61 protein-coding genes, 1 tRNA gene and 3 pseudogenes (2 of these 65 only partly in view) are annotated in these 53,675 nt (G+C 65.9%); 37 read left to right on the forward strand and 28 right to left on the reverse strand.

Going from position 1 to position 53,675, the window contains the following annotated elements; translation table 11 throughout:
* Together ACSC1W_RS07460 and ACSC1W_RS07465 are read right to left on the reverse strand one after the other, a co-directional pair.
* A protein-coding gene (locus ACSC1W_RS07460) for a hypothetical protein (protein WP_435346304.1) crosses the window boundary here: on the reverse strand, positions 1-138 show its beginning. 165 nt of this gene lie to the left of the window's left edge; only the first 138 of its 303 coding nucleotides appear in the window; it begins with the start codon at positions 136-138; the stop codon falls past the left edge of the window.
* A 52-nt stretch (positions 139-190) separates the two neighbouring features.
* The gene (locus tag ACSC1W_RS07465) at positions 191-697 is read right to left on the reverse strand and encodes a YkgJ family cysteine cluster protein (RefSeq protein WP_435346305.1); all 507 of its coding nucleotides are present in this window, start codon (positions 695-697) and stop codon (positions 191-193) included.
* Between the two features lie 158 nt (positions 698-855).
* On the opposite strand from ACSC1W_RS07465, the gene ACSC1W_RS07470 reads away from it, so the two are divergent.
* Complete coding sequence (locus ACSC1W_RS07470; RefSeq protein WP_435346306.1) at positions 856-1,287, forward strand: response regulator; 432 nt, start codon at positions 856-858, stop codon at positions 1,285-1,287.
* Between the two features lie 285 nt (positions 1,288-1,572).
* On the opposite strand, the gene ppc is transcribed toward ACSC1W_RS07470, so the two are convergent.
* Positions 1,573-4,260, reverse strand: a complete 2,688-nt coding sequence (gene ppc / locus ACSC1W_RS07475) for a phosphoenolpyruvate carboxylase (protein ID WP_435346307.1) — start codon at positions 4,258-4,260, stop codon at positions 1,573-1,575.
* A 93-nt stretch (positions 4,261-4,353) separates the two neighbouring features.
* On the reverse strand, positions 4,354-4,677 hold the full coding sequence (locus ACSC1W_RS07480) for a transcription factor S (protein ID WP_435346308.1): 324 nt from the start codon (positions 4,675-4,677) through the stop codon (positions 4,354-4,356).
* Between the two features lie 141 nt (positions 4,678-4,818).
* Between ACSC1W_RS07480 and ACSC1W_RS07485 the strand changes: the two genes are divergently transcribed.
* A complete protein-coding gene (locus ACSC1W_RS07485) occupies positions 4,819-6,027 on the forward strand; it encodes an aminotransferase class I/II-fold pyridoxal phosphate-dependent enzyme (RefSeq protein ID WP_435346309.1) in 1,209 nt (402 codons plus the stop codon).
* A gap of 26 nt (positions 6,028-6,053) precedes the next feature.
* Here ACSC1W_RS07485 and ACSC1W_RS07490 read toward each other — a convergent pair whose 3' ends face one another.
* Positions 6,054-7,517: a hypothetical protein gene (locus ACSC1W_RS07490; RefSeq protein ID WP_435346310.1), complete on the reverse strand. Its 1,464-nt coding sequence runs from the start codon at positions 7,515-7,517 to the stop codon at positions 6,054-6,056.
* A gap of 115 nt (positions 7,518-7,632) precedes the next feature.
* Positions 7,633-9,156, reverse strand: a complete 1,524-nt coding sequence (locus ACSC1W_RS07495; protein WP_435346311.1) for a replication factor C large subunit — start codon at positions 9,154-9,156, stop codon at positions 7,633-7,635.
* A gap of 141 nt (positions 9,157-9,297) precedes the next feature.
* On the opposite strand from ACSC1W_RS07495, the gene ACSC1W_RS07500 reads away from it, so the two are divergent.
* From ACSC1W_RS07500 to ACSC1W_RS07520, 5 genes are all read left to right on the forward strand, one after another.
* A complete protein-coding gene (locus tag ACSC1W_RS07500; RefSeq protein WP_435346312.1) occupies positions 9,298-10,731 on the forward strand; it encodes a hypothetical protein in 1,434 nt (477 codons plus the stop codon).
* Between the two features lie 130 nt (positions 10,732-10,861).
* Entirely contained in the window at positions 10,862-11,479 is a 618-nt protein-coding gene (locus ACSC1W_RS07505; RefSeq protein WP_435346313.1) for a GNAT family N-acetyltransferase, read from the forward strand.
* A complete protein-coding gene (locus ACSC1W_RS07510) occupies positions 11,472-12,140 on the forward strand; it encodes a GNAT family N-acetyltransferase (protein ID WP_435346314.1) in 669 nt (222 codons plus the stop codon). Before ACSC1W_RS07505 ends, ACSC1W_RS07510 begins: the two co-directional genes overlap by 8 nt.
* Entirely contained in the window at positions 12,133-12,738 is a 606-nt protein-coding gene (locus ACSC1W_RS07515; RefSeq protein WP_435346315.1) for a GNAT family N-acetyltransferase, read from the forward strand. Before ACSC1W_RS07510 ends, ACSC1W_RS07515 begins: the two co-directional genes overlap by 8 nt.
* A 46-nt stretch (positions 12,739-12,784) precedes the next feature.
* Positions 12,785-13,414: a DUF7978 family protein gene (locus tag ACSC1W_RS07520; protein ID WP_435346316.1), complete on the forward strand. Its 630-nt coding sequence runs from the start codon at positions 12,785-12,787 to the stop codon at positions 13,412-13,414.
* A gap of 17 nt (positions 13,415-13,431) precedes the next feature.
* On the opposite strand, the gene ACSC1W_RS07525 is transcribed toward ACSC1W_RS07520, so the two are convergent.
* Together ACSC1W_RS07525 and ACSC1W_RS07530 are read right to left on the reverse strand one after the other, a co-directional pair.
* Entirely contained in the window at positions 13,432-13,941 is a 510-nt protein-coding gene (locus ACSC1W_RS07525; RefSeq protein WP_435346317.1) for a GNAT family N-acetyltransferase, read from the reverse strand.
* Positions 13,942-13,950: 9 nt separating this feature from the next.
* The gene (locus tag ACSC1W_RS07530) at positions 13,951-14,613 is read right to left on the reverse strand and encodes a metal-dependent hydrolase (RefSeq protein WP_435346318.1); all 663 of its coding nucleotides are present in this window, start codon (positions 14,611-14,613) and stop codon (positions 13,951-13,953) included.
* Between the two features lie 100 nt (positions 14,614-14,713).
* On the opposite strand from ACSC1W_RS07530, the gene ACSC1W_RS07535 reads away from it, so the two are divergent.
* Positions 14,714-15,421 carry a helix-turn-helix domain-containing protein gene (locus tag ACSC1W_RS07535; RefSeq protein ID WP_435346319.1) on the forward strand — a complete coding sequence of 236 codons (708 nt, stop codon included), beginning with the start codon at positions 14,714-14,716 and terminating at the stop codon, positions 15,419-15,421.
* A gap of 248 nt (positions 15,422-15,669) precedes the next feature.
* Here the strand turns inward: ACSC1W_RS07535 and hmgB are convergent, their stop codons facing one another.
* The 4 genes from hmgB to ACSC1W_RS07555 form a co-directional block, all read right to left on the reverse strand.
* Entirely contained in the window at positions 15,670-17,007 is a 1,338-nt protein-coding gene (hmgB, locus tag ACSC1W_RS07540) for a hydroxymethylglutaryl-CoA synthase (RefSeq protein ID WP_435346320.1), read from the reverse strand.
* 195 nt (positions 17,008-17,202) lie between these two features.
* A complete protein-coding gene (locus ACSC1W_RS07545) occupies positions 17,203-17,790 on the reverse strand; it encodes a DUF2150 family protein (protein ID WP_435346321.1) in 588 nt (195 codons plus the stop codon).
* Positions 17,791-17,890: 100 nt separating this feature from the next.
* Positions 17,891-18,730, reverse strand: coding sequence for a TatD family hydrolase (locus ACSC1W_RS07550; protein WP_435347671.1), 840 nt, complete (start codon positions 18,728-18,730; stop codon positions 17,891-17,893).
* Positions 18,731-18,865: 135 nt separating this feature from the next.
* Complete coding sequence (locus tag ACSC1W_RS07555; protein ID WP_435346322.1) at positions 18,866-19,327, reverse strand: NYN domain-containing protein; 462 nt, start codon at positions 19,325-19,327, stop codon at positions 18,866-18,868.
* 316 nt (positions 19,328-19,643) lie between these two features.
* Between ACSC1W_RS07555 and ACSC1W_RS07560 the strand changes: the two genes are divergently transcribed.
* The 11 genes from ACSC1W_RS07560 (at position 19,644) to ACSC1W_RS07610 (ending at position 26,510) form a co-directional block, all read left to right on the forward strand.
* The gene (locus ACSC1W_RS07560) at positions 19,644-21,224 is read left to right on the forward strand and encodes a S8 family peptidase (RefSeq protein ID WP_435346323.1); all 1,581 of its coding nucleotides are present in this window, start codon (positions 19,644-19,646) and stop codon (positions 21,222-21,224) included.
* Positions 21,225-21,320: 96 nt separating this feature from the next.
* Positions 21,321-21,971: an adenylate kinase gene (locus ACSC1W_RS07565; RefSeq protein ID WP_435346324.1), complete on the forward strand. Its 651-nt coding sequence runs from the start codon at positions 21,321-21,323 to the stop codon at positions 21,969-21,971.
* Between the two features lie 36 nt (positions 21,972-22,007).
* The gene (locus ACSC1W_RS07570) at positions 22,008-22,910 is read left to right on the forward strand and encodes a DUF106 domain-containing protein (RefSeq protein WP_435346325.1); all 903 of its coding nucleotides are present in this window, start codon (positions 22,008-22,010) and stop codon (positions 22,908-22,910) included.
* 38 nt (positions 22,911-22,948) lie between these two features.
* Positions 22,949-23,524, forward strand: coding sequence for a (d)CMP kinase (gene cmk, locus ACSC1W_RS07575; protein WP_435346326.1), 576 nt, complete (start codon positions 22,949-22,951; stop codon positions 23,522-23,524).
* Between the two features lie 2 nt (positions 23,525-23,526).
* Positions 23,527-24,435, forward strand: coding sequence for an RNA-guided pseudouridylation complex pseudouridine synthase subunit Cbf5 (locus tag ACSC1W_RS07580; RefSeq protein WP_435346327.1), 909 nt, complete (start codon positions 23,527-23,529; stop codon positions 24,433-24,435).
* A 55-nt stretch (positions 24,436-24,490) separates the two neighbouring features.
* Positions 24,491-24,561, forward strand: a tRNA-Pro gene (locus ACSC1W_RS07585).
* A 130-nt stretch (positions 24,562-24,691) separates the two neighbouring features.
* The gene (locus ACSC1W_RS07590) at positions 24,692-24,844 is read left to right on the forward strand and encodes a hypothetical protein (protein WP_435346328.1); all 153 of its coding nucleotides are present in this window, start codon (positions 24,692-24,694) and stop codon (positions 24,842-24,844) included.
* A complete protein-coding gene (locus tag ACSC1W_RS07595) occupies positions 24,841-25,308 on the forward strand; it encodes a hypothetical protein (RefSeq protein ID WP_435346329.1) in 468 nt (155 codons plus the stop codon). Before ACSC1W_RS07590 ends, ACSC1W_RS07595 begins: the two co-directional genes overlap by 4 nt.
* Positions 25,309-25,492: 184 nt before the next feature.
* The gene (locus ACSC1W_RS07600; RefSeq protein WP_435346330.1) at positions 25,493-26,176 is read left to right on the forward strand and encodes a ribbon-helix-helix domain-containing protein; all 684 of its coding nucleotides are present in this window, start codon (positions 25,493-25,495) and stop codon (positions 26,174-26,176) included.
* Positions 26,173-26,388 (forward strand): hypothetical protein, encoded by a 216-nt coding sequence (locus ACSC1W_RS07605; protein ID WP_435346331.1) that lies wholly within the window; start codon positions 26,173-26,175, stop codon positions 26,386-26,388. Before ACSC1W_RS07600 ends, ACSC1W_RS07605 begins: the two co-directional genes overlap by 4 nt.
* On the forward strand, positions 26,385-26,510 hold the full coding sequence (locus tag ACSC1W_RS07610) for a hypothetical protein (protein WP_435346332.1): 126 nt from the start codon (positions 26,385-26,387) through the stop codon (positions 26,508-26,510). Before ACSC1W_RS07605 ends, ACSC1W_RS07610 begins: the two co-directional genes overlap by 4 nt.
* A 144-nt stretch (positions 26,511-26,654) precedes the next feature.
* Here ACSC1W_RS07610 and ACSC1W_RS07615 read toward each other — a convergent pair whose 3' ends face one another.
* From ACSC1W_RS07615 to ACSC1W_RS07625, 3 genes and pseudogenes are all read right to left on the reverse strand, one after another.
* Positions 26,655-27,050 carry a hypothetical protein gene (locus tag ACSC1W_RS07615; protein ID WP_435346333.1) on the reverse strand — a complete coding sequence of 132 codons (396 nt, stop codon included), beginning with the start codon at positions 27,048-27,050 and terminating at the stop codon, positions 26,655-26,657.
* Between the two features lie 213 nt (positions 27,051-27,263).
* Complete coding sequence (ddfA, locus tag ACSC1W_RS07620) at positions 27,264-27,521, reverse strand: DdfA family disk-determining factor (RefSeq protein ID WP_435346334.1); 258 nt, start codon at positions 27,519-27,521, stop codon at positions 27,264-27,266.
* Positions 27,522-29,561: 2,040 nt separating this feature from the next.
* Positions 29,562-30,055, reverse strand: a pseudogene (locus ACSC1W_RS07625) (IS200/IS605 family accessory protein TnpB-related protein); the annotation flags it as partial.
* A gap of 121 nt (positions 30,056-30,176) precedes the next feature.
* Here ACSC1W_RS07625 and ACSC1W_RS07630 point away from each other — a divergent pair.
* Together ACSC1W_RS07630 and ACSC1W_RS07635 are read left to right on the forward strand one after the other, a co-directional pair.
* A complete protein-coding gene (locus ACSC1W_RS07630) occupies positions 30,177-30,383 on the forward strand; it encodes a hypothetical protein (RefSeq protein WP_435346335.1) in 207 nt (68 codons plus the stop codon).
* A gap of 293 nt (positions 30,384-30,676) precedes the next feature.
* Positions 30,677-31,129 carry a hypothetical protein gene (locus ACSC1W_RS07635; RefSeq protein ID WP_435346336.1) on the forward strand — a complete coding sequence of 151 codons (453 nt, stop codon included), beginning with the start codon at positions 30,677-30,679 and terminating at the stop codon, positions 31,127-31,129.
* 205 nt (positions 31,130-31,334) lie between these two features.
* Here ACSC1W_RS07635 and ACSC1W_RS07640 read toward each other — a convergent pair whose 3' ends face one another.
* Positions 31,335-31,613, reverse strand: a complete 279-nt coding sequence (locus ACSC1W_RS07640) for an NAD(P)-dependent oxidoreductase (protein WP_435346337.1) — start codon at positions 31,611-31,613, stop codon at positions 31,335-31,337.
* An 812-nt stretch (positions 31,614-32,425) separates the two neighbouring features.
* On the opposite strand from ACSC1W_RS07640, the pseudogene ACSC1W_RS20925 reads away from it, so the two are divergent.
* Positions 32,426-32,524 (forward strand): annotated as a pseudogene (locus ACSC1W_RS20925) (DUF8158 family protein); the annotation flags it as partial.
* 321 nt (positions 32,525-32,845) lie between these two features.
* Positions 32,846-33,055: pseudogene (locus tag ACSC1W_RS07645) on the forward strand (site-specific integrase); the annotation flags it as partial.
* Between the two features lie 548 nt (positions 33,056-33,603).
* Here ACSC1W_RS07645 and ACSC1W_RS07650 read toward each other — a convergent pair.
* Both ACSC1W_RS07650 and ACSC1W_RS07655 read right to left on the reverse strand, forming a co-directional pair.
* Positions 33,604-34,092, reverse strand: a complete 489-nt coding sequence (locus tag ACSC1W_RS07650) for a type IV pilin domain-containing protein (protein ID WP_435346338.1) — start codon at positions 34,090-34,092, stop codon at positions 33,604-33,606.
* A 3-nt stretch (positions 34,093-34,095) separates the two neighbouring features.
* The gene (locus tag ACSC1W_RS07655; RefSeq protein ID WP_435346339.1) at positions 34,096-34,488 is read right to left on the reverse strand and encodes a type IV pilin domain-containing protein; all 393 of its coding nucleotides are present in this window, start codon (positions 34,486-34,488) and stop codon (positions 34,096-34,098) included.
* Positions 34,489-35,665: 1,177 nt separating this feature from the next.
* Here ACSC1W_RS07655 and ACSC1W_RS07660 point away from each other — a divergent pair.
* On the forward strand, positions 35,666-36,016 hold the full coding sequence (locus tag ACSC1W_RS07660) for a DUF7344 domain-containing protein (protein ID WP_435346340.1): 351 nt from the start codon (positions 35,666-35,668) through the stop codon (positions 36,014-36,016).
* A 124-nt stretch (positions 36,017-36,140) separates the two neighbouring features.
* Here the strand turns inward: ACSC1W_RS07660 and ACSC1W_RS07665 are convergent, their stop codons facing one another.
* On the reverse strand, positions 36,141-36,392 hold the full coding sequence (locus ACSC1W_RS07665; RefSeq protein ID WP_435346341.1) for a HalOD1 output domain-containing protein: 252 nt from the start codon (positions 36,390-36,392) through the stop codon (positions 36,141-36,143).
* 307 nt (positions 36,393-36,699) lie between these two features.
* On the opposite strand from ACSC1W_RS07665, the gene ACSC1W_RS07670 reads away from it, so the two are divergent.
* The 6 genes from ACSC1W_RS07670 (at position 36,700) to ACSC1W_RS07695 (ending at position 41,857) form a co-directional block, all read left to right on the forward strand.
* The gene (locus ACSC1W_RS07670; RefSeq protein ID WP_435346342.1) at positions 36,700-36,843 is read left to right on the forward strand and encodes a hypothetical protein; all 144 of its coding nucleotides are present in this window, start codon (positions 36,700-36,702) and stop codon (positions 36,841-36,843) included.
* Positions 36,844-37,030: 187 nt separating this feature from the next.
* Positions 37,031-37,417, forward strand: coding sequence for an Ig-like domain-containing protein (locus ACSC1W_RS07675; protein ID WP_435346343.1), 387 nt, complete (start codon positions 37,031-37,033; stop codon positions 37,415-37,417).
* A gap of 265 nt (positions 37,418-37,682) precedes the next feature.
* Positions 37,683-38,453 (forward strand): class I SAM-dependent methyltransferase, encoded by a 771-nt coding sequence (locus tag ACSC1W_RS07680; RefSeq protein WP_435346344.1) that lies wholly within the window; start codon positions 37,683-37,685, stop codon positions 38,451-38,453.
* A 323-nt stretch (positions 38,454-38,776) separates the two neighbouring features.
* A complete protein-coding gene (locus tag ACSC1W_RS07685; protein ID WP_435346345.1) occupies positions 38,777-39,316 on the forward strand; it encodes a hypothetical protein in 540 nt (179 codons plus the stop codon).
* Between the two features lie 801 nt (positions 39,317-40,117).
* On the forward strand, positions 40,118-40,549 hold the full coding sequence (locus ACSC1W_RS07690; protein ID WP_435346346.1) for a DUF4112 domain-containing protein: 432 nt from the start codon (positions 40,118-40,120) through the stop codon (positions 40,547-40,549).
* A 78-nt stretch (positions 40,550-40,627) separates the two neighbouring features.
* A complete protein-coding gene (locus ACSC1W_RS07695) occupies positions 40,628-41,857 on the forward strand; it encodes a CBS domain-containing protein (RefSeq protein WP_435346347.1) in 1,230 nt (409 codons plus the stop codon).
* Positions 41,858-41,908: 51 nt separating this feature from the next.
* On the opposite strand, the gene ACSC1W_RS07700 is transcribed toward ACSC1W_RS07695, so the two are convergent.
* A complete protein-coding gene (locus ACSC1W_RS07700; protein ID WP_435346348.1) occupies positions 41,909-42,265 on the reverse strand; it encodes a hypothetical protein in 357 nt (118 codons plus the stop codon).
* 643 nt (positions 42,266-42,908) lie between these two features.
* Here ACSC1W_RS07700 and ACSC1W_RS07705 point away from each other — a divergent pair.
* Both ACSC1W_RS07705 and otsB read left to right on the forward strand, forming a co-directional pair.
* Positions 42,909-44,450: an alpha,alpha-trehalose-phosphate synthase (UDP-forming) gene (locus tag ACSC1W_RS07705; RefSeq protein WP_435346349.1), complete on the forward strand. Its 1,542-nt coding sequence runs from the start codon at positions 42,909-42,911 to the stop codon at positions 44,448-44,450.
* Positions 44,447-45,259: a trehalose-phosphatase gene (otsB, locus tag ACSC1W_RS07710; RefSeq protein ID WP_435346350.1), complete on the forward strand. Its 813-nt coding sequence runs from the start codon at positions 44,447-44,449 to the stop codon at positions 45,257-45,259. The genes ACSC1W_RS07705 and otsB overlap by 4 nt, the downstream gene beginning before the upstream one ends.
* Before the next feature lie 16 nt (positions 45,260-45,275).
* Here the strand turns inward: otsB and ACSC1W_RS07715 are convergent, their stop codons facing one another.
* The 6 genes from ACSC1W_RS07715 to ACSC1W_RS07740 all read right to left on the reverse strand — a co-directional run bounded on the left by ACSC1W_RS07715 (position 45,276) and on the right by ACSC1W_RS07740 (position 49,433).
* Positions 45,276-46,310, reverse strand: coding sequence for a Gfo/Idh/MocA family protein (locus ACSC1W_RS07715; RefSeq protein ID WP_435346351.1), 1,035 nt, complete (start codon positions 46,308-46,310; stop codon positions 45,276-45,278).
* A gap of 220 nt (positions 46,311-46,530) precedes the next feature.
* Complete coding sequence (locus ACSC1W_RS07720) at positions 46,531-46,755, reverse strand: hypothetical protein (RefSeq protein ID WP_435346352.1); 225 nt, start codon at positions 46,753-46,755, stop codon at positions 46,531-46,533.
* Positions 46,756-46,925: 170 nt separating this feature from the next.
* Positions 46,926-47,597, reverse strand: coding sequence for a helix-turn-helix domain-containing protein (locus ACSC1W_RS07725; protein ID WP_435346353.1), 672 nt, complete (start codon positions 47,595-47,597; stop codon positions 46,926-46,928).
* Between the two features lie 81 nt (positions 47,598-47,678).
* The gene (locus ACSC1W_RS07730; protein ID WP_435346354.1) at positions 47,679-48,092 is read right to left on the reverse strand and encodes an amphi-Trp domain-containing protein; all 414 of its coding nucleotides are present in this window, start codon (positions 48,090-48,092) and stop codon (positions 47,679-47,681) included.
* A gap of 180 nt (positions 48,093-48,272) precedes the next feature.
* On the reverse strand, positions 48,273-48,812 hold the full coding sequence (locus ACSC1W_RS07735) for a uracil-DNA glycosylase (RefSeq protein ID WP_435346355.1): 540 nt from the start codon (positions 48,810-48,812) through the stop codon (positions 48,273-48,275).
* Between the two features lie 339 nt (positions 48,813-49,151).
* The gene (locus tag ACSC1W_RS07740) at positions 49,152-49,433 is read right to left on the reverse strand and encodes a hypothetical protein (RefSeq protein ID WP_435346356.1); all 282 of its coding nucleotides are present in this window, start codon (positions 49,431-49,433) and stop codon (positions 49,152-49,154) included.
* Between the two features lie 111 nt (positions 49,434-49,544).
* Between ACSC1W_RS07740 and ACSC1W_RS07745 the strand changes: the two genes are divergently transcribed.
* Both ACSC1W_RS07745 and dps read left to right on the forward strand, forming a co-directional pair.
* The gene (locus ACSC1W_RS07745) at positions 49,545-49,847 is read left to right on the forward strand and encodes a DUF5789 family protein (RefSeq protein ID WP_435346357.1); all 303 of its coding nucleotides are present in this window, start codon (positions 49,545-49,547) and stop codon (positions 49,845-49,847) included.
* 102 nt (positions 49,848-49,949) lie between these two features.
* Complete coding sequence (gene dps, locus ACSC1W_RS07750) at positions 49,950-50,732, forward strand: DNA starvation/stationary phase protection protein Dps (RefSeq protein WP_435346358.1); 783 nt, start codon at positions 49,950-49,952, stop codon at positions 50,730-50,732.
* Between the two features lie 24 nt (positions 50,733-50,756).
* Here the strand turns inward: dps and ACSC1W_RS07755 are convergent, their stop codons facing one another.
* Positions 50,757-51,230, reverse strand: coding sequence for a DUF5789 family protein (locus tag ACSC1W_RS07755; RefSeq protein WP_435346359.1), 474 nt, complete (start codon positions 51,228-51,230; stop codon positions 50,757-50,759).
* A 71-nt stretch (positions 51,231-51,301) separates the two neighbouring features.
* On the reverse strand, positions 51,302-52,291 hold the full coding sequence (locus ACSC1W_RS07760; protein ID WP_435346360.1) for a DUF7972 family membrane protein: 990 nt from the start codon (positions 52,289-52,291) through the stop codon (positions 51,302-51,304).
* Between the two features lie 205 nt (positions 52,292-52,496).
* Here ACSC1W_RS07760 and ACSC1W_RS07765 point away from each other — a divergent pair, with 205 nt between their 5' ends.
* The 3 genes from ACSC1W_RS07765 to ACSC1W_RS07775 all read left to right on the forward strand — a co-directional run.
* Entirely contained in the window at positions 52,497-53,198 is a 702-nt protein-coding gene (locus ACSC1W_RS07765; RefSeq protein WP_435346361.1) for a helix-turn-helix domain-containing protein, read from the forward strand.
* A gap of 97 nt (positions 53,199-53,295) precedes the next feature.
* Complete coding sequence (locus ACSC1W_RS07770; RefSeq protein WP_435346362.1) at positions 53,296-53,565, forward strand: hypothetical protein; 270 nt, start codon at positions 53,296-53,298, stop codon at positions 53,563-53,565.
* A 58-nt stretch (positions 53,566-53,623) separates the two neighbouring features.
* A protein-coding gene (locus ACSC1W_RS07775; RefSeq protein ID WP_435346363.1) for a DUF7130 family rubredoxin-like protein crosses the window boundary here: on the forward strand, positions 53,624-53,675 show its start. It continues 272 nt past the right edge of the window; 52 of the gene's 324 nt are visible here — the first part of the coding sequence; it begins with the start codon at positions 53,624-53,626; its stop codon lies off the right edge, out of view.

The raw sequence follows: 53,675 nt of genomic DNA on the forward strand, positions 1-53,675 counted from the left end.
GAGTTCGGTGTGGTAGAACATCGACTCGTTCGCCTGGTAGAACACGTTCGTCCCCTTCTCGAGGACGCCGACGTGTTCCGTGTCCTCGTGTGCGGGGTCGTGCACGAACGTTCGCTCGTCGTCGGTGTATCGGTCCACGTCGGACGGAGGGTCCGCCAGCCACCAGAACGGACGGGCTAGACGGGTTGGCTCACAGCGCGCGGTCGCTCTCGGGGTTCTCCAGTTCCCAGAGGACCTCGGGGAGGAAGGCGTCGAGGTTGTCGACGACCTTCCGGTCGGAGACGTCCAGTCCCTCGCAGTGCTCGTGGGCGCTGTCGCGGACGTCGACGTGGATGTCCCCGTCCTCGACGGTCACGGCCAGCGGGAACACCGAACAGCGCGCCGGTTTCCAGTCGTGTTCGAGGTGCAGGGAGCAGAGGCCGTCCTCCCGGAGGAAGTAGCAGGCTTCGCCGTCGTCGCCGACGTGTTCGTCCCGGTCTTTCGCCTCCTTGCGGACGAAGTCCTCGCCGCGGAACGTCGTCGTCGCGTCGCCGAGGTCCGCGTGTTTCGCCAGTTCGAAGAAGTCGGGTTCGTACAGCAACACGCCGTGCTGGCAGCACCACGTGCAGTCGTCGACGCACTCGAACGTGAGCGACGGGTCGAAGTCGACGACGGCCTCCCGTCCCGGGTGGACCTCGACGCGACGCGACTCGGCCATCACCGGAGGTCGGGGCCGGACGGCAAAAGGGGTTGTCCTCTCGGGCGCCCGCGCGTCGCGTCCCCCTCGGCGGTCCCGCCGTCCGAGGTACGTAGGTCGGGCCCTGTTGCACCACGAGCACGAACCGTGACGTGAACCGGTGACTGTACCCAGTTCGCATGCGTGACCAGTCAGCATCGTCAGACCGGTCGGCCGAGGAGACAGCGACGAGCGACGACACCGACCCGGACGGGACGGTCCTCGTCGTCGACGACGACGTGGACCTCGCCGACACGTACGCGCTCTGGCTCCGCGACTCGTACGAGGTCCGGACGGCGTACGGCGGGGACGAGGCGCTCGACGCCTGCGACGTATCCGTCGACCACGTGGTCCTCGACAGGCGCATGCCCGCGGTCTCCGGAGAGACCGTCCTCCGGCAGTTGCGGGCCCGGGACGCGACCTTCCAGGTGGCGGTGGTGTCCGCCGTCCGCCCCGGGATGGAAGCCCACCAGCTCCCGTTCGACGCCTACCTCCTGAAACCGGTCGACCGCGAACGGTTGATGGGAACCGTCGACCGCCTCGACGACAGGCGGAGCGACGGCCCTAACTGAGTAGGGTTCACTTCCATTGTCGACTCGGCTCAAGGTTCAGATGCCGGGGTCGCCCGGCGAACACCCGACATAGCCACCGTCCACGGCCGGACCCGGTCGTCTTCCGATGGGAGTCACGGCCGTACTCGGTCGCGAACTCACCACCACCACTCGCGACCGATTCTGCACCACCGATTCTCGCGCAGACCGTTCAGACCGACCAGCACCGCTATCGACTCCGGAACGGTCGCCCCGTCCGGGTGGACGTTCCGTCGGGGCGGACCTGGACAACTCGCCTCGCCGACGTCAGCCCGTGTTCTTCATGCCGGCGGCGATGCCCTTGACGGTGAGTCTGAGCGTCCGTTCCTCCTCCTCGGTCCGGTGGGTCTGGTCGAGCAGTCGCGTCTGGAGCAGGTTCAGCGGGTCGACGTACGGGTTGCGCCGGCGGAGGCTCTCGCCGAACCAGTCCCGGGCGTACAGCGTCTCCCGGTCGGCGATCTCGGTCACCAGGTCGGCCGCACGTTCGTACTCGCCCTCGATGCGCGGGAAGAACCGCTCTCGCAGGTCCGGGTCGGCCAGGACAGCGTAGTGCTGGGCCACGTCGAGGTCGGTCCGTGCGAGCGACAGCGCCGCGTTGTCGAGCGTGGACCGGAAGAACGGCCACGACTCGTACATCTCGCCGAGCGTCTCGAGGTCGCCCTCGTCGTCGAGGTACGCGTCGAGGCCCGTCGCCAGCGCGTACCACCCGGGGAGGATACAGCGCGACTGGGTCCACGAGAACACCCACGGGATGGCCCGGAGGTCCTCGACGGTTCGCTCGCCGGACCGCGAGGCCGGACGCGACCCGAGGTTCAGGTCCTCGATGACCGTGATGGGCGTAGCCTGCTCGAAGTACCGGACGAAGCCGTCCGTCTCCAGCAGGTCGCGGTACTCCTCGCGGGCCGCTGCCGACATGGTGTCGAGCGCCTCGACCCACTCGTCGGGGATGGACTCCTCGGGCGTCTCGATGGCGTTCCGTCGTGCCTGGAGCTGTGCGTTGAGCATCTGCTCTATCTCGCGCTTCGCCACGCGCCGGTTGGCGTACTTCTCGGCGATGGCCTCGCCCTGCTCGGTGAACTTCACCTGGCCGGTGACCGAGCGGTTCGGCAACGCGAGCAGTGCCTCGTGCATCGGGCCGCCGCCACGCGAGATGGACCCGCCGCGTCCGTGGAACAGGCGCATCGTCACGTCGAACTCGTCGCAGATGTCGGCCAGACGGCGCTGGTTCTCGTAGAGCGACCAGTTCGCCGCGAGGAAGCCGTTCTCCTTGTTCGAGTCGGAGTACCCGAGCATTATCTCCTGGGTGTTACCCCGCGCGTCGAGGGCCGTCGAGTACGCCTCGTTCTCGAACAGGGTGCCCATGATGCGCCGGGCCTGCGAGAGCGCGCGTTCGGTCTCCAGCAGGGGGACGACGTCCAGCCCGCAGTACTCGGGCAACTGGACGACGCCGGCCTGGTCGGCGAGGAAGAGCACTTCGAGGACGTGACTCGGTTCGTCGGTCATCGAGATGCAGTAGGTGTCGATGGCCTGCGTCCCGAACTCGGCCTGCCAGTCGGCGAGGCAGTCGAACCGCCGGAGGACGCGGGCCGGGAGGTCGTCGAAGCCCTCCCGGTCGGTCACGTCGACGATGGCCTCGTCCTGCAGGATGGCATCCGTCAGCAGGGCGACGCGCTCGTCCTCGTCGGCCGCCCGGTAGTCGACGCCGACGCTGTCGAACACCGCCTCGACCGTCTCGGTGTGGTTCTCCTGGTGGTCCCGGAGGTCGAGACTCGCCAGCGAGAAGCCGAACGTGGCTACCTGCCGGCGCACCGGGTCGAGGTTGGCGTCGACGACGGACTCGGCCCCGTTTGCGCGGAGGCTCTCCGCGAGTACGTCGAGGTCGGCCCCGAGTTCGTCGGCGTCGTCGTACCCCCCGGGGCGCACGTCGTCGACCCGGTCGAGGCGCTCGCGCATCAGTTTCAGCTTCTGCCGGTACGGCTCGTTCGGGTAGCGCTCGGCCGCCTCCTCGGCGACGCCCGGCAGGCGCTCCCGGTCGGCCGCGAGCGACGCCTCGAACGCTTCGCCCACGTCGAGGCGCTGGTCGTCCTGGCTCAGGATGCCCGAGAGGTACTTCAGTCGGGCGCGGTACCGGTCCAGCACGACGTCGCGCTGGCGCTCCAGCGTCTCGGTCGTCACCTCGGGCGTGACGTGTGGGTTGCCGTCCCGGTCGCTCCCGGCCCACGACCGGAACTCGAACAGTTTCCCGACGTCGACGTCCTCGAACGACTCGTCGACGGCGCGCTCCAGGTCGTCGTACACGTCCCCGACCACGTCGAACAGCGTGTTCTCGAGGTACCACTGGACGTTCCGGGCCTCGTCGGTCGGATGCGGTCGCCGTTTCCTGACCTGTGGCGTCTGCCAGAGGCTCGTCACCTCGGCTTCGAGGTAGCGGTCCACCCGGTCGGCCTCCTGGTCGGTCAGCCGTCGCTCGTCGAGGGCCTCCAGGTGGTCGGCGACCGACCGAAGTTTCGCCTTGACGGTCTTGCGCCGGGCCTCCGTCGGGTGCGCCGTGAACGTCGGTTCGATGAGCACGTCGTCGATGACCTGCTGGACCGTCTCCGGGTCCTCCTCGGCCAGCGACTCGACGGCCTCCCGGATGCCGTCCTCGAGCGTCCCGGCCTGTTCACCGCGCCGGATGGACCGGACGCGCTCGCGCTCCTCGGCGAGGTTGATGAGTTCGAAGTAGGTCGTGAACGCGCGGGCCACGACGCTCGACAGCTCCGGCGTCAGTCGTTCGAGGTCGCCCGCCAGTTCGTCACGGCTCTCGATGTCGCCGCGGCGGTAGTCGATGGCCTGCGTTCGTACCGATTCGACCGTCTCGAACGCACCCCGCGACGACTGGGCCTCGAGTACGTCGCCGAGGAGTGCGCCGAGCTCCCGGACGTCCTGTCGGACGTCCCTGGCGTGTAAGTCCATAGCACGGTGTACGGGTCGGACTCCTATAACGGTCCACCACCAGGGAGAAAATTGCCACTCGAATCGTAGTAAATCAATCGTGTAAGACGTCGCCTAGTTGTACCCCCGCCACTTCTTCCCGCACTCCGTGCACTTGAAGAAGCGCGTCGGCGGTTCGTCGGCCGACGCCGTCTGCTGGATGTAGTACCACGCCTCCTCGTTCCCGCAGGCGTCGCACTTCACGTCCGTCGCGGTGGGTTTCCCCTCGAAGTCCGTGTTCTCGTCGGTCTCGATGACCTCGCTGTCGGTCTGGGACTCCGTGCTGACGAACTCGGTCTCGTCGCGCCGGTCCCGGGGTTCGGTCGCGCCGCAACTCGAACAGACCCACTCGTCGCCCTGTGCCTTCATCATCGAACCGCAGTCGTCACAGAATCGCATCGTCCTGTAGGTTCGCTAGACGTACGTCCTCGAACACCTTTTGACAATCGGTCGGCTCGACACTCGCCCGTACGGACGACCCCGGGACGCCGTCGTGGGAAACCATGAAGGTCATGACCGAGGAGGAGAGAGGGGCGGTAGATGACCGAGCGCGGGTTCGACCTCGCCGACCGCGTCGCCGCCCGACACGAGACCGACAGCTACCACGACGTCGCGCCCGTCGACCGCGTCGCAGAGCGAAGTTACTTCGCCCCCGACCCGGGGGCTGGCCTGCCCGTGCTCGACGGGTCACAGCACCTCGTCTTCGCCGGGAACAACTACCTCGGCCTGACGCAGGACTCGCGGGTGCAGGACGCCGCGGCGCGGGCGGCCGACACCGTCGGCACCGGTGCGGGGTCGAGCCGACTCGTCGCCGGCGACACGCTCACGCACCGCGACCTCGAGTTGCGACTCGCCGAGGTGACGGGCATGGAGCGTGCGCTCGCCTTCTCGTCGGGCTACGCGGCGAACGTGGGCACCGTCGCCGCGCTCGACCCGGACGTCGTGTTCTCGGACGAGTCGACCCACGAGAGCGTCGTCGACGGCTGTCGGCTCACCGACGCCGAGACCGTCGTCTACGACCACCGCGACGCGGACGACCTCCGCCGGCGGATGGCCGACCGGGCGGACGGCGACGGGACCGACGACGAGTCGTGGCTCGTCGTCACCGATTCGGTGTTCCGACTGGACGGGACCGTCGCCCCGCTCGCTGCGCTCTGTGACGTCGTCGAGACGTTCGGCGCGTGGCTGATGGTCGACGAGGCGCACGCGACCGGCCTGTACGTCGACGGCGGCGGCGTCGTCCAGCGCGAGGGTCTCGAAGACCGCGTCCACGTCCAGATGGGGACGCTGTCGAAGGCCCTGGCGAGCCAGGGTGGCTACGTCGCCGGGAGCGAGACGCTGGTCGAACACCTCGTCAACGTCGCGCCGTCCTTCGCGTTCTCGACCGGTCTCGCCCCGCCGTCGGCCGCCGCCGCCAGCGAGGCGCTCCACCTCGCTCGCCACGGCGAGTGCCGGGACCGCCTCTGGTCGAACGTCGGCCAGTTGCGGAGTGGCCTGGAGTCGCTGGGCTACGAGGTGTGTGGCGACACGCAGATCCTCCCGGTCGTCGTCGGCGACGGCCAGGACGCGCTCGCGCTCTCCGAGGCGATACGGGACCGCGGTATCGTCACGCACCCCGTCCGGCCGCCGACGGTCCCGGAGGGCACGAGTCGCATCCGCCTCGTCCCGATGGCGACGCACTCGCGGGCGGACGTGGAGGCGTGCATCGACGCCTTCCGCGAGGCTGGCGAGGCGGTCGGGTTGCTGTAACCGTCGAGAAGGGGCAGTCGGTCGTCTCAGACCGCGACGCGGCCGACCGCGTGCTGCGTGGCGACGAGTCGTCCGGCACCGTCGTCGCCGGTCCGGACGCGCTCGTCGGTCGTCTGGTCGCTGTCGGTCATCGTGACCTCGACGTGGCTGGTGTTCCCCGTCGCGACGGCCTGGGTGGTAAAGCGCTCGTGTCCGGCCAGGACGACGACCGTCTCGTCGCTCACCTCGACCAGGCGGTAGGTGTGGTCCTCGTCCATCGTGTAGACGCCGTTCTGCAGGGGGCCACGGCTCTCCAGCCAGTCCTGGAAGATGGACGTGAACTCGGACCGCTCGCCGGCGTCGTCGAAGCGGATGGCCCAGGCGAAGCCCTTCTTGTACGATTCGCCGTAGCTCTGGTTCTGGAACACCATCACCCGGTCGGCACCCCAGCCCTCGGCCCCTGCGGCGGCGTCGGGACCGCTGACGCCTGCCCGGAGCGAGGACCGGAGGAACAGTTCGCCCCTGGTCGACACCGAGTAGTGGTTCCAGACGGAGTCGGGACCGCGCTCGACCGCGAGTTCCTTCGGCGGGTCCTCGCCGGGCATCCTGTTGTGCATTATCTGTTCCATCGATATCGGCGGATTGTCGTACAGCCGTTCGAACTCCCGCGTGGAGTCGACGCGGAACCGCGTGTAGCGCTCGCCCATCACGTACGGGCCGAGCTGGTACATCGAGAACGCCGAGCTATTCGCCCACGTGGAGACGTTCCGTGAGGTGGCCTCGCGGTCCATGTACTGGTTCTGGTACTCGCTCTCGAAGTAGACCGCACTGCCCTCGACGAGCGCCGTCTCGACGTCCCCGACGTTGACGCCCTCGTTCGTCAGGTTCGACGCGAGGCGGTCCTGGCTCCCCTCGTAGAACTGCACCGCGTGCAGGAACTCGTGGGCGAGCGTGACCTCGGCCTCGGAGGCGTTCTGCGGGCGGCCCGCGCCGTCGTCGGCGTCGACGTACCGCATCACGACGTCGACGGTGACGGAGCCGTCGGGGTTGGGCTGGGGACTCGCGTAGCCCGCCACGTACACCTCCGGCGTCCCGTTCGGTGCGATGCCCATGACGGCCTGGAAGGACTCGTTGCTGAAGTCGAACTGGTCGAACGTGTAGGGGTTCGTCTCGTCGGGCGAGAGCACCCGGACGGACGGCCCCTCGTCGAGGTCCGACCCGGTCATGTTCAGGATGCGGAGGTAGACGTCGTTGGCGTCGAAGCCGAGGCAGGCCCCGGACACCTGGACGAGGTCGCCGTCTTCGCTCCGGTACTCGCAGGGTTCCTCTGTGTCCCCCATCGCCGTCGTGGTCGGAGTCTCGGTCGCGGTCGCCGTGTTCTGCAGTGTGGTCGTGGACGCGTCCGTCGGCGTCCCGGTGGACTCGACGTCCGTCGGCCCCTGGTCGGTGGTGTTGCACCCCGCGACCAGGAGCATGAGGGCCAGCGCGAGCGCCAGAAGTGGTCGCTTCATGTAGAACTACTCGCAAAACAGTAATTTGTAGGTTTATACGTTGTGGTATTGTTTCACGCTGGAACGAGGGGAAAGTTTCCATCGGACGCCGGGGCCGTTCGAAGATCGGGACGGCTCACAGCCAGTCGTCGAGACCGGACTGACCGTCGTCCGTCTCGTCGGGGTCGGTGGCCGACTGGTCCGCGTCGGTCGCCTCGGCGGGGCCGGTGTCGTCACCGGTCAGGGTCGTCTGGCCGCCGGCGTCGGCCGTCTCACCACCGTCGTCGGCGTCGGCGTCGTCGGCCGCCGACTCGACGTCACCCGTCGACTCGCCGTCGTCCGCCGGTTCGAACTCGGCGAAGGCGTCCCCGGCGTGGGCGACGACGGCCTCCTCGCGGCGTTCGGTCGCCTCCTCGACGATGCCCTGGACCTTGTTCGTGCTCTCGCCACTGCCGGTGACGAACGACACCTCCGACGCGTCGAGGTCGTACGTCGCGGCCATCCGGACCGTCAACTCGCGGGGCTTGCAGTGGTGGGTCATCTGTGCGAGGAACGGCATGACCTCCCGGCGGGCCGTCGACATGCTGAACCCGCCCGTCTCGGCGATCTTGCGCGCGATGGCGTCTCGCTTCTTCCGGGTGGCCTTCGACCGGCCCAGTTTCGACCAGTACGACGGTGGCCCGTACCGGGTCCACCCGCCGTGGTCGTGACGACGCGCCGCCGCGACGCCCGCGGCGACGTTGTCCGTCGCGTAGCGCCAGAAGGAGTAGTCCTGCGTGGCGCGCACGCGCCCGAGCCAGCGGTCGGCGTTCGCCAGGAACCCGTAGGCGTCGGCGAGTTCGTCGCCGTAGTAGTCCTTGGGCACGTTGTCCTCGACCCAGTTGAGCAGGTCGTCGGGCGTCTCGTCGACGTCGTAGGCGGCGTACAGGGACTCCTCGGCCGACTTCTTCTTGATGACGTCGTCGAGGAAGTCGAAGATGCCCTCCGTCCGGTCGCGTTCGCCCGTCACCACGTCGTCGACGGTCAGCCGTTCGGTCTGCTCGGCGAGCGCCTGCAGGTCGTTGATGGCCGACCGGAGGTCGCCGCTCGTCTCCTCGGCGATGCGGTCCAGTGCGTCGTCCTCGTACTCGATGCCCTCCTGTCGGCAGATGTCGCGCAGCACCGGCACGATGGAGCGCCGGGAGACGTCCCGGAACTCGATCTCGCGGCAGGCGTCCCGGAGGCTGTTGCTCATGTCGTAGAACTCGTTGGCGATGAGCACCATCGGCTGGTTCGCCTCCTTGACGATGCGCGTTATCTCCCGCGACCCGCCGTAGTCGGCGTTGCCGTGGAAGTTGTCGGCCTCGTCGACGACGAGCAACTGGCGGCCGCTACCGGTCCCACCGAGCGTCCGGTTCTGCGACGCGCGCCCGGCGAACCGCTTGATGTCGTCCGCGGTCCGCGAGTCGCTCGCGTTCAGCTCCATCACCGGCCACCCCATGTCGTTCGCCAGCGCGTGGGCGGCCGACGTCTTCCCGACGCCCGGCGACCCGTGGACGAGCGCCGCCTCGCGGTGCTCGTCCCACGTCTCGGCCCACTCCCGGAGCGCGTCGCGGGCCTTGTCGTTCCCCCGGACCTCCGAGAGCGTCGAGGGCCGGTGTTTCTCCGTCCAGTCGGTCATTACGACGGAGTAAGCATCTGGTGCGTTTAGTGGTTGTGGAGGGCGGTCGCCGGCGGACCCATCGTCGTCGGCGCGTCGCGGACGACGGCCGCCGACCCCGTCTGACGGAGAGACTAAGCGTCGGGGGCCGAAACGGCGGGTATGGCCTTCGACACCGGCTGGGACCTCCCGTCGACGGCGGCCGTGTCGTTCGACCCACCTGTCGAGGCGGCGGGCGTCGCCAGCGCCGACGCGTTCCGGTCCGCCTACGGCCCCTTCTTCCGGAGCGTGCTCGCGACGAACCTCGACACGACCCTCGACGAGGGTGCCCTCACGGGCGTCGCGAACCGCCTCGGGCAGGTGACGTGGCGGTCGTCGTTCGAGCGCTTCGAGCGGCCGGCCGACGCCGCCGAACTCGACGACCTCACCCGGGTCGTGCAGGCGTACGCTCGCGCCGGTGGCGCGATGCGCCCCACCCGCCGCCCGGGCTACTGGCGGCACGAGCACTCCCGGGAGGCGGCGGTCGACTGCACCGCCGACTGCGAGGACTGCGAGGCGCGCTCGCTCCCGGTCACGGCGGACTCGGCGACGCTGTATCGCCTCTGCGAGCCACACCACCGCGAGGTGTACCGTTCGTACGTCGAGGCGACGCGTCGCGACCCCGACCCTCCCCACGACGACGAGGCGTTCGACCTCGCCGAGCGCCTGGACCGCGAGGCGCTCGCGACCGACGCGGCCAGCAGACTGGCGGAGGTCGCGGCCCACGACCCGCACCGCGTTCGCCCGGTGTCCTCGACGCTGGTGGACGAGTTCGAGGCACAGCGTGGCGCCCACCTCGTCAGCGTCGACTACCTCCGGGCGGTCACGACGGCGTTGACCCACCTCGCGACCATCGACGGGACCGTCCGGCAACTGCTCGTCCGCGGACTCGGCGACGAGGACGAGACCATCCGGGGTGCGAGCGCGGCCGCCGTCGCCTCGCTCGCCTGGGAACGCCCGGACGCCCTCCTCGACGTGGACGAGGCCAGCCTCGGCGGTGCGGCCGACGAGCGCAGACCGCCGGTGGTCCGTCGACTCGGTGCGATGCTCGACGGGGACGAGGCCCGGTCGAGCATCCAGGCGCTCTCGGCGCTCTGTGAGTTCGCCCGGACGCATCCGCGACACGTCGAACCGTTCGGCGACACCCTCCGGGCGGGGACCGAACGCGAGAACCCACGCGTCAGGTTCCTCGCGGGGGCGACTCTCGCGACCCTCGTCCGTGCAGACCCGGACGCGGGGGCGCGCTGGCAGGCGACGTTCGAGCGACTCGCCGGCGAGGACGGGCACGCCGCCGCTGCCGGGGTGACCGGCCTGTGCTACCTCGCTGCCGCGGACCACGACGTTGGCCGCGACCGTGCGGCGTCGGCCGGCGCGGTGCGGACGTACGCCGACCCGACTAGGCGACCGCACGGGGTCGTCCGCGAGGCGACGTTCGCGCTCGGGCACCTCGGCGGCCCGGGCGACGTCGAGCACGTGGAGTGGGTCGAATCGTGCGCGCGCACGGACGCGCTCCGGGATGCCTGCGAACGGACGCGGAACCGGCTGTACGCGACCTGACCCGTCGAACGGGACGGCCGCGACCCGGTCCGGCGCGACGTGGCCGTCGGCGTTCCCGCCCGGAACCTGGGAGTGCTAATCCGTACCACTCCTGGCCAATCTCTTTTATCTCAGTCTTCGAGTCTGTCGTATGGACCTCTTCCCCGACTCGTTCCGGACGGCACGGCTGCGCTACGAGCGCCTCCACCGGGACGCCGTCGACGTGTTCTACCTCTACGAGGTGATGAGTCGGCCGGGCTTCGACCGCATCGTCCAGCACGTCTCGAAGTCCCAGCATCAAACGCCGAAGGAGACGTTCGACTACCTCGCCGAGGCCGAGGCGCAGTGGGCAGACGGCGAGCGCGCCGACTGGGCCATCTACCCCCGCGAGGGCGAGGACGGTGCGGGCGAGTTCGCCGGCGTCGCCTCCCTCATCCCGCTGTGGGGCCGTCGGACGGCACGCCTGGGAATCTGGCTGCTCGAACCGTTCTGGGGCCGGGGGTACTCCGGCGAGCGCGCGGACGCGCTGGTCGAACTCGCGTTCGACCGGCTGGACCTCGAACTGGTCGCGGCAGGCTGCGTCGACGGGAACGAGAACTCGCGGCGGGCCATCGAGCAGTACGTCGAGCGCTGGGGTGGCCAGTACGAGGGCGTCCTGCGGAACTGGCTCGTCCTCGACGGCGAACCGCACGACTTCCATCGCTGGAGCATCAGCCGGGCGGAGTACGAGGCGTCCGACGTCGCGACCGAGTTGACCGTCGATGAGTGAACTGTTCCCCCGACGCATCGAGACCGACCGCCTGACCATGCTCCCGTCGACCCCCGAGGTGCTCTCTCCGCTCGACTTCTATCGGGTCTGCTCGGCCGACCCCGACATCGACGAGGTGACCGAGCACCTCACCTGGGAGCCACACGCGCACCCGAAGGAGACTCTGGAGTTCCTCCGGGCGACGAGCGAGGGCCTGGAGTCCGGGGACGACGCCGCGTACCAGGTGTACGTCGACCCCGGCGACGCACCAGAGGGCGTCGACGGCCCGTCGCCCGGCGGGCCGTACGCCGACAGCGACCTCGTGCTCGCCGGCGGCGCGGGCATGGGCGTCGACTGGGACCGCCGGACCGGCACCCTCGGGACGTGGCTCCGGAAGCCGTTCTGGGGGCGTGGCTACTCGGGCGAGCGCGCCGCCGCGTTCGTCGCCCTCGCGTTCGACCGTCTCGACCTGGAGGTCGTCGCCGTGGAGCACGTCGCGGGCAACGAGAACTCGCGCCGGGCCATCGAGACGTACGTCGAGCGCTTCGGCGGGTGGAAAGAGGGCGCGCTGCGCAACTGGGCGTTCGAGGAGGGCGAACCTGTCACCCAGCACCGCTACAGCATCGCCCGCGAGGAGTACGAGGACGCGGACGTGGAGGTGGCAGTCGAGTTCCATGGCTGACCCGTTCCCCGGGACGTTCGAGACGGACCGACTCCGGTTCGAGCGCATCGGCCCCGGGACGCCGGCGGTCCACGACGTGTACGACCACTTCGCCCACGAGGACGGCATCGAGCAGGCGACCCGGTACATGTTCTGGGAGCCCCACGCCCACCCGGAGGAGACCCGGGACTTCGTCGACCGTTCGGGTCGGACGGCCGAGCGCGGGGAAGACGCGAAGTACGCCATCTACGTCCGCGAGGGCGAGGACGGAGCCGGCGAGTTCGCGGGCACGACCGGCCTGCACACGAGGTGGGACCGCCGGACCGTCGAGTACGGCATCTGGCTCCGCAAGCCGTTCTGGGGCCGGGGGTACTCCGGCGAGCGCGCCGTCGCCCTGGCCGAACTGGCGTTCGACCGGCTGGACCTCGACCTCGTCGCCGTGACGGTGCTGGACGAGAACGACCAGTCTCGCCGGGCCATCGAGAAGTACGTCGACCGGCTGGGCGGCCAGTACGACGGCTACTTCCGCCACCTCCAGCACGACGGCGACGGCCCGGTCGGCGTGCACCGCTACACCGTCGACCGGGCGCAGTACGAGGGCAGCGACGGCGACCGTTAGACAGATAGGGCCGGTTGGTCAATGTGGGGGAGGTACGAACATCACTATGTCACCCGAAACCTCCATGCAATCCGCGTACGCCAGCGGGCGGTCGAGACTCGACGGTATCGCCGCGGCCAAGAGTGCAGGTGTCGGCGTGCTCGCGTTCCTCGCCAGTTACGTCGTCGCGTTCGTCGTGTGGACGCAGGCCGAACTGCCAGAAGCCGAGACGTTCGGCGACGCCTTCGACCAGGCCATCGTCGCGGCGGTCCGCGACAACGTCCCGACCTGGAAGGCCGCCGGGATGGCGCTGTACAACGCCCACCTCGTCGACGTAGACTACCAGGGTCCCATCGTCACCGGGTCGATGAACCTCATCGACCTCGCCGGGGGCGGCCTCCTCCAGGCGCTCTACGTCGTCCCGCCGCTGGTCCTGCTCCTCGCAGGGTTCGCGGCCGCGCGCGTGACCGGCCTCACCGACGACCTGGCGAACGCGGCCGTCGGCGGTGCCCTCGTCGCCGTCGGCTACCTGGTGCTGGCGGTGCTCGGGACGGTCCTGTTCGGCTACGCCAGCGACGGTGCCTCGCTGTCCATCCCCCTCCCGATGGCGGTGGTGTTCGCCGGCATCGTCTACCCCGTGCTGTGCGGGGCCGCCGGTGGCGTCCTCTCACACGTCGTCCACCGCGTCGGCGCGTGAACGGCGTCGGCGCGCACTCAGAGGTCGCGGGCGACCATCTCGCCCCAGTGCTCGAAGCCGTGGCGGTCGTAGAACGCCCGCGCACGCTCGTTCGTCCGGTCCACGTCGAGCACCAGTCGGTCGAGCGGGAGCGACATCGACCGGGCGAAGTCGACGGCGGCGTCTAGCAGGCCGTCTGCGACGCCCGTCCCGCGGTACTCCGGTGCGACGTACAGTTCGTTCAGCACCGCCGCGTCCCAGACGAACGCGAGTCGTTCGGGGAGGACGAAGACGTAGCCCGCGAGCGCGTCGTCGTCCGCCTCGCCGTCCGCCTGGTCGGCCGGTTCGACGAGGACGCATCGCTCGTCGTCGGCGACGCAGCGGTCGACCCAGGCGAGCCACGAGGCGCGGTACTCGTCGGTGAGTTTGCCCTCGTACAGCGTCTGCTTCTCGTCGCCGCCGGTCCCCGTGCCGAGCCCCAGCTCGAACGCGCGTTTGCACGCCCAGAGCGCGTCCGCGTCCGTCGTCGCGTCGTACGGTCTGACCATGCCCGGCGTTCACTCCCGTTGGGCTTGAGTGGTCCGCTCTTCCCACAGGCGACTCGCCATCAGGAAGACGCTGGTCACCACGAGCAGCAACTGGACGCCGGTGTCGACGACGGGGAAGACACGCTCTTGCACCTCGGGTTCACCCGAGCGGTCGGGGTTCGTGTCCACGCCGGTCCGGTACTGCGTCTCCTGGGTCGACCCACGGGAGACGGATTCGGCCGGTTCGCCGTTGCTGAAGTCGACGAACGTCTGGACGAGCCCCTGCTGGTCGGAGATGTGGATCTCCCCGGAGAACGCGTAGAACTGGTCGTGGAGCGGCCAGAACACGTTCACGCCGTTGGTCGTGAGGTCCGGACCGATGGCACCGAAGACGAGCGCAGCGACGACGACGTACCCGACCCGGTGGGCGTGTCCGCCGAACCGTTCGCGCAGTCGCGACGGCCCGGACCCGGCACGGTCGTAGTACACGACCGCCCCGAGGAGCGCCGGGAACAGCAGGGAGTGGAAGGCCGCCCGGTGCGCGCCGAGCCAGACGAACCCGAGGAACACGTCGAGGTCGACGAGGACGGTGAACGCGAGAACGACGAGCAGGGCGCGGCCGGAGAACGCCGGGCCGAGCAGCGCGCAGGCGACGATGCCTGCCAGTGCCACGTGAACGACTGTCGAGGGCATACCCGAGGCATCGTCCGTCGGGGCAAAATCCTTCCGGGTTCGTCGGCTGTCGATATCGGGTTTCGATACCCTTTTGCCTCGGCTCGGCGACGTATCGCTGATGAGCGACAACCCACGCCGTCAGCTGGCGACGAAGATCGCCGGCGAGGTGACGCTCTCGGAGGACCCGGGGGCGACGCTCCGGAAGTGGCGGACCGACTTCGACGTCTCCCAGACCGACCTCGCGACAGAACTCGACGTCTCCTCCTCGGTCATCTCCGACTACGAGAGCGGTCGCCGCGAGAACCCCGGCATCGGCGTGGTCAGCCGCGTCGTCCACGCCCTGCTCGACATCGACGAGTCGCGCGGCGGCGACCACGTCCGGCAGTACGCCCGCGTCCTCTCGGCCGGGTTCGAGAGCGACATCGTCCGCGACCTCAGGGAGTACCCGACGACCATCCCCCTCTCGCGCCTCTACGACGCCATCGACGCGACTGAGGTCCAGTCCGGGGGAGCGACGAGCGTCTCGGGCCACACCGTCATCGACTCCATCGCCGCCATCACGCGCCTCTCCTCAGAGGAGTTCTACCGCCTGTACGGCCAGTCGACGTCGCGGGCGCTCGTGTTCACCGAGATCACGCGTGGCGAGTCGCCGCTGGTCGCCATGCGCGTCGTCACGCCGACGCCGAACGCCGTCGTCCTCCACGGCATCGACGAGGACGACCTCTGGAGGCACGCGCCGAAACTCGCCCGCGCCGACGGCTTCTCGCTCGCCGTCACGACCGTCTCGACCGACGAGATGCTCGACGCGCTGGCGTCGTTGCCGTAGGTCGGTCCCGCCGGCCGGAACCGGACTTTCCGACCCAGAAACTCTCCGCTCCGGTTTTTATCGTCTCCGTCCCGAGTGAACGGTGGCGACGGTCCCGCGCCTGCCCACGAGACCTGTCGCCTCCGACCCGAATCTGCCGGTCCTGACCGACGCCCACGCGACCACCGCCGGAAGAAACGTCGTCTCCGCCGCACCGATCCGTCCGCCGCCCCGCTGACGCTACCGGCCGCGACTGCGGCCCAGTCGATTCACTCGACGTACGTGTACTTCCGCTCGCCCATGCGACCCCAGCCGTCGAAGACGAACTCCTCCTCGGGCGTCGTGAACTCCTCGAGGTCGGAGTCCTTCTCGTGGTTGTGCCGGTCGTGGACCTCCTCGTACTCCGGCCACGAGAGGTCGTACCGGGCGGCCATCTGGTCGTCGATGTCGAGTGCCGATATCTCGTCGGCCCAGCCCGCGGCGACCGTCTCGGCGTGGACCTCGGCCTGCGCGCCGCTGCCGTAGGAGCCGACGCCGAGGACGCTCCCCGTGACGTCCGCGTCGTTCGCGAGCGCGTGTCTGAGGGCGGAGACGCGGGCGATGTGGACCGACCCGGTGTACCAGTTGCCGACGTCGCGGGACAGGCCGAGCGTGGGTTCGATGACCCGGTCGTACCACTCCTGGTACGTCGCGGTGCCCTTCAGCGCGTCCATGTACTCGCGGATGGCCTCCTCGTAGGCCTCGCGGTCCTCGAACGCCTCCTCGCGGGGCTGGCGGCCGATCTCCTCGGCGAGTTCGTCCTCGACCTCGGTGTCGCGGATCATGTGTCGGTAGACGAGCAGGCCGGCCTTCCGGACCATCCCCGGGAACGGCGTGTGGAACGGGATGTACGCGAAGTCGTCGGGGTGGATCTTGCCCGCGACGCTCTCGTAGTCCTCCACCGCCTCGCGCATCCGGGCGAGGTAGACCTGCATCGAGCGCTTGCCGTCGACGCTCGGGAACTGCTGGTTCGGCTTCAGGAAGTCCGTCTCGTCTGCGCTGCCGTAGCCCTGCTCGTTCGACAGTTCGACGATGTCCGGGTCCTCGTCGATGAGCATCGCGACCGCACCCGCGCCCTGGGTCGCCTCGCCGGCGTCGCCCCGGGCGTAGAGTGCCGTGTCCGTCGCGACGACCAGCGCGGCGCGTCCCCGGTTCCGGCCGGCACGGATCCAGTTGTACGCGTCGTCGATGGACTGGGTGCCCGCGATGCAGGCGAACTTGCGCTCGCCCTTGTTCGCGTGGTGGAAGTCGCCCTCGTACACCTGTTCGAGACAGCCCGCGATGTACGTCGATATCGGCTTCGAGTTGTCGAAGGAAGACTCGGTCGCGACGTCGATGCGACCGATGTCGTCGGGTTCGAGTCCCTTCCGGTCCATGAGCTTCTTCGCTGCGTTGGCGCCCATCGTGACGATGTCTTCGTGTGCGTCGGGGAACGACGAGGCGTTCAGACCGAGTCCCTTCGTGAAGTACTCGGGGTCCTTGCCCTTCTCGGGGGCGAACGTCTCCGCGAGGTCGAGTTTCAGTTTCCCGGTCCAGATTTCGATGGCGTCGATACCGACGGTTGTCATGCTACGAATGACTGTGTGCAGGGGCTATATGATATTGTCGACTGAGACTTCGACGGACGTCGATACTCGCTGGGTTCGTCGTCGTCACGTTCCGAATCTGCGTGTCGTCGGCCTGCCGCGAGAATCCCTCGTGGCCGACGTCCGTGCTCGCCCGGTCGTGTCGCGTCGTGCCGGGTCCCCGGTCGCCCGTCGCGGCTACTCGTCGTCCTCTTCCTCTTCGACGACCTCGGGGTCCTCCATCGCGGACTGCAGACTCGCCAGTCCGTTGAGCCACTCGGCGACCGGACCGTACTCCAGTTCCTCCCCGACCTCTGGAGACAGTTGCTCGCCGTCGATGAGGAGCGTCCCGGCCTTCACGAGGAAGCCACGGGCGCTCTCGATGTCCTCCTCGGCCTCCGCCTCGGCGGCGGCCGAGACGTACTCGTCGACCGACGCCTCGGTCGCGGGACCGGCGTGGATGTACTCCATCGCGGAGTGGAGGACGATGCTCAGGCTCTCCTGGACGCTCCCCACGAGGAACACCTTGTCCTCGTCGTCGAACTCCGGTTCGGTGAAGACGATGTCCCCGATCTCGTTTATCTTCTCGGAGGCCTCCTCCTCGTCGAGTTCGTCGTCGTCGTGTGCGGAGACGATCTTCGCGACGGCGATGGCGGCGTCGTCCTGCATCAGGTCGAACACGCGCATCGAGTCGTCGTCCTCGGCGTCGATCTCCTCCTCTCTGACGCGGTCGATCCAGTTCTGCCAGCGTTCGTCCGAGTAGTATTCGGTCGGGGGAGTGCTCATACTCCATCCTACCCCGGCGTAGTGAAATGCCTTTCTCTACGCAGAACCGGGCCTCCCCGTGCCGTGACGACACGTACGGCGGCGAGAGCGCCGTTTCGGGCTAGAGCGTCGCCTCGGTGTCGACGTCGTAGACGAGTTCGGGCGTCTCGACGTGCGCGCGTCGCACCGCCTCCGCGTGGCCGTTCTCCAGCAGCCACCGGACCCGCCGGGGGACCGTCTTCGGCCCGAGGACGGCCCCGGGTCGGTCGGGGTCGTCCACGAAGTCGGTCTCCATCAGGAACGGCGCGCCCGAGGCGGCGGCGACCTCGAGGCGGTCCGTCTCGCTCATGACGCTGGGAATCGGTCCGGCGAGTTCGCCGCCGGCGTAGTGTTTCACGACGCGCGTGCGGTCGAGTCCGGTGTCCTCCGCCCACTCTGCGACCTCGGTGAGGTCGTCGCTGGCCTCGGTGTGCAACTGGACGGCGCAGTCGAGGTCGGCCCCGAGGCCGAAGGCGTGTCGCATCACCTCGTTCGAGGCGTCCCACACCGCGTCTTCGACCTCGTAGTGGGGGCGTCCGGACTTCAGCGCGAGGGCCCGCCCGTCGGCGACGTACTCGGCGGCGAGTTCCAGTCCCGACTGCATCAGGTCCCGGGCCTCGGCGGCCGTGTACCCGTCATCGACGAGGCGCGAGACGAGTCCGGGGTGGACGCCGAGGACGGGCCACGCCCGCCCGTCGAGTCGGTCGGTCGCGTCGGCGACCGCGCCGACGGTCGTCTCGAAAGCGTGCCGGAAGTCCGACTGCTCGGTCGGCACCGGTCCAAGGTGCCACGACGGCTTGTTGACGACGAGCAGGTGCGTCCCGCCCAGGCGCGCGAAGTCGTCGACGGCGGCCATGCCTCGCCCGTTGTCGGGGTCCAGGTGCATGTGGTTGTCCAGGACCGGCGTGTCGAGTTCGTCCATCGCTCGTGCGTGCATGCGTGAGCGCGGATGAAGAACCTGGCTATGGCCACGTTCCCGGAGCAGCGCGACGGTCCCGCCGCCTCCCCCGGCGTTCCGGCCGGGCGTCCCGCGACGCCCTGCTTCGCCGCCGAGCAGTCACTCTTCGAGGACGATAGCGTCGTTCGCGGCGTTCCTGAGGGCGTCGGACCGACCGTGTTCGGCGGGGGCGATGGCGAGGGTCCGGACGCCGTGACGGCCCGCCGTCTCCAGGACCGGCTTGAAGTCGGTGTCCCGGGACGCGATGGCGAGGGTGTCGATGGAGTCGAGGACGGTCGTCTCGGTGGCGTCGATGGCGAGTTTCACGTCGACGTCGCCGCTGGTGACGACGACCTCGAACCCGCGGGCCTCGGCGGCCTGGATGAGTCCGGGCGTGGCGTGTTCGTCGAGGTACAGGCGCGTCACCACGAGGTCGCCGGCGTCGCTCGCGGCGGTCCGGACGTCGTCGAGGTCGACGTCGAAGTCGTCTCGCAGCACGTTCGGCCCGTCGACGAACAGGCCGACCCGCGGACGGGGATGTGGCTCCGTCCCCGGGAGGAGGCGACGGAATCGCTCGTTCATACCCCCCTGTATCGCGGTCGCCGCCAAAGCGGTGGCGATTCGGGGTCGTCCTCGCCCACGCGGGGCCGGGTCGGGTGACCACGCGCTCCTGGTCGCCGGGCGTGGCTGGTCGCGCGCCAGCCGTCCAGCCACCCGGCCGAAGAAGATTCACAGCAATCAGAATTCAATTATCACGCACTAGTATAAAAATAATGTTCTGTCCTCGCGTAGCCGTCGTTACGCTTATATTCCAGTAGCAATCTCCATCGGAAATCGCACATAGAGATAACCAATATCGTAACGTTTTACTACCAGTTGCCACATCCCCATACTGGTCATGACAGATGATGACACCCGGCAGTACGGGCGACGACAGTACCTGAAGACGACCGGAGCGCTCGGTGCGGCGGCAGCCTTCGGCGGCGTCGCGAGCGCCACCCCCGGTCGGACCCCCGGACCGAAGGAGAACGAGATCCTCGTCGGCGTCTCCGCGGGCGTCGCGGACGTGCGAGCGACGGTCGAGCAGGCCGTCCCCACGAACGCGCGCATCGTCCACGAGAACCGGACGCTGCGCTACGTCGCGGTCGAGTTCCCCGACGTGGCCTCGACCCAGGCGCGAGAGAGCTTCGTCGAGTCGGTCACGAGTCGCGACGGCGTCAAGTACGCAGAGCGGAACGCGACGTACACCACGTCGCTGACGCCGAACGACCCGCAGTTCGACCAGCAGTACGCGCCACAGCAGGTCGAGGCACCGTCGGCGTGGGACACGACGCTCGGCTCTTCGAGCGTGACCATCGCCGTCGTCGACACGGGCGCGCAGTACGACCACCCGGACCTGCAGGCCAACTACGCCTCGGACCCGGGGCGGGACTTCGTCGACAACGACTCCGACCCCTACCCGGACGTCCCGAGCGACGAGTACCACGCCACCCACGTCTCCGGCTGTGCGGCCGCGATGGTCGACAACGGCACCGGCGTCGCCGGGCAGGGCAACTCGACGCTCATCAACGGCCGGGCGCTCGACGAGTCCGGCAGCGGGAGCACGTCCGACATCGCCGACGCCATCGAGTGGGCGGCCGACCAGGGCGCAGACGTCATCAACCTCAGTCTCGGCGGTGGCGGCTACACGCAGACGATGAAGAACGCCGTCAGCTACGCGACGGACAACGGCGCGCTCGTCGTCGCTGCGGCCGGGAACAACGGGTCCGGTTCGGTCTCCTACCCGGCGGCCTACAGCGAGTGCGTCGCCGTCTCGGCCGTCGACGACAACGAGAACCTCGCCAGCTTCTCCCAGTACGGGGACAGCGTCGAACTCTGTGCCCCCGGCGTGGACGTGCTGTCGACGACGACGGAGGCCCGTGGCTCCTACGAGGAGCTCTCGGGCACGTCGATGGCGACGCCCGTCGTCTCCGGCGTCGCCGGACTCACCAAGTCCCAGTGGGACCTGACGAACTCCGAACTGCGGAGCCACCTGAAGAACACCGCCACCGACATCGGCCTCCCGAGCGACCAGCAGGGGAGCGGCCAGGTCGACGCAGGTGCGGCCGTCGCGACCGAGCCCGGTGACGGCGGCGGTGGCGGTGGCGGCGGTGGCGGCGGGTCCACCACGGGGAGCGTCACCGACTCGCTGTCGGGGTACTGGGACTCCGACTGCTGGACGTGGGCCTGGGAGTACAGCGACCCGAGCCAGGTTGAGGTCGTGCTCAGCGGCCCCGCCGACGCCGACTTCGACCTGTACGTCAACGACGGCGAGGCGTCCTGTCCGTCGTACAGCAACTACGACTACGCCTCCTACACGGTCGACAGCCAGGAGACCGTCGTCATCGACGACCCCGACACCTCGACGGACCTCTACATCACCGTCGACTCGTACTCCGGGTCCGGCACCTACGACCTGACCATCACCGAGTACGAGTAGCGTCGCACCCCGGCCGACGGTCGCCCGGCCGACCGCGGCCCCCGCAGGCTCGCCGTTTTCTTTAACTCTTTACGTCCCGGCGCCGACGGCCCAGATATGAGTGGTCCGCACATCCTCATCCTCGGAGCGCCCGGCGCAGGGAAAGGAACGCAGTCGGCGAACATCGTCGACGAGTTCGGCGTCGAGCACGTCACGACCGGCGACGCGCTCCGGTCGAACAAGGAGATGGACATCTCCGACATGGACTTCGAGTACGACACGCCCGGCGAGTACATGGACGCCGGCGAACTCGTCCCCGACGCGGTCGTCAACGCCATCGTCGAGGAGGCGCTGTCGAGTGCCGACGGCTACGTCCTCGACGGCTACCCGCGGAACCTCGAACAGGCCGAGGAACTCGCGGACATGACCGACCTCGACGTCGTCCTCTACCTCGAGGTGGCCCGCGAGGAGCTCCTCGACCGGCTCACCGGCCGTCGCGTCTGTTCGGAGTGCGGCACGAACTACCACGTCAAGTACAACCAGCCAGAGGAGGAGGGCGTCTGCGACGAGTGCGGCGGCGAACTCGTCCAGCGCGACGACGACACGCGCGAGGCCGCAGAGAACCGGCTCGAAGTGTTCGAAGAGAACACGCTCCCGGTCGTTGACTACTACCGCGACCACGACGGATTCGTCGCCGTCGACGGGGAACAGGCCCCCGACGCCGTCTGGTCCGACGTGAAAGCAGCCATCGAGTCGAGCGAAGAGTAAAAGACTCTTATCCTCCGATTGCTTACTGGTGCCCATATGGCGTGGACAGCGGAGCAAGTGAGCGATTTCCTCTCCGACAACCCGGGGACGGCGGACGCCCTCGGCGTCGTCATGGCCGTGACCGACGACGGGGAACGGGAGGTCGAGTGGAAGGACGTCAAGAACGAGGACGGGATGGACAGCGGCCGGTGGGGCCGACTCATCCAGAGCGACATCCTCAGAGAACAGGAGGACGGCTTCGTGGTCTCCGACCCGGACGCCGTCCGTGCAGCGCTGGACGACGACCTCGGCGTGGGCGACTCCGACGTCGAGGTCGAGAGCGGCTCCAGCTGGCGGACCGCTGACAAGGTGGCAGCAGCGGTCGCACTCAGCATGATGGCGGGGTACTACTACGACCCCGTCAGGAACGTCGTCGGGGGCGTGATGAACGTCCTCTTCGAACCGCTCAACGACGTGTTGCCGTTCTACGCGGTCATCCTCACCATCGCCATCCTGACCGGCCTCTACTCGACGCTCCTGCAGGCGAACATGGTCGACCGGAGCAAGGTCAGCAAGATACAGGAGAAGATGCAGAGCATCACCGAACGCGAGAAAGCCGCCAAGGAGCGCGGCGACGACGCCGCCCTCGAGAAGATCCAGGAGGAGAAGATGGACGCGCTGAGCGACCAGGGCGAGATGATGAAGGAGAACTTCCGCCCCATGGCGTGGATCATGCTCCTCACCATCCCGGCGTTCCTCTGGATGTACTGGGTCATCCTCACCGACGGCCACCTCGTGGCCGCCGAGCAGAGCATGGTGCTGCCCATCTTCGGCGAGCGCGACTGGATGCAGGGTGCCGTCGGCCCGATGCCGGCGTGGATCGTCTGGTACTTCCTCTGCTCGATGGGGTTCACCCAGCTCATCCGGAAGACGCTGGACCTCGACGCGACGCCGACGTAAGTCACAATCCCTTTTACCCGTAGCCGCCCAGAATGGGTATGTTGCTCACCGTCTCCGGCCCGCCGGGCAGTGGAAAGAGCACCACTGCCGCGGGTCTGGCCGACGCGTTCGACCTCGACCACGTCTCCGGCGGCGACATCTTTCGCGAACTCGCCGACGAGCGCGGCTACACGCCCCTCGAGTTCAACAAACTCGCCGAGGAGGACGACCAGATCGACCGCGACCTGGACCGTCGCCTCCGCCAGGTCGCCGTCGACCGCGACGGCCTCGTCCTCGAATCCCGGCTGGCTGGCTGGCTCGCCGGCGAACACGCCGACTTCCGGTTCTGGCTCGACGCACCGCTCTCGGTCCGGGGCGACCGCATCGCCGACCGCGAGGACAAGGACCCCAGACTCGCCCGCGAGGAGACAGCCGCCCGCGAGTCCAGCGAGGCCGCACGGTACCTGGAGTACTACGACATCGACATCCACGACCTCTCCATCTACGACCTGAGCGTCAACACCGCCCGGTGGGACGCAGACCACGTCCTGCACGTCCTCGTCGAAGCCGTCGAGTCCTACGACGGCGACACCGACGAGGGGAAGTACCCCGTCGACATCGACTACGAGTTCTGACGATGGCCCTGCGCGCACCGCCGGACGAACGCTCGCCCGCCGAACTGCTCTCCTTCGGCGTCTGCAACCTGGACAAGCCGCCTGGCCCGTCCGCCCACCAGGTGACCGGCTGGCTCCGCGACGCCGTCGCAGACGCCCTCGCGGCCGCGACGGACGGACAGCCCATCGACCAGGCCGCCCACGCGGGCACGCTCGACCCGAAGGTCACCGGCTGTCTCCCGGTCCTGCTCGGCGACGCCACCCGCCTCGCCCAGGTGTTCCTCGAGGGCGCGAAGGAGTACGTCGCCGTGCTGGAACTCCACGGCCGCGCACCCGCCGACGTCGAGGCCGTCGCCGCCGAGTTCGAGGGGCCGCTCTACCAGAAACCCCCGCGCAAGAGCGCCGTCTCGCGTCGCCTGCGCGTCCGCGAGGTGTACGACCTCGACGTCCTCGAGGTCGAGGAGCGCCGGGCGCTGCTCCGCATCCGGTGCGAGTCGGGCACCTACGTCCGGAAGCTCTGTCACGACCTCGGCCTCGCGCTCGGCACCGGCGCGCACATGGGTCACCTCCGACGCACCGCCACCGACCCCTTCGACGACACCACCCTCGTCAGCTACCGGGACGTCGTCGACGCGCTCGCGTTCTGGGTCGAGGACGGCGACGAGGGCCCCCTCCGAGAGGTCGTCCAGCCCGCCGAACGCGCGCTCGCCCACCTCCCCAGCGTGGAGATCGCGCCGTCGGCGGCCGAGCAGGTCGCCCAGGGCGCACCGGTCTACGCCCCCGGGGTCCTGTCGGTCGACGACGCGGCCGACCACGGCGACCTGGTGGCCTGCTACGCGCCACGCGGGACCGCCGTCTGCCTCGGCCGGCTGGTCGGTGACGCCGACGCGTCCGAGGGCGTCGTCGTCGACCTGGAGCGCGTCCTGGTGTAGCAGCCTCCCGACGAAACGATACCCTTAAACGGCAGACGGGCATGGTTCGAGATACGGGACCGTGGGGTAGTGGTATCCTCTGCGGATGGGGTCCGTAGGACCCGAGTTCAATTCTCGGCGGTCCCACTACTTATTCCCTAACTCGCCAATCCGGGGCGTTTCAACCCACTCAGCCCCTCGTTTTCGGGCTTTCGGGTTTTCTTATATTTCAGGAACGCCAACAGGAATCTGGCCCCTCTCTCGGAGGTGGTTCAGCGTGAGTACGCTCGACGACTTCACCGACGCCAGCGACGGCGCCGACGTCGACGAGAACGACGAGTGCGACTGCGACGATCTCCCCGACGGTGTGCCGTGCTGGTCGTGCTACCGCGATGCAGAGGCCGAGTTCGACCGGGGTGGTGCCGCATGAGTGTCGAAGTGCCTCACCGCGACGGCCTCGCACAGAGCCGTCAGGCGGTCGAGAATCAGCTCCACCTGACGCCCCTGCGGTTCCCCCCGGAGTGGACGATGAGTAGCTCCTGGCACCGCGCACAGGCCGCACCAGCCACCTGCGGCCCCATCAACGCCACCGAGTTCGACGTACTCATAGGGTACCCCAACACGGACGACCTCGGCGACCGTCACCGCGTCACCTTCACGATCCACCAGGGCGACCTGCTCGCCCACTGTGGGTGTCACGGCTGGACCTATCACGACTGGTGCGCCCACGTCGCCTACCTCTGGTGGCAGTGGAGTCGCGCCCGCCTCGGCGTCACCGACCTCGACACTGGGAGTGTCTACCACGAACCGCCGGTCTGGCTCCGCGTCGACGACCCCGCCCGCCCGACTGCGTCAGCGACCCGTGCCCGGACCGACGGGGGTGACCGACGGTGACGCTCCATCGGCGAGAACTGCGGCGGTTCGCGCACGCGGAAAGTTCGCGCCCGCGCGTGAGTCCTCCGCCCGCCACCCCACGGGGGTGTGCATACGGACTCACTATCGCAACGCCGTCTGCGTATTCAGGGCGTATGCAAACCGCATCTCGTGCATACGATTCCAGTCAGCGAGGTGAGGAGTGATGGCGCGCATGGACCACAACCCGAGTTCCCGGGTGTCGTTCGGGTTGCCCGACGCCGACAGGGACGACCTCGACGAGATCGCCGACGACCGCGGCGAGAGTCGAAGCGAACTGCTCCGGACGCTCGTCAAGGAGTTCCTCCAGAACCACCGCGACGACGACACCGACGAACCGGAGGGCTTCGTCCCCGGGCGGTCCGAACCCCGGACCATCTACCTCGAAGCACTCGATGCTTCCGACGAGAACCTGCGCCTGCACGAACGCCACCTGTCGCTGATGGCGCAATCGCTCAACACGTTCAACACGGACGGCATCCGGTCGGTGCTGCAGGACCTGCGCCGTCGCGGCTTCGTCTCACGGATGGGCCACCCGCCCGACTGCGACATGAAGAGTCTTCCGTCAGTCTACCGGGTCAAGCCCCGGCCGGTCGACCCCGCGGACTGGACGTACAACGAGAGCAGCCGCCACGAGCGCCGCGACATCGCCGACCTGCTCGGCCGCCCCGACGAGGGCGACGCGTGCATCGGCCACCACCCCAACGCCGACGAGACGGAGTGTCTGAAGTGTGGTGCACGACTCGACACCAAGCCCGACCGGTGTGCCTGTGGCGTCCCGCTCGACGACGGCGAAGACCGCTGTCCGAACTGTCGCACCGTCTCCGACGATGGAGGTGTCGAGGCATGACAGACGCGCAGCGCTCGCGTCTTCGAGAGAAGGCACAGATCGAACGCGATATCCGCGACCACAACCGCCGGGTTCGCCAACTCGAAGCGTGCGACGTCTGTGGTGGCGATGTGCCGGACGAGGACTTCTCGGCGAAGCTCGCCGCCGCTGGGGGGTGTCTCACTGGGCCGTTCTGCTCCAGGGAGTGTTACTGGAGGTGGATGAACTCATGACAGACGTGACCGGTCGGTGTCTCGCAACCGGCTGTGACGCGACCTTCGAGGACTGGCGGGACGCCGCAGAACACCGGCGCAACGCCGACCACCCAGACCACGGCGAAATCTGGGAACCCTAACGACAGGCTGCGACGCCCCTGTTGACACCGTCAGGTTCTGTCAGAAGCGGCGTGCTGCATACAGAAGTTGTAATCAGCGCGGTGTTGGCGTTCGTTTCGCTCCGTTCTGACTGATTCAGCCGGTAGATGGAACGTGCGAATCTTTCACCGCCGAGTGAGGACTCCTGATGAATCAATATCAAACGCCAAGCTACCACCCTTATCCTCATCGCCAGGGTAATAGTGGACGTGGTCTTGGTCTGTCAGAAAACTATTGTTTTCGTAGAGGCCATACTCAATAATGTACGGTTGCACTTCAGCGACGTCTTCTCGTACTGTTTGACCGTCTGGTTCGACATCAAGATCTGCTGAAAACACCTGCGCTTTGCTTCTGGAGGAGTCCGCATCGCTTCGGAGAATCTCTATTTCAATTGTATATGGAGTATTGCTATGATTGAAGATAGTCAAAGAGAGTGGTGCGGCTTCCGAAAAATATCCTGCACACCCGGCGAGCCCCGAGCAGAGAGGAATCGTTCCAGCTACGAAGGCACGTCTTTTCATAGGCCAATTATATCTATAATTTATAAATATTTTTTGGAGCGATTGAGTTGTGCATCATATCGAATATTTCCCACACCTCAGTTCGAAGCTGCGCCAGTTAGAGAGACGCGCGCTCTATTCAGCACGCCACCGGCAACTCACCACCATCCGAGAGTTGTAACAGGGTCAATAGATTTGGTGTCTGGCCGTCGGTCGGCCAGTGTTCTCCACTATTTATTCAGCGAGGTCGATCTGTCGGTCGCCCTGTACTGTCACCGTGTATCCTTCGTACTCGAAGGTGACTTGCAATCCCTCGTTCTGGCTGTCGAAGAGTCGGTCGAGCGCATCCGGGTCCACCGAATCGATGAGAGGATCGAGCGAGAGCGGGTCGACGTCTTTCGCCTGGGCGACGTCCTCGACGATCTGCGTGGAGAGCTCTACTGATACCTGTGTTTGTCTATGCTGGCGCCTCATTTTATCGAGTATGCCCATTATTCCACCACACTCTCCCAAGCCTTGAAATTGGTATAAACCACTACGACCGTGTATGCCATTTATTGTCTGTACTCGAACCATTGCAGGAGAATAGGTATCCGCACGCCCTTCGCCCTCTGGCGCCTGAAACGCCGACTGGGACTAGTTGGTTTTCGCCAGTTTAAACCAAACTCTCTGCTTCAGAGAGGATTACCCGGCTTCTTTCAGCTCGTTTCCTCGGGGGTGTTCGTCAGTGACCGCGTTTTTCAGACGACCACGGTGCCCGCGCTGGCCACGCCCGGGGTTCTGGACCCCCGATCGCGTTCGTCGTCGACCGCGCGTTCCTCCTCGACGGTATCTTCGAGAAGACGAGGCGGTCGAACACACGGAGACGAGCAATGTCGTGGTCGCGAACGTACCCGGAGGCGATTTTCATAATCGCATTCACGGCCGTAGAACAGTCGAACGGGTGGTTAGGCTGATCTGGTACGACGATCGAGGGTTCATAATCGGCCGAAATCCCCGCAAGGATAGCTGTGCCCGCGGTGGGATGGGTGAGCCAGGAAACTGTGAGCGGGGGTCAGCAGAATGCGAAACACGGGGGGTAGACATCCCGGTATAGGGGGAACCGAGGCAGACTGGGAAGCCAGGAGGCGACGACCGAGGCCCAAATTCCGGGGGTGAAATCTTCATAATCGGTTCCAGTCGTGCGGTTTCGGTGCTCAGGAACGCAGACGATTTGCGGCACCCCATCACTGGATTCGGGCAGGAGGGCCCGCAGCGCGTCACTCGCCAGATCTCGGGCATTGAGCGAACGTGGGGGCCCCCCGTTCAATCGTCATAATCGCACCCCAGAATCCACGATAGGCGCCTTCTTGCGGAGGTTCAGGCCGATTATGAACATCCCTTCGCGGGCGCTGGGCGGCCTAGAATCGATATCGGGCGTTCTGTGGGCCGAACGCCGATTATGACTTGTCGAGCCGGTCGCGGACCCACTCGACGGGGTACATGGCGGTGAGTCCGGGTGTGTCGATGCGGAACTACTGGGTGGCTGATTCACGGGGGTGCTGGTGCGGAATCGCTTTTCGACCTTCCACACCGAGGTTCGTCCATTGCGCGGCCCGTTCACAGCGGTTTCTCCGAGATCCAGGTTCCACACTCGGTTCGAAGCGATTTCCGTTCCGCAGAGTGCTCTAAAGACTCGCTACGCTACTAGTGGTTGTTCCCCAATCGGCCTGAACACCCGCAAGTAGGGCTGTAAGCCGGTTTGTGAACTGATTGTGGAGGGGGGTTCCAGCGCGGGCTCGATGAGTGAGGAAATATCCAATGTCGTCGAAACCAGAAGGTAGGGCGCTCGATGGGGGCGTTCGTGCGTCGTTCGACGTGCGCAAACTGAGGTGTCGAGTGGTCTCTCTGGGAGACCTGCGTTTCCACAATCGGTTGCTGTCTTGCGGTTTTGTCTGTGAGGGGGTTCGTTGGACGGGATTGCCGGCTTCCCGCGAGATAGCGACCCTCGCGTTTCGGCCGAATTCGGGCCCCTCAGCGGCCTTAGACCGACATCTGGGTTTCCAGAACAGACCATTTGGTTGGCGCCGCGCTCGTTCCACAATCACCTTCAGCACAGCGGGAGCGTCCCTCTTGCGGGGGCTGAGGCCGATTGTGGAACGACGCAGACCGAGCGAGCGAGGCTATTGGGGGTGGTCAGCGAGTTTCAGGGCACTACTCCGGTTGTGGAAGAACTTTCGACCTCGCCGACACGTTGAACCGGCGCTGTTCGAGGCCCGATCGAGCAGCAGAGCACCAGCGGCTCCCAAGTGTGTGTCACTCACCTACCTCCGGGAGTGTGGACATTGTACAATAATACGTGCCGTCTGCAATCGTGAGCGCCTGGCCCGGCGGCCCGGCGAGCGGTTGTGTTTACAATCTCGATAGCTACCGTATTCTCGTATTGGTTGGTACGTGAACCGCCTCCGGGGTCAAGTGGTTCGAGAGACCTACGGTCTCTCGTCACCACGGAAGTTCGAAGATCTTCCGAACGACCCCGAGGTTTTCCGTGGTTTAGTCGGACACTTCCATCCGACCATCGGCTCGATAGCCTCGGGCGGTCGGGGCGTCTACGGCCCCGATGCCTGCCGTCGGACCTTCCGAACAACGGGAAGGCTGTTGAGAGCAGGTACGTTCCAATCGAGTCTCTTCACGCCTTTCACGGCGGTATTGACGCTTGCACTACGGTCACTGTGGTCTTGATGCTCACAGTCCCGGCATTTGTGCCGTTTCTTGTTGCGGTTCGCGCGTTCTGTCTGCTCACGCATCGGACACCGCTGGCTCGTGTACGCAGGGTCAATCCACGCAGTCGGGATGCCCTCGAACGACGCTTTGGACGACGTGTAGTATTGGAGGGCACGGAACGGAAGGTGGTGCAAGCGTCGGTTCATCCGTGTACCGTCGTCGATACGATCGCGCATCTCTTTGAGGTCTTCAAAGACGATGCACGACTTCTCGAACTCCTGGCTCCACTCCACGAGGTGACGACTCACCTTGCGGAGGCGGTTGGACGACCCGTGCTGAATACAGGGTGCATAGTCAGCAAACCAGCTTGGAGCGAACCAGGTGGGTTAGAGTTCCCGGTGTGTGACCGATACTTATCAGCGGGTCGCCCGGTTGCGGCACGGTATGGCGGTCGTGACTCGACAGAATTTCGGGGGTATCGTGTGGATTGTCTTCGCTTTCGTTAACGCTGGCATCGGGGTCAAGGCAAGTGATCCGCAGGTCGCTGCTATCTTCGCCTTCCTGAGCATCGCATGGACGCTACTCGGGGCTGCGTTCGTCTGGCATGAACGGATTCCCGTCCTGCAGAAACACCGGGAACGGGACAGGTAACCCAGTAACATGGATTACAGACACACGCGAGCCCCATGCCACAGACATCCCCACACTGACCACGTACCGAGTTGCATGAGACGGTTCTCTGACGCGCTCAGATACGGTCACCTGTCCTGTCCTGTCCCCGTCGAAATACTCACCTGATGATAGCTCTCAGCAGTCGTGGTACATCGAGTGCGCGAATGCAGCAATCGATATTACATCCGGATTGAATCCGACAAGTCACGCATTTCCTCTATGGACGCTCGAAAAATACTCGTAGTAAAGTGGACGCGCGCCGTCTAACCGATATGGACGCGGCACAGAGAGGGGCCCACGAACCATCCCGACCAGCTGAAGTTTGGGTCCTACTCATCGGGACACTTTTCCTCTCTCTTACGGCCCTGATCGGGGGATTCTATCTCGTTCGAGATCCAACGGGCCAGAGCATCGGTCTCGTCATGGCTGTCGATTTGAGCCATCTCGACGGCACTCCGTTCACGACCTATACGATTCCTGGACTCATTCTCGTCGTGTTCTTGGGGTTGTACCCACTGGCAGTTCTGTATGGCCAACTTACGAGACGTTCGTGGGCATGGTCCGGGTCGCTACTGATGGGAATCGTTCTCCTCGTCTGGATTGTCGTTGAGGTGTATCTAATTGGCTACATCTCGCCACTTCAACCGGCGTACGGACTCGTGGGCATTGCTCTCGTCGCCCTTTGCCTCCTTCCGTCCGTGAGAAGGTATTATCGAGAGATGTAACACCGTGTACCGGTTCAGCTGATGAATCAGCGACCCGTAATGCAAAGTGCACCCTCTGTATCTCGCACACCGCTTCTGGCAGGTCTCGAACAGGACGCTCAACCACTGCTGAATAGAGGGCGCAAGTCGGTCACACGACTTGCTCGTTTTCGGTGGCCCGTACGGACTGCACAGTCCCTGTTCCGGAGACTCGTTCCAGCCTCAATCACACAGTCACGACTGCCACACCCTCGTTGAGGAACTGTTCGGAGTCGAGTTCCTCGACGATGAATTCGGCTAAGTCGTCTCGCGTTGTCGTACTGCTCTCCGGGTCGCTGTATCCGACTTTTGCCCGATAGTTTCCGGAGCCGTTGTCCTCGCTCAACCCGGACGGTCGGACGATCGTCCAGTCGAGGTCAGTAGCCCTGATTCGGTCCTCCATACGCCTCATGTCCGCGTACACCCGCCGCAAGAAGACGCGTTTGATGAGTACCTCGTAGAACACGGCGTTATTCGTATCCCATCCCGAGGGCACGGAGTGGGTTCCCGAGTCCTGGAGGGACCTGTCGTACTCTCATGCACGGGGACGACCAGTTTCCCGAGTGACCTGCGGTTCGGCGTTCCAGGTTCCGCTGGAGGCGGTAGACTTCTCGTTCCCTCGGGAATGGTGGCCGGTATGCCCGTGACAGCGATTGCTTCGGCCACCGTCCCGCTACCACACGGAGTGTTCGACGGGGCCGAGACGTCGTCTCTACCTCCATCGCCGCCTCTACCAGGTGAAACTATCATCATTAATAGATTCTATATGCGCTCTATGCGGGCAGAAACCACTATGTTATACGCCGTTTAGTTATGGGAACTGAGAGGCGGTAGAATACCGTTTGCTACCCCGATGGCGCGCTCCGTAACGTCCGCCCTACCACCGACGTGGCCCCCGTCGCCCATGGTATATCTTGGCATCCCTGGCGATTATTTCGAGTCAAGTGCGGAATCTCGATAAAAACCGGTACGAACTACCTAAACCGTCTTCAGTGAGACTGCTCACAGCAAAGGGATGCAGGGTGACGAGGTGGCTTTCGGCACTGGTGTACGGAATCTAATAGACCCGGACGGGAATTCACTGACCCGAAACCACATCGGCGACAGCGCCGATCGTCAATACCTCTCCGGCGCAGACCTGGCTAGTTCGAGTTTGACCGGACCGGTCCCGGAGGAAGTTCTGGACTCCCCGTGATTGACAGTACTAACGTCCGGGGAACGTAGCGAACCCATCCCCTCGTCGGAGGTGACGAGGATTTTCTCTGCGTTTTCGGAACGATGTCCAGTATCGACGGTCGTGAACGAACCGGGAATCCCGAGCACGCACCGGTTGCTGACGTGGTCGAACTCGTGTTGAGTCGCACCCAGAATCCCCGGACTGAAAACCACGTGGCACGACGTCACTACTGTCGTCCTCCTCCGCAGTGGAGGAGCGAGCAAGTGGCTACTCCCGATGGTGATGCGATGACCGACCCTCATTTTCAGAGCACGAATAGTTGGCCCCCGCGGAACGACTCCGGTACGTCGCCAGTCGCTCGCTGGCGAAGCAGTCGAGGTGGGCGACAGGTGTTGGGAAGTCGGTCTCGGCCGGTGCGAAGTCGTTCGTGTGCACCGAGAACGTCTCCTCGCCGGGCAGGCGGCCTCCGCGTTCGGTCGAATCCAAGCGCGTCACGACGCCGAGATAGTCGAAGTCGTCCCGCAGGAGAGGTCGGCGACGACGACTACCGACGTGTGTCGACCCACGACCTCCGGCGCTGCTGGGCGAACCACCTGCTCGTCGAGGAGGCCGTCAGTCCACGCATCGTCATGGCGCTCGGTGGCTGGAGCTCTTATGACGCTATTGAACCGTATCTCGCTGCTCCGACCGAAGAGAACATCAACTCGACGATGTCATCCGTCGATCCGTAGACGCACCTCGTCGACATATTCACATAAAAAATCGAATGGGGGGAGTTCGAATCGCGATGTCCCGTGATTAGGGAACCGCCGCTTCGAAGAATGTCTGGCTAAAGTCAACAGAGGACGATGTCCACGTAATCGTTGATTCGTCGCCGGTCTTGAAGGCGATGCTCGCGCCGGGGGGTCAGCTTCGGGGTGAGCCGGAACCCGAAATGGCTCGTCGAACAGACGGGCCTCGACATTGGAAACGTCGAGTCCAGCCTCCGCAATCCCTCCAAAGGCGGCAGGGGTATCACGCGTTGCCACGGCCTCTCCGAGTTCATTGATAACCCACGGGGACAGGGATGACTAAATTAGTGACGCTAAAAAGCGAGCAGGAGGGGGCTTTTATCCACGTCATCCTACCTAACCAATCGGCTTTCAAAGTTGGTGACTACACCGACATACTGCACGAGTTCAAGTGAAAATACGCTGGCCTCCTCTCGTGCTTCGCCTGCCTCGTTGGTAGTAACCAATGCGATGACGACCAAAAAATCCGATAGAGGGACCGAGGTCCGTTAGAATGCTGTGTAGCTCGTGTATAGGACTTGCGAGTTGTCGCTGGATGAGGAACTCCAGACGATGTCCAGTTCGGTGTCGGTAGCGAATGTGGTACCAGTCCCGCCGGCGCTGTCAATAAGCACTAGTTGGTCGCCAGCGGTGACCTCTGCCCCGTCCCAGTTGTCGGTGGTTGTGGAAATTCCGGTGGGGGTTTTGCTTGCACCGTCGCCATCCCAAACAGTGGTGGAACCGACAAGCACACTAAGAGTTTCTCCGTTTACAGGTCCACCACCCTCATGTTTGAGCGTAATCTGATTGTTCCCAGAGCCGTCGGCGCCGAAATCCACGCTGAATTGAGCCTGGGGGACCGGCTCTGTGCTGTCGCCGATGTTGAGGACGAATGCGCCGATTACGGCGGCGAGGATCACGGTTATGGCGACCATGAGGATGACCCCTATGACCGGCGAAACAGCGTCTTCATCCGTAAATAAGTTCTTCAGATCCATATTTTATCCTTCGTAGGTGCCGATGATCTGTGATTGATCGCTTGAAGTGCTGGTCCAAACGATATCTACGGTTGAGCCCGCACCATCGAAGCAGGTTTCATTCACACCCGCCGTGTAAGTGCTTTTATCGAACGGGTCACTTACACTGCAGCCAGTCGCGGACAGTTCGTCGCCACTAATTGACGGGCCACCGTTGTGAGTGATTTCAAGATCGTTGGAGCTATTGGTCTCTTGGAAATCCCAGCTGACTTGTGGGACCTGCTCTGTGCTGTCGCCGATGTTGAGGACGAATGCGCCGATGACGGCTGCAAGAATCACGGTTATCGCGACCATGAGGATGACCCCGATGACCGGTGATACTGCGTCGTCGTCTGTGAAGAGCTGTTTCAGATCCATGTGTATGCCTTTTTGTCGTTGTTTCCCACACCATCCAGGCGGTGGGCCCTTCCCACACGGTAGAGCCGGAGGCCGCCTGCTGGCGTTACCCGACCCAGTATGTCCGGTTGTCATAAAGCTATCTCAATACCTCATTTATCATAGTATAATGCAACGTTACAAACCAATTTTTGACCGTACCTGGATGCTATCAAGCCCCTATTGAAACGCCGAGAGACGTTTCAACACTCACAGAACCAGTCGTTCCGAACCGATATCCCGACACCCCTCTGTTCAATGGTCAGATGAGAGATTATTCCAGTTTTTCAGCCAACAGTATTATGTACTACCTATCCGGGAGCGATTACCATTGACTCGCGCGCGCCCCACCACCCGAGTCAGAAACCCACGGGTAACCACCACCGAACGCTTGCGCTGCGAGCCTGGTGTGGAAGCCGTGTAGCAGGTCACATGGACGACCCTGCCAACTAGGTCGCGAGACCGCCAGACACTATAAACACCTGCGGGCGTTTGCTCGAACTGAAAACACCCCCGGGGCTCGACGCCGAGTGCGACCTCGCCAACACCTTCGCGACACAGCTCGGGCTCACACCCCGAGCGCGTCCGACGATACCGCGAAGTCCGGGCGTACGGCTCCCGACAACGCCCGTAGACACTGGTTGCTCGACTGCAGTCGCCTGATAACAAGGTGTGTGCTATCTGAGACTACAGACGGCGGTAGGGAACCCACACGATCCACACACCACCACAACCGCTGAAGACAGCTTGTTCATCCCTTCGCTGGGCTTCGGTGAAGTGCCGCTGTGAACGGCACTCCATCCCTACCACCGTCTGGCCAGAGCGCTGGTCTCGGGTCGCGCCCGTCGCTGGTGTTCGTCTGCACGGCAGTCCTCCGTCCCCGAGCGGGATAGCCGAGTGGGCGGTCGGGATACCCGGTGCTTCGAACCCGCTGCCGGTCCCGATGCCGTTCCGGACCAGCCCACCGACGGAGGGCCGTCTACGGACCGGACCGAACGGAAGTGGCGTCCCCTCGAAAGTTCCAACTGGCTCAGGTATTCCCTCCAGTTACCCGAGTTTGTCTTCTACTGTTCGACCGGAATCCGGCCCGTTTGAGATATCCAAAAGTAATTATTAACCTGGCAATAGGCCTTTTCTGGTTGCACACCCTTCACGCGTTATGGACGGTTCCGAAGCGGAAACAGATGCCTTCACCACGCTGTCTGACCCGCATCGACGGTACGTGCTCTACTACCTCACCCAGCACGACACGCCGGTCGACCTCGACGCCCTCGCCACCCGGGTCGCGGCCTGGAGCAGTGATACCACGCCAGCGGCCGTCGAACGGACCACCGTCGACCGGGTCCGCACGGAACTGTACCACGCTCACCTTCCGAAGCTCGAAGAACTCGGCGTCGTCACCTGTCGGGACGACCAGCGGGAGGTCGACCTCGCCGAGGACACCGAGTTGCTGCAGCCGTACCTGGACTCGGCGCGTCAGTCGGAACTCGGGGCCGACGCTCCGGAGTGACGGCCGCTGAGTTGGAAGAATCGGAGGGCGTCGGGTGGGGGTTTCAGCAACGGTATATCGCGCCGTCTATCCTGCACCGCCGCAAGAACCCTCAGCCATCCAAAATTTCAGCGATATAGCGGCTCTATTCTGTGAGGTCTATCTGTCGGTCGCCCTCCACGGTCACCGTGTATCCCTCGTACTCGAAGGTGAGCTGCAGTCCCCGATTCTGGCTGTCGAAGAGCCGGTTGAGCGCATCCGGGTCGACCGAATCGATGATCGGGTCGAGAGAGAGGGGGTCTACCCCTTTCGCCTGGGCGACCGCCTCGACGACTTCCGAAGAGAGTTCGACTGACTTCTGTGTGCTCCGCAGCTTCATTTTACTGGGCATGCCCATTATTCCACCACTCCGTTCACAATCACGAAGCGGGTAAAAGCTACTGCCACTGTTCAAACGGTTTTATGGACGAGATGGGACCACGTTGTGTCGGTATAGTTCTTCGAAGGCGCCCTCGCCTGTCCGACGCTGGAAACGCCGATTCAGTACGATCGGCTCCCGCCACTTCGCACGAAACTACCCGGGGTCGGTAGAGTACCCTGCCGGTGGCCGTGGGTTCCAGACCCGGTATGCCTCGTCGACCCACGTCAGGGAGGGCGGCGGAATTCGGGCAACAGGTATTTCTGGTCAGACGACAAGTCCCGGTATGGCCGACGAGGGCGACGACGTGGAGGACGCGACGCGAATCGAAGAGACGATGGACGAACTGGGCGTCGACCGCACAGGAGACGCTCTCTCGGACGTATTCTCGGACCGAGCCGAAGACGCGGGCGGGGAAGTGGAGGAGTGACCGGCAGGCCGCAGGCGTGCCAGCACGGCGGTCGTCGAGGGGGCCGGGGCATGGCACCGGAACACCGGAATCTGCGCCGCCGGCGACCCCACTCGAATCTACTGCACGACGCTTCGTGATTGTCGTTCAACACTAGTTCGTACCGCAGGAAAACACTTATGCGCAAATCGAGTTTCAGGTAAAAATAATGGGACCATCACGGCGGAAGCTACTCGGAACGACAGTCGCCGCTGGCGTCGCAGGAAGTACGGCCGGCTGTCTCGGCCTGGGCGGCTTTCTCGAACTCGGCGGCGTTCCGGACATCTGGATCAAGAACGACTCGAGTTCGACGCGAACCCTGACCGTTCGCGTCGTTCGTTCCGACGACGACGAAGAACTACTCGTGGAGACGCTCGAACTCGACGAAGATGAGACGCGGGAGTACGAAGAGGTCGTGGGCGGGTACTCCTGTCGCGTACGCGTGAACGTCGAGGACGGGCCGAGCAAGACCACGGAGTGGAGAGACGACGATTCGGACTCGAACGGGTTACAGGTCGTCGTCACAGAGTCCGACGTGCACTTCCGAGAGGTCTAGGCCCGGTCACGGTCCCGGGCCTGGTCACAGCTCTGCCGTCGCCGGTCGGTGGAGGCACCGGCCGAGGGGTTCACCGCCCGAGCAGGCCCGGCCACGCGTCGTCGCCGATGGCGCTCTTCTCGACGACCTGGGGACGGGACTGACGTCGCCCCGACCGACACGGTGGTGGGGTCGGGTACGTCCCGGTCCGGTCAGCCCTCGCCTACGCTCGTTCGCTGGCGGTAGCTGGGGTATTACAATCGCCGTTAGTCCTCCGATAGCGACCATGGCCGAACGTGAACACCCTCCAGAAGAGACGGTGCTCCAGACCGACGTCGAGCAGGGAACTCGCGGGCTCTACGACCGCGAGCGGGCGATCGTCGAGCGGCACTTCACCGACCGCGACGGTCGCGTCCTCGACCTCGGCTGCGGGTCCGGACGTGCCACCGCCGGCCTCGCCGAGTACGGCTTCGACGTCGTCGGCGTCGACAGGTGCGAGGAGTCGGTCGCCACCGCCGAGGACCGCCACCCGGACCTCACGTTCGAGGTCGACAACGCCACGAACCTCGACTTTCCCCCCGAGTCGTTCGACTACGTCCTGTTCGCCGGGGGCGGGATGGACGAGATACGGCCCGAGTCCGACCGGGCGCGCGCGACCCTGGAGGCGTGGCGCGTCCTGAAGCAGGGTGGCGTCTTCGCGTTCGATTCGGACAACATCGTCGACCGGTTCCTCTTCGACCCCACGTCCCGCGACGACTGGGCATCCCTGCGGCGATTCGTCGGACGGAACCGCGGGGGGCACCGGGTCACGTCGCGGTACGCGTGGGTCGAACGCGACGGCGGGTTGGACTTCAGGTACGCCATCGACCCGCACTCCCAGCGCCGCCGACTGGAAGACGTCGGCTTCGACGTCGTCGACGTCGTCCAGCGGTCGGAAACCCGGTTCCGTCCCGTCACCTTCGAGCCGCGCCCGTACTACGTCGTCCGCAAGGGCCCCGACCAGGAACGGACACCGGAGCGGCGGACCCGGTCCGGATACCTGGAGGAACGCCACTGAACCGCCCGCCTACCCATTAGCGGCTTCGACCTGCGGGACGACCCGGTTCGACACGGGCGCCGACCCTCGTGCGTGGCGAAACGAGCGGATAACAATGTTACCGTCTCTCGATAGGTGAGGTGCGGTAGGAAGCGCCAGCACCCTCGACCGGTCGGACCCGGCCTCACGTGCCAACAGTTGGTCGCTTTCCCGATTCGGTCTCCCTGCCTCCTCTTCCTACCGTCTCCGTGTCCGTAACGGGAGAGTATCCGTCGACGAGTCCCCGGACACTGCCAGCCCGGCCATCCACAACAGTTTATACAGTTGCCTGATACGTTCGGGCTATGAGCCTGCTGCCCTGGCTGCTCAGGTGGCCCCGCAGACCGGTCTCACTCGGCGTCTTCCTCCTCCTGGTGGCGTTCAGCGTCGGCACGCTGGCGGCGTTCGGCGGTCTCACCGGCGAACTCGCCAGCGAGAACGTCACCGTGGAATCGGCCGACGTCACCGTCCGACTGAACGACGAGACGCAGTTCCCGGACGCCGGAAACGGCACCGTACAGACGTGTCTCGCGACGGGGACTCCGGGCGACAGCATCGGCGTCCTCGGGGACGTCACCCTCGACGTCCCGAGGGACCGGGACACCGGCGAGGACCCGCTGACCGTCGTCGTGAGCCTCGCCCACACCGAGGAGACCACCACAGCGACCGTGGAGGAGACGGGACGGGTGACGAGCGACGTGTTCTGGGTGCTGGCGGACGACGAAACGCTCTCCGTGGGCGACACTGCGAGACTCCAGGTAGACGTGCGGTCGGACGGGTCGACCGTCGCCAGCACGACGGAGACCGTCGTCGTGGGGAACGGGTCGCGGTCGTACGATTGTTGACTGGGGCCTCCCGGTTCCGAGCTTCTACAGGGGCGAATACGAGCGTGCCCTTCAGTTTGGCCGGCGTCGGCGGTGTCCTTTCCGTGTCTTCCGACGGTGAGCTACTCACGGAGTCCGGCCCCTCTCTCGTCACGAGAAACTGCCAGGGGACCGCCGATCCTCGGGCCTGAACCGATACTCGCCCCGGCTCGCCTGTGGGTACGACCGTACCGACCGTCGGCGTCCCGGTGCGGGCCGGCGCGAGTGTGCGAGAACCGGGTCTGGCAGAAATGTAATATCTACATATATCGAACTAAACTGATTGAACTGCCCGGAACGAACATCGAACGGTAGTGGAGACGCTCCCCGGGACGACAGAGACCGTAGCGATCTCGACGTGCCTTCTGCTTTCCAGAGAGCTGGTAGAATCCCTGTAGCACCTATCTGGGGCGTTTCCATGGTACTCGTGCAGACGCGACTTCGACAAGTTCGAATCGAAGCTCTCGATATCTACGCTCTTACCCAGAAGAATCGCAGAAAATGTGTCAGACGAAAACATACACTGGCTTCAAGTGTAGTATATCAGATTCAAGGGCAGTAGCAGCCGGAAGCCGGACAGCTACCGACCTCGACTAGCCCGGACAGGTTCGTTCGTAATGAGAAGATTATACAAACGATATCTAACAAACATCTTACTTCAGAGCCGCTCCCAGACGACGGACACGCTCTCCACCGAGTATCGACCACCCGACCAGGGTCCGTCGGCTGGAGGGTTGCACCTGCCGGGTGAAGAGATTCGAGTCCGGCGGGCGTTACTCAGGTATGTCTCGCGACTCAGCGGACGCCACCGGTGTCGGAACCGACTTCGACCGAGACGTCGGGTCGGGCAGTGCCGAAGACCGTGCGGCGCTCCGGCGAATCGACCGGGTGAGTACGGTTCTCGACGAGTCGATTCCCGTCCCGGGGACGAACTTCCGGTTCGGTCTCGACCCCGTCCTCGGACTCGTCCCGGGTGGCGGGGACCTCGTGGCGGCCATCGCGTCGCTGTACATCGTCGCCGAGGGGTACCGTGCCGGCGTGTCGACGAGGGGACTGCTGAAGATGCTCGCGCTCGTCGCCGTTGACGTCGTCGTCGGGTCGGTTCCGGTCGTCGGTCCCCTGTTCGACGCGGTGTGGAAAGCAAACGTCTGGAACGCACGCATCGTGGAGGAAGCGCTGGTCGAAGAGGAGTCCAACCGCGTTCCGGTCGTCTGAGCCGGTTCTGGCTGTGGAGACAACCGGGTGGGGTCACGAACAACGTTTTTGGGTCTCAGTGGCGTAGGCCGACTCGACATGGACATCGCCGACGCAGTCACGACCGAGTACGTCTCGCTCGACCCGTCGACCCCCGTCTCGAAGCTCCGCGGCACGTTCGACCAGGACGCGCGTCGGGCGGTCGTCGTCGAGACCGACGACGGGTTCGAGGGCGTCGTCGCCGAATCGGACCTCCTCTCCTCGCATCACGACCCCGAGGAGAAGGTCGGGTCGGTGATGCGAGCCCCGCCGCGGGTGCGCAGGAAGGAGGACGTCCGCGAGACGGCCCGGTTGATGGTCGAGAGCGAGTTGAAGCTGCTCCCCGTGTTCGAGGGGTCCCGGTTCCACGGCGTCGTGACCGACTACGACCTGCTGGCCCTCGTCAGGTCGAACCTCTCGGTGCTCGACGTCGAAGACGTGTTCACCCGGGACCTGATCCACGTCGCCCCGGACGACACCATCGGCGAACTGATCAACGTCGTCAGCGACCACAGCATCACCCGGGTTCCGGTCGTCGACGACGGCGAGGCGCGTGGCATCGTCAGCGTCCACGACCTCGTGGACTTCACCGTCCGACAGCTGGACCGGGAGCAAAGCGGCGCACCCGACGGGTTCGACGCTCACGGCGGGTCGGGGTCCCACGAGGGGTTCCGGACGCACCGGGGCTACGGCGAGCGCGCCGGCGAGTCCGCACGGCTGCTCGACCTCCCGGCGAGGGACGTGATGTCGACGCCCGTCGAGACGGTGACGGCCGACACCTCCCTCGACGACGCCGTCGGCCGCATCCTCGAGGAGGAGTACTCCTCGCTGCTCGTCGAATCACGGGACGTCCAGTGGCCACTCGGCATCGTGACGACGACCGACGTGCTCCAGGCGCTGACGGTCACCGAGGACGACCACGTCGACGTCCAGGTCTTCGGCGTGGACCTGCTGGACACGCTGACCCGGGCCGACATCGCGGACCGGGTCGAGGAGATAGACGAGAAGTACGGCGAGATGGACATCCTCGAGGCGAACGTCGTCTTCCACCGGCACAAGGAGCGGAACCGTGGCATCCCCCTCGTGCTGTCGACGGTCAGGCTGTTCACGGACGAGGGCCGGTTCACGGGGTCGGCCGAGGAGTACGGCGCGACGGCCGCCTTCGGGGCGGCCGCCGACGTCGCGGAGGAGAACGTGCTCGAGGACAAGGGACGCAAGCAGACCAGGGAACGGAACGAGATGGACCGCGAGCGGACCGAACGCCTCCTCGGCTGGTGGCTCGACGGCTGACGGGGGACGCCCGGAGCCGGCGCGTTCGACCCGAGGCGGAACGGGCGACGGTCAGACCCCGGGGACGCCCACGACGTCGAACCCGCCGACGAACACCGCGACGACGAGCAGCACGAGGAGCGACGCGAGCCAGGCGATGAAGGAGATGGCGATGGCGTTGCCCCAGCCCCCGGGATACCGGACGTTGATGACGGCGACGTAGGCCACGAGGGCGAGCAACGGCCCGAGGAACGGGATCCACCCGACGAAGAACGCGACGACGGTCCAGACGAGCGCCCCGATCAGGGCGGTCCAGATGGCGTACGTGTAGTCGCTGTAGTCGGTGACCAGCCTGGCCCCGACGTAGATACCCAGCGCCCCGACGAGCAGGCTGATGACGAACACGATGACGGAATCGAGAAGTGCCATGCGTCCAGTTGGCCTCGCGTTCCACTTAGTTATCCAGAAACTTTGATGGATACGTCCTCGCTTACGCCACGTGTCGCTCCTCGGCGACTCGTGGCCGGTTCGGCCGGTGCTCGGGCGGTGAGGCGGCAGCACGCGTTCGCCCCCGGTGGCGACCAGTTTCGGTCGAACCGTGTGCCTGCCCCGGTCGCAGGTGGAGAAAGACCGTCTTACTGTTACAGATGTATCGATGTAAAACGACCGTTCAGGACCGTTCGCGTCAGCCGTGTCCGATAGCTCGCGACTGGTCGCGCGTCCACCGGTCGGGGCCGGTATCGCCGTCGAGACTGCCGACAGTGGCGTCCTGACAGTCCGGTAAGCGGTTCTTTGCACGGTAAGGGCAGGTTGGCACCCGGTCGAACGCGACGCCGTCGCGGGCACGCGGGGGCGAAAGGGGGCACGAGGGGGCGACAGCGGGCGAGCAAGCGCGGGGAGCGTCGGTGACCATGGCAGAGAACACGCGCACGGAGCGATATCGGCGACGGCGACGACTACGACCGGGTCGTTCGACCCCCGCCTATCGGTCCTTGAACATGCAAGCAGGAACCCTATGCCGGAGGCAACGCTTCCACCATTCAGGAGTCCGACGGAGCGAGATTCACCGAACATGCACAGGAAACACCATCCCGATAGCCGGTCGGCTACGCCTGGCGCTGCCGACCGAACGCGACCCAGAGACGGCCGGTTGCTGGTCGTCTCGAATCGCCAACCGTACAGTCACGACTACGACGGTGACGAGGTCACCGTCGACCGCCCGACCGGCGGGCTGACGGCCGGTCTCGACCCGGTGCTCCAGCGCACCGGCGGAACCTGGATCGCCTGGGGCGACGGCGACGCCGACGAGGCGGTCGTCGACGAGGACGACCGCGTGTCCGTGCCGCCCGAGGACCCGACGTACGACATCAAGCGCGTCTGGCTCTCGGACGACCAGGTCGACGACTACTACTACGGCTACAGCAACCAGGTCCTCTGGCCGCTCTGCCACTCCGCGCTCTCCGAGATACGGTCCCGCGCGTCCTTCTGGGACGCCTACCGACGGACGAACGAGGAGTTCGCGGACGCCGTCCTCGACGCCATCGAATCGTCTCCCGACCGGTCCGACGGCGACCCGCTGGTCTGGTTCCAGGACTACCACCTCGGACTCGCGCCCGGGATGGTCCGGGACCGCCTGCAGCAGGACGCCGTCCTGATGCAGTTCTGGCACATCCCGTGGCCGTCGTGGGACACCTACCGTTGCTGCCCGCACGCCGAGGCGCTCCTGCGAGGCCTGCTCGGCAACGACGTACTGGGGTTCCACGTCCAGCGGTACCGGACCAACTTCTTCGAGTGCGTCGAGGCGTGCCTCCCGGACGCGACGGTCGAACGGCGTACCGACGAGGTGCGGTACGACGGTTCGGTCACCCGCGTCGAAGCCGCCCCCCTGGGCGTCCCGTTCGACCGCATCCACCGTGGTGCGACGGAGACGTCCGAACGTGAGTTCGACGCCGGATTCCGTCGCAGGCACGGCATCTCGCCTGACACGACGCTCGCGGTCGGGGTCGACCGGCTCGACTACACGAAGGGGATCCCCCAGCGCCTCCGGGCACTGGAGCACCTGTGGGAGACCAGGCCGTCGCTTCGCGGGTCGCTCACCTACGTCCAGAACGGGAGCGAGAGCCGGTCGAAGATAGACGCGTACCAGCGAGTGCAGGACGAGGTCGAGGCGCTCGTCTCACGGATCAACGACCGGTTCGGGACCGACGACTGGCGACCGGTCGTCTTCTTCACCGACCAGATTCCACAGGAGGAGCTGTTCGCGCTCTACCGCCACAGCGACGTCGCCCTGGTGAGTCCGATCCGGGACGGGATGAACCTCGTGGCGAAGGAGTACGTGGCCGCACAGGTCGACGGCGACGGGGTCCTCGTGCTCAGCGACCAGACGGGCGCCCACCAGGAACTCGGCGAGCACGCCGTCACCGTGTCGCCCCACGCGGTCGACGAGTTCGCCGACGCCATCGAGGGGGCGCTGGAGATGCCCACCGGCCAGCGACGACGGCGGATGGAAGAACTGCGCCAGCACGTCGCGGAGTGGGACCTCGATAGCTGGCTCGAACACCAGTTCGACCTCGCGGCCACCCACCGGCCCCTCGCCGAACGTCCCCAGGTATGACCGGGGGCAACGACGAACGGACGGCGGTCCCGGTCTCGGCGTCCAGCGACGACCTCGAAGAACTGCTCGCGGCGACGAACGGCCTGTTCGTCGGTCTCGACTTCGACGGCACGCTGGCGCCCATCGCCACCGACCCGACGGCCCCGACAATCACGCCCGCGAACCGACACGCGGTCGACCGACTGGCGTCGCGACCGAACGTCAGCGTCGCCGTCGTCAGCGGACGGGCGCTTTCGGACCTCGTCGAACGCGTCGGCGTCGACGCCGTGACCTACTCGGGGAACCACGGGCTCGAACGTCGGCACGACGGCGAGCGGACCGTCACGGCGGATGCGGCCGAGTACCGGCCGGCGATGCAGTCTCTGGTCGACCGCTTGCGAGACGACCTCGACGACGTGCCCGGTGCACTCGTCGAGGACAAGGAACTGACGCTCACGGTTCACTATCGCCGGACGCCGTCGGCGGCCATCGAGGCGGTCCGGTCGGCCGTGGACCGTGCCGTCTCGTCCGTCGATTCGGACCTGCTCGTCGTGGACGGAAAGGGGGTGTTCGAGGTCCGACCGGCCGTCGACCACGACAAGGGGACCGTCGTCTCCGACCTCGCCGACGACACGCCCGTGAACTGGCTGCCGATGTACGTCGGTGACGACACGACGGACGAGGACGCCTTCGAGGCCATCGCCCCCGGGGGGGTCGGCGTGCTCGTCGGCGAGCGTGACGAGACGGCGGCGACCCATCGACTGCCGTCCCAGGCCGACGTCGCGCCGTTCCTCGACTGGCTGGTCGAGAAGAGCTTCGAGCAGGCGTGAGACGGGTCGCGGCGGCTCAGTCCCGTTCCGCCCGTGCGTCGTCGATGAGGGCCTGCACGTCGACTCTCCTGCCCTCTTCGGCACTCGTGTACGCTGCCTCGGTCACCCCGGTCACCTGCAACCCCACCTCGCCCGGGACGGCCGGTTCGACGTCACCGCGCACGGATTCGACGAAGTTCTCCAGCTTCGCCCTGTCGAGCGTCTCGAAGTCCGTCCCCTGCGTCAGTTCGGTGGTGTAGGTCACGGCGTTCGTCTCCGTGACCTCGATGACGCCGTCGACGTACGACAGCCGTCCGCCGGTGCCCCAGTAGAAGTACCCCTCGGCGATGTCCATCTCGACGCCGTCGCCACTGATGGCGACGCTGGCGAGGATCGGGTCGCCGTCGCTCTCGAGGCGGATCGAGAGCGAACTGTTCACGTCGAGCCCCGGGGAGTCGAACTCCATCTCGGCCATCACGGTCGCGGGACGTGATTCGGTCGTCCACAGGAGCGCGTCGAGCAGGTGCGACCCGGAGTCGTACAGTTGCCCGCCACCCGAGAGGGCGGTGTCGCCACGCCAGGTCTCCCGGTGTGGCTCGATCCAGTCCTGTCCGAGATAGCAGTTCACCGTGTGGACGTCGCCGATGCGACCGCTCTGGATGATGCGCCTGATCTCGCGGAACGCCGGGTGGAAGTGTCGCTGGTAGCCGACCTGGAGGACGAGTTCCCGCTCGGCCGCGGTCTCGACGAGGTCGACCGCGTGTGCGACGTCGGTAACCATGGGTTTCTCGACGAGGACGTTCACGCCCTGCCGGAGTGCGGCGGACGCCTGCTCGTAGTGGAGCGTGTGGGGCGTGACGATGGCGACCGCGTCGAGTTCGTCCCCGTGTTCGCCGAGCAGGGTTCGATAGTGTTCGTAGGCTGGCGCCCCGAACTCCTCCTCGAAGAGGTCGCGGGCGCCCTGTGTCACGTCGGCAGCAGCGACGATGTGGACGTCGTCCATCTCTGCGAACGTTCGACACTGGAGGAACCCGAGACCGCCGACTCCGATGAACCCGATCTGCATCACCATGGGGCCAGATTACGCCGCTACCTAGAAACCTCTGTCGGGTCGGTGACTCCCGTTCGACCACCATCGCGGTCGGTCCCCCGTCCTCGCGGTACGGTCGCCTGGTTCGTAGCGAGTTCCTCGACGGAAGCCACGGCGAGGCGCTATCTCCGGAGACAGTCGGGACTCTCGCGGTCGGCGCGTCGATAGAAATCGTGGAACGCGGCCGGCGGGTCTCGTTCCGTTACTTGCTCCGCATCCGGCCTCCGAACGTCGAGTCGGAGAGCTGTTCTTCGATGGTTCTGAGACGGGCTTCTAGACGCTCTTCCAGCAACTCGACGCGCCTGTCGAGGCGCTCGACCGAGCGCGCCCCGACCAGGTCCGAGTCCCGAAGCTCGGTACAGTAGCGCTGGTGTGCGGCGAGGCGGTCGTACGGCACGCTCTCGTAACAGCCTGGGCAGTTGGGCATGGCGGGTGCAGAGATACAGGTCGCGAGCACACTTTACTCTTTACCACGCTCCTGTCCGTCCATATCGGCTGGGCTGCTGGCGATTCCAGAAACAGTACCATACCTGCAGTCGCCTGGACGACGTGCCGACTCCCGTACTGCGAGAACGGTACTCCGGGTGACGACGGGGGTCAGTAGTAGCGTTCGACCGGTTCGCGGTCGTCGTAGAGGGTGTTCTGGATGAGGTTGCGGTGTCCCCGGCGCAACCGCTCCGAGAGCGCCTGATGGGACACGCCGAGTTCCTCCGAGAGGCTCTCCAGCGTCTGTCCGCGTGGGACGCTGTAGTAGTCGGTCTCGAAGGCGGTCATCAGGGCCTCGTACTGTCCGTCCGAGAGTTCGATGCCCCCGTGGTCGACGAGTTCGCCGACGCCGTTGACGCGACGGATCGAGAGGTCGAGGCCGCGTTCCTTGCAGAACTCGTAGGTCGACGAGACGGCGTCGTGGTCGGGAAACAGCACGCGGAGCTTCCAGCGCTCGTTCCGCCCGTTCGCCCTGAGCAGCGTCCCGTACTCCTCGACGAGGACGCCGAGGACGTGCCGGATTTCGGGGTGCCATTCGACCCTGTAGAGGCGACGGTCGTCGCACTCGGCCAACCGCGTCACGTCGGTGGTAGTCCCGTCGGCCTCGAGTTCGGCGTCCAGACTGTCGAGGTCGGAAGCGGACCCCCAGAGGAGCGGCATCCGGTGGTCCGACTCGTGGGCGACGACGCGGAGGGATTCGAACTCCACGTCGTCGAGCGCGTCGAACGTGTCGGAGAGTGCGAATTGGGCCGTCGGGACTATCGCGTCGACGATCGTTCCCATGGTGGCCCGAACGGCAGCGTCCGGCATTAGTATAACCAGCATATCCATGGCCCGGGTTTTTACGGGCCACGTTGGGGTCGGTTACTCGACCCTGAACTCGTCGTCGCGTTCGACCGCGTCGGCGTCCCAGCCGAGTTCGAACACGACGCCGCGGTCCTCGTCCCCGCCGAGGAGCGACCGGTCGGAGTCGATCTCCATCTGGAACTGCACTATCTCGGGCGGATTGATCGTGTGACTGTCGTTTCCGACGTGGAAGGTCACCTTCCCGTAGTCGGACCGCGTACTCGTCTCGTCCGTGGCTTGACGGTCGGCGGACCCTCGTTCGCGGTCGGTCGGGGTCCCGACTCCGGATTCGTCGGTCACGGTACTGCGGTCGGACGCGCCTCGCGCGTGTTCGTCCGACTCGTCGGTTCCGTCGAGCTGGTCGGCGAAGGCGCGGAAGTACGCAGCGACCTCTTCGCGCGACATCTCCCGCTTCGTTTCGAGTTCCTTCATGGCGTCGGATGTTCGACCGACGGACGCATCACCCTTCCCCTTGCAGTGGCGTGCAGGGTCGGCTCCCCCGGTCCGGAACGGGCGTCGTCCGGTCGGACGGGCGCCCGTGGTCGTTCACCAGGAGTCTCGGGGCGAGGGGCCGTTCGGCCGCGATGGCCCGGTCGGACCGTCCCGGACGGGTCAGAGCAGGTCGAACGCCGATTCGAGGTCGGCCTCGAAGGCTGCTCGCTTGCTCCTGTCGTAGAAGTAGGCGGCGGGGTGGTACGCCGGCACGACGGTCCGGCCGTCGCGCTCGAACCGTCGACCGTGGACCGACTCCATCGTCTCGTCGGTGTCGAGCAGCGCCCGGGTCGCGGTGGCCCCGAGCGAGACGACGACGACCGGGTCGACCGCCTCGATCTCGGCGTCCAGTACCGGGAGCCACGCCTCTATCTCGGCGACGCGGGGGGTGCGGTTCTCGGGCGGTCGCACCTTCACGACGTTCGTCAGGTAGAGCGACGCCCGGTCCACGCCGAGTTTGTTCAGCGTGCTGTCGAGCAGGCCGCCCGCCCGCCCGACGAACGGTTCGCCCTCCTCGACCTCCGTCTCGCCGGGGGCTTCACCGACCAGCATCACGTCGGCGTCGAACGGGCCGACCCCCGGGACGAACCGGTCACGGTCGACGTGCTCGTCGGGGACGGCGGCGAGTTCCGACTCGAACCTGGTCTCGAAGTCGGTCATGGTGCTTCAGGCCGTCGAACTGGACCGTCGGACATCGTCGGTCAACCAGCCTCCCGGTCCGGCCCCGTCGGTCCGGTCGCGTCTCCGTCCGCTGTTCGGTCACCGGGTTCCTTGATTTCGACGGGAGCGGAACCGCACTCCACGCAGACGTACCGGTCGTCGACCGTCTGCACGACGGGGGCGTTGCACGAGATGCACTTCACGCGGGACTGTCGGGCGGCGCGGGGATAGCTACTCACGGGGACTCCTTCGGCGTCAGCGTCCATAGTTACGGTCCGCGTTTCGTCGACACTATACAGAACCCCGACGTTTCCAGCGAGTAGCACCGGGTTATGCCGGTCACGCGTCTCGCTGGTCGAGTCGCCCGACGCCGTCACCGCCCGGGTCGTACACGTAGGCGAGGTCCTTCTCCTCGAAGATGTCGAGGAACGTCTCCCACGACATCTCCTCCAGGTCCGCCGCCTCGTCGGTGTCGCCGATCCGGAGCAGCGCCCGGTCACCCTGGCCCTCGGTCTGGGGTTCGTGGGCCGGGTAGCCGCCTCGGTCCTCGACGAGGCTCTGGACGAGGGCGTGGTCGGTGGTTCGGTTCTCTCGCGAGTCGTCGGCCTGCTCGCGTGCCATGACTGACCGGACGGGACTGAGACACTTAAGTCACCGTCTCGACCGTCGCGGGGCGCGCTCGTACCCAAACGACTTTGCGTCCCGTGCCGTAGCCCGGACGCGTGATGAACCGTGACTGACGAGCGAGAGCAAGGCGTCGACTTCGGTGACGTACAGGACGAACTGGAATCGGAGACGTATCCCCTGTCGACCGACGAACTGGTCGAGAAGTACGGCGACAGGGAGCTCTCACACGCGAACGGGACGGTGACGCTCGGCGAGGTCGTGGAACCGCTGGACGAGGACTACCGGTCCTACGACGAGGTCAAGCGGGCCGTGCTCACCATGGTCGGCGAGGAGGCGGAGGGACGGACTGGGTACACGGACCGCGGCCAGAACGCGACGGCGGAGGACTACGACCAGCACTCTTTCTGACCGGTAAGACGGCGTTTTTCGACGTAAGCACCCCATGACTTTGGCGCTACCCGGTGACGCCACTGGTGCCGGGAGCGACCCTGTCGCTCCGGCGGTGAGACCATGAGTCAGGTACCCCATCAGGAGTACGGCCAGCAGACGGGCGGACAGACACAGCACGGGCAGCAGTTCCCACAGGGACAGGTTGCCGGCTCGCAACAGTCGATGGGCCGCCGGCAGGTCCAGAGCCTGCTGTACCCGACGCGGAACTTCCTCCCGGAATCGGTCCGCGTCCCGATGATACAGCAACTCAATCGAACGCTCGCGGACACGACGGTCCTCCTGACGCACGTCAGGTACGCCCACTGGAACGTCAAGGGCATGGAGTTCGTCGGACTGCACGAACTGTTCGAGGACATCGCGGAGCACCTGGCGGAACAGGCAGACCTCATCGCGGAACGGGTCACCGCCCTGGGCGGGCAGGCGATGGGGACGGCCGGGATGGCGGTGAGCAACTGCCGCATGCCCCAGATGCCGTCCGCCGCGGTCACCGGTCGCGAGTACGTCGAACTGCTCGTCGACCGACTGGCCATCTACGACGCTCGCCTGCACGAGGACATCACGGTGGCGAACCAGTACGACGACTTCGACACCGCCGACCTCCTCAACGAGATCTCGCGGACGGTGTCACAGGACCTCTGGTTCCTGGAGGCACACCTCCAGACCGAACCGCAGTCGAGCGTGCCCATCTCCGGTGAGACGCCCGAACAGCAGGCGGCGCCACAGCAGGGCCAGGAGTACGGTCAGCAGTACCCCGCACAGCAGTTCGGCCAGCAGGCACAGGTCGGCCAGCAGCCGACGTACGGTGGCCCGCCGGGTCCGGGCGGCGGCCAGCCGAGTCGCTGAGGGCCGTCCTCCGTCGGTCCGTCGTCACTCCGTCCCGGAACGCTCGTCCTCCTCGTCGTCCTCGTACTCCGCCGCCTGTGCCTCGCTGGCGCGTTCCCGTGCCCGTTCGGGGGTGCTGTCGTAGAACTCGTCGTCTACCGACTCGGCTTCCCGCCGGTCCCGCCCGGAGTCCCGGTACGGCGGCCCGCCTGCTGCCAGGTCCGAGCGTTCCTCGACGTGTCCGCCGGCGTCTATCTCGGTGGTCACTGCCTCGAAGGCCATCTCCTCGTCCTCGAACTCGCCGTCGAGTCTGTCGAAGACGCTCCCGAGCGACTCCGTCTCGTTGGGCAGGTCCATCGGGCGGTCGGCGTACTCGGTGGCGAGTTCCTCGCTCGAGACGGGGTACTGCTGGGTCCCGAGGTCCTCGCGGACCGACGCGAGAACGTCCGCGACGCGCTCGGCCCGTTCGTGCTGGCGTTCCCGGGCGGCATCGTCGACGCTATCGCTGTCGTCTCCCATGTCCGGCCCAACGGGACCCGTGCACAAAGGCCCGTCGCCGACCCCGAGACGGTCGTCGCACGCCCGGACCGTCATCGCTCCTCCGGCGGGACGAACGGGCCGACGGAGACGGTGTGCCGGGCGATGGTCGCCGCCCGGAGGACGTACGCGAGGAACACGGCGAAGGGCGAGACGATGGCCCCGATGCCGACGCTGACAAGGGCCGGCATGAGAGACGGGGGGACCATGACGCCGTTCGTCCGGTAGACGAGCGCGAGAGAGAGCACCACCAGCAAAGCGAGCAGGCCGGTGTAGACGATGAGGCGGGAGAACTTCGCGAGGTCCTCCTGTAACGAGATGGTCTTGAAGAACTGGCGCGTGACGGCGATGGCCTCCAGCAACTCCTCCATCGTGTCGAGTTCCTCCGCGATCTCGTCCCTGACCTCGTCGGCGTACCCCGACCTGATGTGCTGGATGGCGGTCAGGTTCTCCGCGTACTCCGTGCCGAGCACCACCTGGAGGACGTCGATGATGGCGGTCTGCTCCTCCAGGTGGTCGTCGATGTTGGCCCCGTACGCCTCGATGTCCCGGATGGCGTCCGTCACCTCGTCGGGGTGCGTCTCGTCGCCGGTGTCCATGGTCTCCCGGAGCGTCGAGGCCCGGTCCCGGAGCGTCGTCGCCAGCAACGACAGGAACGAGGCCGGGTCGATGGGGGTCGACGGCGTCCCGGCGACCGATTCGATGTGTTCGCGCAGTTCGCGGGTCCCCGCGAGCCTGTCGTTGAGTTCCTTCGGAGACCCGAACACGCGCGAGAGGACGAGCTGGTTGATGGACAGTGCGACGGTCACCAGCGTCAGGACGCCCGAGGTCAGGCCGCTCGCGAACAGCGTGGCCCCGAACCCCGACGACCCGACCTCGAGCAGGCCCAGGACGCTGGCGGTGGCGAACCAGACGACGAAGAGGACGACGATGCCCAACGAGACGAGTCGTCGGTCGCCCTGGAGTAACAGCCACCCGCCGACGCGGTCTCTCACTCCGTCCCTGTCGCCAGCAGAACGTGACGTCGAAACCTCCGACTCCATACGAGGATACACGCGAGCGAGACTCATAACTCCCAGACTGGCCCTCGCATGGCCGGCCCCGCCCGCCGGCGAGACGCTCCTAGGTGATTAGGCGCACGACTTACCCCCGTATCCGCGATACACCGTGTACGATGAGACGCTCCTCCAGACGAGACGGCCGGCACGTTCCGCGTCGAGAAACCGGACGCAGTGACGGGTGGAACCCGTGAGTCTGTACGTCACCGTCTCGGTCGACACGCCGATACTCAAGACCGCGTCGAAGCACTCGCCCGAGACCACGCTCAGCGTCACCCAGCAGAAGATGGCCCCCGACGGGACCGTCGACATCACCCTCCAGACGAGAGGCGGCGACGTCGAGCAGCTCGAGGAGGGACTGGACGAGGACCCGACGGTCGACCGGTGGACCGCGTTCGGCGAAACCGGGACCGACCGGCTCTACCAGGTGTACCTGAACGCCTACGGGAGCAAGGTGAGCACGTACAACACGTGGGCGAACGAGGAGGCCGTCTTCGTCTCGGCGCGACCGTCGGAGAACCGCTGGCGCGAGACGATACGGTTCCACGACCGGTCGGGCGTCGAGGAGTACGCGTCGTTCTGTGACCGACTCGGACTCCCGTTCTCGCTCCTCCGGCTCAGGCGGGCCAGCGAGGACGTGAACGGACTCCAGTACGGGCTGACCGAGATACAGGAGCAGACGCTCGTGACGGCGTTCCAGCACGGCTACTACGCCGTCCCCCGCGACATCTCGCTCCAGGAACTGGCGACGTCGTTCGACATCTCCCACCAGGCGCTCTCGGAGCGCCTGCGCCGGGGTATCGGGTCGCTCGTCCAGAACACCGTCGTGACGATGCCCCTCGACCAGCCCTCCGAGTCCGGGCACGCCCAGGCGGAAGTCGACTACGCCTGAGACCGCCCGCGACGACGGACGGACGTGCTACGACACCACCGAAACCGGGTCCCATGCCGTACCATTATGGCGACCGACGCCGTCACTCGTACGTACCGTGAGCCGGAATCCCAGCATCAAGGCCGTCGAGACGGGAGACGAGTACATCCACGTCCGGTTCCGAGACCCGGACGAGTTCGACGAGATACGGACCCCGGACTGGGCGAAGAACACCGCCGGGTCCATCTCGTCGGGGTCGGAGGTCCGGATGGGCAGGAAGAAAGGGAGCGACGACTGGACCGTCCAGAGCGTCCTCGTGAAGAAGACCGTCGGCGAGTCCAAGGCGAGAGACCAGGCCCGGAAGATTCGGGACAAGATAGAGTCGTGACCGGTCGCCCTGCGAGCCCAGCGGATAGAGTTTTTGTGATGGAGGTCGCAGTTGACGTGTGACCAGCACCGACGACCAGTCCGACGAATCGCCAGCCGACGCCGTAGAGA

Origin of the sequence: Haloarchaeobius marinus, from assembly GCF_051207415.1 — an archaeon.
Lineage (GTDB): Archaea > Halobacteriota > Halobacteria > Halobacteriales > Natrialbaceae > Haloarchaeobius.

Excerpts from the sequence above, each read along its gene's own strand:
- ACSC1W_RS07720 (WP_435346352.1), bottom strand. The coding sequence starts at position 46,755 with ATGCCCAACTGCCCAGGCTGTTACGAGAGCGTGCCGTACGACCGCCTC.
- ACSC1W_RS07520 (WP_435346316.1), top strand. The coding sequence starts at position 12,785 with ATGTCACCCGAAACCTCCATGCAATCCGCGTACGCCAGCGGGCGGTCG.
- ACSC1W_RS07500 (WP_435346312.1), top strand. The coding sequence starts at position 9,298 with ATGGCCTTCGACACCGGCTGGGACCTCCCGTCGACGGCGGCCGTGTCG.
- dps (WP_435346358.1), top strand. The coding sequence starts at position 49,950 with ATGAGTCAGGTACCCCATCAGGAGTACGGCCAGCAGACGGGCGGACAG.
- ACSC1W_RS07735 (WP_435346355.1), bottom strand. The coding sequence starts at position 48,812 with ATGACCGACTTCGAGACCAGGTTCGAGTCGGAACTCGCCGCCGTCCCC.
- ACSC1W_RS07630 (WP_435346335.1), top strand. The coding sequence starts at position 30,177 with ATGGCGGTCGTGACTCGACAGAATTTCGGGGGTATCGTGTGGATTGTC.
- ddfA (WP_435346334.1), bottom strand. The coding sequence starts at position 27,521 with ATGGGCATACTCGATAAAATGAGGCGCCAGCATAGACAAACACAGGTA.
- ACSC1W_RS07730 (WP_435346354.1), bottom strand. The coding sequence starts at position 48,092 with ATGAAGGAACTCGAAACGAAGCGGGAGATGTCGCGCGAAGAGGTCGCT.
- ACSC1W_RS07615 (WP_435346333.1), bottom strand. The coding sequence starts at position 27,050 with ATGAAAAGACGTGCCTTCGTAGCTGGAACGATTCCTCTCTGCTCGGGG.
- ACSC1W_RS07755 (WP_435346359.1), bottom strand. The coding sequence starts at position 51,230 with ATGGGAGACGACAGCGATAGCGTCGACGATGCCGCCCGGGAACGCCAG.
- ppc (WP_435346307.1), bottom strand. The coding sequence starts at position 4,260 with ATGGACTTACACGCCAGGGACGTCCGACAGGACGTCCGGGAGCTCGGC.
- cmk (WP_435346326.1), top strand. The coding sequence starts at position 22,949 with ATGTTGCTCACCGTCTCCGGCCCGCCGGGCAGTGGAAAGAGCACCACT.
- ACSC1W_RS07725 (WP_435346353.1), bottom strand. The coding sequence starts at position 47,597 with ATGGGAACGATCGTCGACGCGATAGTCCCGACGGCCCAATTCGCACTC.
- ACSC1W_RS07510 (WP_435346314.1), top strand. The coding sequence starts at position 11,472 with ATGAGTGAACTGTTCCCCCGACGCATCGAGACCGACCGCCTGACCATG.
- otsB (WP_435346350.1), top strand. The coding sequence starts at position 44,447 with ATGACCGGGGGCAACGACGAACGGACGGCGGTCCCGGTCTCGGCGTCC.
- ACSC1W_RS07515 (WP_435346315.1), top strand. The coding sequence starts at position 12,133 with ATGGCTGACCCGTTCCCCGGGACGTTCGAGACGGACCGACTCCGGTTC.
- ACSC1W_RS07695 (WP_435346347.1), top strand. The coding sequence starts at position 40,628 with ATGGACATCGCCGACGCAGTCACGACCGAGTACGTCTCGCTCGACCCG.
- ACSC1W_RS07655 (WP_435346339.1), bottom strand. The coding sequence starts at position 34,488 with ATGGATCTGAAACAGCTCTTCACAGACGACGACGCAGTATCACCGGTC.
- ACSC1W_RS07650 (WP_435346338.1), bottom strand. The coding sequence starts at position 34,092 with ATGGATCTGAAGAACTTATTTACGGATGAAGACGCTGTTTCGCCGGTC.
- ACSC1W_RS07740 (WP_435346356.1), bottom strand. The coding sequence starts at position 49,433 with ATGGCACGCGAGCAGGCCGACGACTCGCGAGAGAACCGAACCACCGAC.
- ACSC1W_RS07600 (WP_435346330.1), top strand. The coding sequence starts at position 25,493 with ATGGCGCGCATGGACCACAACCCGAGTTCCCGGGTGTCGTTCGGGTTG.
- ACSC1W_RS07550 (WP_435347671.1), bottom strand. The coding sequence starts at position 18,730 with ATGGACGAACTCGACACGCCGGTCCTGGACAACCACATGCACCTGGAC.
- ACSC1W_RS07685 (WP_435346345.1), top strand. The coding sequence starts at position 38,777 with ATGAGCCTGCTGCCCTGGCTGCTCAGGTGGCCCCGCAGACCGGTCTCA.
- ACSC1W_RS07665 (WP_435346341.1), bottom strand. The coding sequence starts at position 36,392 with ATGGGCATGCCCAGTAAAATGAAGCTGCGGAGCACACAGAAGTCAGTC.
- ACSC1W_RS07635 (WP_435346336.1), top strand. The coding sequence starts at position 30,677 with ATGGACGCGGCACAGAGAGGGGCCCACGAACCATCCCGACCAGCTGAA.
- ACSC1W_RS07505 (WP_435346313.1), top strand. The coding sequence starts at position 10,862 with ATGGACCTCTTCCCCGACTCGTTCCGGACGGCACGGCTGCGCTACGAG.
- ACSC1W_RS07530 (WP_435346318.1), bottom strand. The coding sequence starts at position 14,613 with ATGCCCTCGACAGTCGTTCACGTGGCACTGGCAGGCATCGTCGCCTGC.
- ACSC1W_RS07490 (WP_435346310.1), bottom strand. The coding sequence starts at position 7,517 with ATGAAGCGACCACTTCTGGCGCTCGCGCTGGCCCTCATGCTCCTGGTC.
- ACSC1W_RS07595 (WP_435346329.1), top strand. The coding sequence starts at position 24,841 with ATGAGTGTCGAAGTGCCTCACCGCGACGGCCTCGCACAGAGCCGTCAG.
- ACSC1W_RS07555 (WP_435346322.1), bottom strand. The coding sequence starts at position 19,327 with ATGAACGAGCGATTCCGTCGCCTCCTCCCGGGGACGGAGCCACATCCC.
- ACSC1W_RS07465 (WP_435346305.1), bottom strand. The coding sequence starts at position 697 with ATGGCCGAGTCGCGTCGCGTCGAGGTCCACCCGGGACGGGAGGCCGTC.
- ACSC1W_RS07715 (WP_435346351.1), bottom strand. The coding sequence starts at position 46,310 with ATGGTGATGCAGATCGGGTTCATCGGAGTCGGCGGTCTCGGGTTCCTC.
- ACSC1W_RS07670 (WP_435346342.1), top strand. The coding sequence starts at position 36,700 with ATGGCCGACGAGGGCGACGACGTGGAGGACGCGACGCGAATCGAAGAG.
- ACSC1W_RS07605 (WP_435346331.1), top strand. The coding sequence starts at position 26,173 with ATGACAGACGCGCAGCGCTCGCGTCTTCGAGAGAAGGCACAGATCGAA.
- ACSC1W_RS07705 (WP_435346349.1), top strand. The coding sequence starts at position 42,909 with ATGCACAGGAAACACCATCCCGATAGCCGGTCGGCTACGCCTGGCGCT.
- ACSC1W_RS07610 (WP_435346332.1), top strand. The coding sequence starts at position 26,385 with ATGACAGACGTGACCGGTCGGTGTCTCGCAACCGGCTGTGACGCGACC.
- ACSC1W_RS07690 (WP_435346346.1), top strand. The coding sequence starts at position 40,118 with ATGTCTCGCGACTCAGCGGACGCCACCGGTGTCGGAACCGACTTCGAC.
- ACSC1W_RS07660 (WP_435346340.1), top strand. The coding sequence starts at position 35,666 with ATGGACGGTTCCGAAGCGGAAACAGATGCCTTCACCACGCTGTCTGAC.
- ACSC1W_RS07580 (WP_435346327.1), top strand. The coding sequence starts at position 23,527 with ATGGCCCTGCGCGCACCGCCGGACGAACGCTCGCCCGCCGAACTGCTC.
- ACSC1W_RS07570 (WP_435346325.1), top strand. The coding sequence starts at position 22,008 with ATGGCGTGGACAGCGGAGCAAGTGAGCGATTTCCTCTCCGACAACCCG.
- ACSC1W_RS07675 (WP_435346343.1), top strand. The coding sequence starts at position 37,031 with ATGGGACCATCACGGCGGAAGCTACTCGGAACGACAGTCGCCGCTGGC.
- ACSC1W_RS07470 (WP_435346306.1), top strand. The coding sequence starts at position 856 with ATGCGTGACCAGTCAGCATCGTCAGACCGGTCGGCCGAGGAGACAGCG.
- hmgB (WP_435346320.1), bottom strand. The coding sequence starts at position 17,007 with ATGACAACCGTCGGTATCGACGCCATCGAAATCTGGACCGGGAAACTG.
- ACSC1W_RS07680 (WP_435346344.1), top strand. The coding sequence starts at position 37,683 with ATGGCCGAACGTGAACACCCTCCAGAAGAGACGGTGCTCCAGACCGAC.
- ACSC1W_RS07535 (WP_435346319.1), top strand. The coding sequence starts at position 14,714 with ATGAGCGACAACCCACGCCGTCAGCTGGCGACGAAGATCGCCGGCGAG.
- ACSC1W_RS07560 (WP_435346323.1), top strand. The coding sequence starts at position 19,644 with ATGACAGATGATGACACCCGGCAGTACGGGCGACGACAGTACCTGAAG.
- ACSC1W_RS07495 (WP_435346311.1), bottom strand. The coding sequence starts at position 9,156 with ATGACCGACTGGACGGAGAAACACCGGCCCTCGACGCTCTCGGAGGTC.
- ACSC1W_RS07565 (WP_435346324.1), top strand. The coding sequence starts at position 21,321 with ATGAGTGGTCCGCACATCCTCATCCTCGGAGCGCCCGGCGCAGGGAAA.
- ACSC1W_RS07525 (WP_435346317.1), bottom strand. The coding sequence starts at position 13,941 with ATGGTCAGACCGTACGACGCGACGACGGACGCGGACGCGCTCTGGGCG.
- ACSC1W_RS07760 (WP_435346360.1), bottom strand. The coding sequence starts at position 52,291 with ATGGAGTCGGAGGTTTCGACGTCACGTTCTGCTGGCGACAGGGACGGA.
- ACSC1W_RS07545 (WP_435346321.1), bottom strand. The coding sequence starts at position 17,790 with ATGAGCACTCCCCCGACCGAATACTACTCGGACGAACGCTGGCAGAAC.
- ACSC1W_RS07480 (WP_435346308.1), bottom strand. The coding sequence starts at position 4,677 with ATGCGATTCTGTGACGACTGCGGTTCGATGATGAAGGCACAGGGCGAC.
- ACSC1W_RS07700 (WP_435346348.1), bottom strand. The coding sequence starts at position 42,265 with ATGGCACTTCTCGATTCCGTCATCGTGTTCGTCATCAGCCTGCTCGTC.
- ACSC1W_RS07485 (WP_435346309.1), top strand. The coding sequence starts at position 4,819 with ATGACCGAGCGCGGGTTCGACCTCGCCGACCGCGTCGCCGCCCGACAC.